Origin of the sequence: Jeotgalibacillus campisalis (assembly GCF_000829515.1) — a bacterium.
Classification (GTDB): Bacteria; Bacillota; Bacilli; order Bacillales; family Jeotgalibacillaceae; genus Jeotgalibacillus; species Jeotgalibacillus campisalis.
Window position 1 is genome coordinate 1 of record NZ_JXRR01000001.1, and the last position, 57,671, is coordinate 57,671.

53 protein-coding genes, 1 pseudogene and 1 riboswitch (1 of these 55 running past the window's edge) are annotated in these 57,671 nt (G+C 44.1%); of the genes and pseudogenes, 7 read left to right on the top strand and 47 right to left on the bottom strand.

Annotation, left to right across the window (positions count from 1 at the left end; genetic code table 11):
• Positions 1-512 precede the first annotated feature (512 nt).
• The 8 genes from KR50_RS00005 to KR50_RS00040 all read right to left on the bottom strand — a co-directional run bounded on the left by KR50_RS00005 (position 513) and on the right by KR50_RS00040 (position 8,174).
• Entirely contained in the window at positions 513-1,121 is a 609-nt protein-coding gene (locus tag KR50_RS00005; RefSeq protein WP_041053328.1) for a thymidine kinase, read from the bottom strand.
• Positions 1,122-1,438: 317 nt separating this feature from the next.
• Positions 1,439-1,645: a 50S ribosomal protein L31 gene (gene rpmE / locus KR50_RS00010; protein WP_041053330.1), complete on the bottom strand. Its 207-nt coding sequence runs from the start codon at positions 1,643-1,645 to the stop codon at positions 1,439-1,441.
• A gap of 129 nt (positions 1,646-1,774) precedes the next feature.
• Positions 1,775-3,064: a transcription termination factor Rho gene (gene rho / locus KR50_RS00015; protein ID WP_041053332.1), complete on the bottom strand. Its 1,290-nt coding sequence runs from the start codon at positions 3,062-3,064 to the stop codon at positions 1,775-1,777.
• Between the two features lie 343 nt (positions 3,065-3,407).
• Positions 3,408-4,373, bottom strand: coding sequence for a class II fructose-bisphosphatase (glpX, locus tag KR50_RS00020; RefSeq protein ID WP_041053334.1), 966 nt, complete (start codon positions 4,371-4,373; stop codon positions 3,408-3,410).
• 75 nt (positions 4,374-4,448) lie between these two features.
• Positions 4,449-5,735, bottom strand: coding sequence for a UDP-N-acetylglucosamine 1-carboxyvinyltransferase (locus KR50_RS00025; protein ID WP_041053335.1), 1,287 nt, complete (start codon positions 5,733-5,735; stop codon positions 4,449-4,451).
• Positions 5,736-5,894: 159 nt separating this feature from the next.
• Positions 5,895-6,536, bottom strand: a complete 642-nt coding sequence (gene fsa, locus KR50_RS00030) for a fructose-6-phosphate aldolase (RefSeq protein WP_041053336.1) — start codon at positions 6,534-6,536, stop codon at positions 5,895-5,897.
• A gap of 246 nt (positions 6,537-6,782) precedes the next feature.
• Complete coding sequence (locus KR50_RS00035; protein WP_041053339.1) at positions 6,783-7,640, bottom strand: class II fructose-bisphosphate aldolase; 858 nt, start codon at positions 7,638-7,640, stop codon at positions 6,783-6,785.
• 165 nt (positions 7,641-7,805) lie between these two features.
• On the bottom strand, positions 7,806-8,174 hold the full coding sequence (locus KR50_RS00040) for a response regulator (protein WP_156969441.1): 369 nt from the start codon (positions 8,172-8,174) through the stop codon (positions 7,806-7,808).
• 169 nt (positions 8,175-8,343) lie between these two features.
• On the opposite strand from KR50_RS00040, the gene KR50_RS00045 reads away from it, so the two are divergent.
• A complete protein-coding gene (locus KR50_RS00045) occupies positions 8,344-8,865 on the top strand; it encodes a DUF2529 domain-containing protein (RefSeq protein WP_041053345.1) in 522 nt (173 codons plus the stop codon).
• Between the two features lie 70 nt (positions 8,866-8,935).
• On the opposite strand, the gene KR50_RS00050 is transcribed toward KR50_RS00045, so the two are convergent.
• From KR50_RS00050 to KR50_RS00090, 10 genes are all read right to left on the bottom strand, one after another.
• The gene (locus tag KR50_RS00050) at positions 8,936-10,534 is read right to left on the bottom strand and encodes a CTP synthase (RefSeq protein WP_041053348.1); all 1,599 of its coding nucleotides are present in this window, start codon (positions 10,532-10,534) and stop codon (positions 8,936-8,938) included.
• A 382-nt stretch (positions 10,535-10,916) separates the two neighbouring features.
• Positions 10,917-11,462: a DNA-directed RNA polymerase subunit delta gene (gene rpoE / locus KR50_RS00055; protein WP_041053351.1), complete on the bottom strand. Its 546-nt coding sequence runs from the start codon at positions 11,460-11,462 to the stop codon at positions 10,917-10,919.
• 137 nt (positions 11,463-11,599) lie between these two features.
• On the bottom strand, positions 11,600-11,773 hold the full coding sequence (locus KR50_RS18615; protein WP_198134214.1) for a hypothetical protein: 174 nt from the start codon (positions 11,771-11,773) through the stop codon (positions 11,600-11,602).
• Positions 11,774-11,877: 104 nt separating this feature from the next.
• Entirely contained in the window at positions 11,878-15,141 is a 3,264-nt protein-coding gene (gene icmF, locus KR50_RS00060; RefSeq protein WP_041054381.1) for a fused isobutyryl-CoA mutase/GTPase IcmF, read from the bottom strand.
• Positions 15,142-15,149: 8 nt separating this feature from the next.
• A complete protein-coding gene (locus KR50_RS00065; protein WP_041053354.1) occupies positions 15,150-15,797 on the bottom strand; it encodes a TetR/AcrR family transcriptional regulator in 648 nt (215 codons plus the stop codon).
• 52 nt (positions 15,798-15,849) lie between these two features.
• A complete protein-coding gene (locus KR50_RS00070; protein ID WP_041053357.1) occupies positions 15,850-16,989 on the bottom strand; it encodes an acyl-CoA dehydrogenase in 1,140 nt (379 codons plus the stop codon).
• A 27-nt stretch (positions 16,990-17,016) separates the two neighbouring features.
• Positions 17,017-18,153, bottom strand: coding sequence for an acyl-CoA dehydrogenase (locus tag KR50_RS00075; RefSeq protein ID WP_041053359.1), 1,137 nt, complete (start codon positions 18,151-18,153; stop codon positions 17,017-17,019).
• 19 nt (positions 18,154-18,172) lie between these two features.
• Positions 18,173-19,024, bottom strand: a complete 852-nt coding sequence (locus KR50_RS00080) for a 3-hydroxybutyryl-CoA dehydrogenase (protein ID WP_041053361.1) — start codon at positions 19,022-19,024, stop codon at positions 18,173-18,175.
• The gene (locus KR50_RS00085) at positions 19,021-20,214 is read right to left on the bottom strand and encodes an acetyl-CoA C-acetyltransferase (RefSeq protein ID WP_041053364.1); all 1,194 of its coding nucleotides are present in this window, start codon (positions 20,212-20,214) and stop codon (positions 19,021-19,023) included. Before KR50_RS00085 ends, KR50_RS00080 begins: the two co-directional genes overlap by 4 nt.
• A gap of 217 nt (positions 20,215-20,431) precedes the next feature.
• Positions 20,432-22,540 carry a (Fe-S)-binding protein gene (locus tag KR50_RS00090; RefSeq protein ID WP_041053368.1) on the bottom strand — a complete coding sequence of 703 codons (2,109 nt, stop codon included), beginning with the start codon at positions 22,538-22,540 and terminating at the stop codon, positions 20,432-20,434.
• Between the two features lie 294 nt (positions 22,541-22,834).
• Here KR50_RS00090 and KR50_RS00095 point away from each other — a divergent pair, with 294 nt between their 5' ends.
• The gene (locus tag KR50_RS00095) at positions 22,835-24,028 is read left to right on the top strand and encodes a phospholipase D-like domain-containing protein (protein ID WP_041053371.1); all 1,194 of its coding nucleotides are present in this window, start codon (positions 22,835-22,837) and stop codon (positions 24,026-24,028) included.
• An 86-nt stretch (positions 24,029-24,114) separates the two neighbouring features.
• Here KR50_RS00095 and KR50_RS00100 read toward each other — a convergent pair whose 3' ends face one another.
• From KR50_RS00100 to KR50_RS00140, 9 genes and pseudogenes are all read right to left on the bottom strand, one after another.
• Positions 24,115-24,774: an AIR synthase related protein gene (locus tag KR50_RS00100; protein ID WP_052476594.1), complete on the bottom strand. Its 660-nt coding sequence runs from the start codon at positions 24,772-24,774 to the stop codon at positions 24,115-24,117.
• Positions 24,774-25,361, bottom strand: coding sequence for a cob(I)yrinic acid a,c-diamide adenosyltransferase (locus tag KR50_RS00105; RefSeq protein WP_041054384.1), 588 nt, complete (start codon positions 25,359-25,361; stop codon positions 24,774-24,776). The genes KR50_RS00100 and KR50_RS00105 overlap by 1 nt, the downstream gene beginning before the upstream one ends.
• A 398-nt stretch (positions 25,362-25,759) precedes the next feature.
• The gene (locus tag KR50_RS00110; protein ID WP_041053372.1) at positions 25,760-26,395 is read right to left on the bottom strand and encodes a histidine phosphatase family protein; all 636 of its coding nucleotides are present in this window, start codon (positions 26,393-26,395) and stop codon (positions 25,760-25,762) included.
• Positions 26,347-27,141, bottom strand: a complete 795-nt coding sequence (locus KR50_RS00115) for an adenosylcobinamide-GDP ribazoletransferase (protein ID WP_041053374.1) — start codon at positions 27,139-27,141, stop codon at positions 26,347-26,349. Before KR50_RS00115 ends, KR50_RS00110 begins: the two co-directional genes overlap by 49 nt.
• Positions 27,142-27,179: 38 nt before the next feature.
• Positions 27,180-27,413 (bottom strand): annotated as a pseudogene (locus KR50_RS00120) (nucleotide-binding protein); the annotation flags it as partial.
• Complete coding sequence (locus KR50_RS00125) at positions 27,410-27,970, bottom strand: bifunctional adenosylcobinamide kinase/adenosylcobinamide-phosphate guanylyltransferase (RefSeq protein WP_041053378.1); 561 nt, start codon at positions 27,968-27,970, stop codon at positions 27,410-27,412. The pseudogene KR50_RS00120 and the gene KR50_RS00125, both read right to left, overlap by 4 nt.
• 66 nt (positions 27,971-28,036) lie before the next feature.
• The gene (locus KR50_RS00130; RefSeq protein WP_041053379.1) at positions 28,037-29,503 is read right to left on the bottom strand and encodes an adenosylcobinamide amidohydrolase; all 1,467 of its coding nucleotides are present in this window, start codon (positions 29,501-29,503) and stop codon (positions 28,037-28,039) included.
• A 2-nt stretch (positions 29,504-29,505) separates the two neighbouring features.
• Positions 29,506-30,486: a FecCD family ABC transporter permease gene (locus KR50_RS00135; RefSeq protein ID WP_052476696.1), complete on the bottom strand. Its 981-nt coding sequence runs from the start codon at positions 30,484-30,486 to the stop codon at positions 29,506-29,508.
• A gap of 37 nt (positions 30,487-30,523) precedes the next feature.
• Positions 30,524-31,501: an ABC transporter substrate-binding protein gene (locus tag KR50_RS00140; RefSeq protein ID WP_041053381.1), complete on the bottom strand. Its 978-nt coding sequence runs from the start codon at positions 31,499-31,501 to the stop codon at positions 30,524-30,526.
• Positions 31,502-31,710: 209 nt separating this feature from the next.
• Positions 31,711-31,902, bottom strand: a riboswitch (cobalamin riboswitch).
• Positions 31,903-32,177: 275 nt separating this feature from the next.
• Here KR50_RS00140 and KR50_RS00145 point away from each other — a divergent pair.
• Positions 32,178-32,771: a hypothetical protein gene (locus KR50_RS00145; RefSeq protein WP_041053384.1), complete on the top strand. Its 594-nt coding sequence runs from the start codon at positions 32,178-32,180 to the stop codon at positions 32,769-32,771.
• Between the two features lie 813 nt (positions 32,772-33,584).
• Here KR50_RS00145 and KR50_RS00155 read toward each other — a convergent pair.
• The gene (locus tag KR50_RS00155) at positions 33,585-34,556 is read right to left on the bottom strand and encodes a ring-cleaving dioxygenase (RefSeq protein ID WP_041053388.1); all 972 of its coding nucleotides are present in this window, start codon (positions 34,554-34,556) and stop codon (positions 33,585-33,587) included.
• Positions 34,557-34,755: 199 nt separating this feature from the next.
• On the bottom strand, positions 34,756-36,003 hold the full coding sequence (locus tag KR50_RS00160; protein WP_041053392.1) for a helix-turn-helix domain-containing protein: 1,248 nt from the start codon (positions 36,001-36,003) through the stop codon (positions 34,756-34,758).
• 147 nt (positions 36,004-36,150) lie between these two features.
• Here KR50_RS00160 and KR50_RS00165 point away from each other — a divergent pair, with 147 nt between their 5' ends.
• A complete protein-coding gene (locus tag KR50_RS00165) occupies positions 36,151-37,464 on the top strand; it encodes an MFS transporter (RefSeq protein WP_041053394.1) in 1,314 nt (437 codons plus the stop codon).
• Between the two features lie 119 nt (positions 37,465-37,583).
• Here the strand turns inward: KR50_RS00165 and KR50_RS00170 are convergent, their stop codons facing one another.
• The 10 genes from KR50_RS00170 to speE all read right to left on the bottom strand — a co-directional run bounded on the left by KR50_RS00170 (position 37,584) and on the right by speE (position 46,750).
• Positions 37,584-38,099: a hypothetical protein gene (locus KR50_RS00170; protein WP_041053397.1), complete on the bottom strand. Its 516-nt coding sequence runs from the start codon at positions 38,097-38,099 to the stop codon at positions 37,584-37,586.
• Positions 38,100-38,239: 140 nt separating this feature from the next.
• Complete coding sequence (locus KR50_RS00175) at positions 38,240-39,376, bottom strand: bifunctional cystathionine gamma-lyase/homocysteine desulfhydrase (protein ID WP_041053399.1); 1,137 nt, start codon at positions 39,374-39,376, stop codon at positions 38,240-38,242.
• Between the two features lie 3 nt (positions 39,377-39,379).
• On the bottom strand, positions 39,380-40,303 hold the full coding sequence (gene cysK / locus KR50_RS00180; protein WP_041053402.1) for a cysteine synthase A: 924 nt from the start codon (positions 40,301-40,303) through the stop codon (positions 39,380-39,382).
• Positions 40,304-40,777, bottom strand: coding sequence for an S-ribosylhomocysteine lyase (locus KR50_RS00185; protein WP_041053404.1), 474 nt, complete (start codon positions 40,775-40,777; stop codon positions 40,304-40,306).
• Between the two features lie 98 nt (positions 40,778-40,875).
• Positions 40,876-41,520, bottom strand: coding sequence for a class I SAM-dependent methyltransferase (locus KR50_RS00190; RefSeq protein WP_041053405.1), 645 nt, complete (start codon positions 41,518-41,520; stop codon positions 40,876-40,878).
• Between the two features lie 204 nt (positions 41,521-41,724).
• Positions 41,725-42,639 (bottom strand): prenyltransferase/squalene oxidase repeat-containing protein, encoded by a 915-nt coding sequence (locus tag KR50_RS00195; RefSeq protein ID WP_041053407.1) that lies wholly within the window; start codon positions 42,637-42,639, stop codon positions 41,725-41,727.
• Positions 42,640-42,764: 125 nt separating this feature from the next.
• Positions 42,765-44,435 (bottom strand): arginine--tRNA ligase, encoded by a 1,671-nt coding sequence (gene argS, locus KR50_RS00200; protein WP_041053410.1) that lies wholly within the window; start codon positions 44,433-44,435, stop codon positions 42,765-42,767.
• Complete coding sequence (locus KR50_RS00205; protein ID WP_052476597.1) at positions 44,432-44,866, bottom strand: DUF1934 domain-containing protein; 435 nt, start codon at positions 44,864-44,866, stop codon at positions 44,432-44,434. The genes argS and KR50_RS00205 overlap by 4 nt, the downstream gene beginning before the upstream one ends.
• Positions 44,867-45,034: 168 nt before the next feature.
• The gene (gene speB, locus KR50_RS00210) at positions 45,035-45,907 is read right to left on the bottom strand and encodes an agmatinase (RefSeq protein WP_041053416.1); all 873 of its coding nucleotides are present in this window, start codon (positions 45,905-45,907) and stop codon (positions 45,035-45,037) included.
• A gap of 12 nt (positions 45,908-45,919) precedes the next feature.
• Positions 45,920-46,750, bottom strand: a complete 831-nt coding sequence (speE, locus tag KR50_RS00215) for a spermidine synthase (protein ID WP_041053417.1) — start codon at positions 46,748-46,750, stop codon at positions 45,920-45,922.
• Positions 46,751-47,115: 365 nt separating this feature from the next.
• On the opposite strand from speE, the gene KR50_RS00220 reads away from it, so the two are divergent.
• Positions 47,116-49,206: a transglycosylase domain-containing protein gene (locus tag KR50_RS00220; protein ID WP_052476598.1), complete on the top strand. Its 2,091-nt coding sequence runs from the start codon at positions 47,116-47,118 to the stop codon at positions 49,204-49,206.
• Positions 49,207-49,421: 215 nt separating this feature from the next.
• On the opposite strand, the gene KR50_RS00225 is transcribed toward KR50_RS00220, so the two are convergent.
• The gene (locus tag KR50_RS00225; protein ID WP_041053419.1) at positions 49,422-49,934 is read right to left on the bottom strand and encodes a YwhD family protein; all 513 of its coding nucleotides are present in this window, start codon (positions 49,932-49,934) and stop codon (positions 49,422-49,424) included.
• A 19-nt stretch (positions 49,935-49,953) separates the two neighbouring features.
• Positions 49,954-50,622, bottom strand: a complete 669-nt coding sequence (locus KR50_RS00230) for a site-2 protease family protein (protein ID WP_052476599.1) — start codon at positions 50,620-50,622, stop codon at positions 49,954-49,956.
• A 142-nt stretch (positions 50,623-50,764) separates the two neighbouring features.
• Here KR50_RS00230 and KR50_RS00235 point away from each other — a divergent pair, with 142 nt between their 5' ends.
• Complete coding sequence (locus KR50_RS00235; protein WP_041053424.1) at positions 50,765-50,953, top strand: 2-hydroxymuconate tautomerase; 189 nt, start codon at positions 50,765-50,767, stop codon at positions 50,951-50,953.
• A 122-nt stretch (positions 50,954-51,075) separates the two neighbouring features.
• On the opposite strand, the gene KR50_RS00240 is transcribed toward KR50_RS00235, so the two are convergent.
• The 6 genes from KR50_RS00240 to KR50_RS00265 all read right to left on the bottom strand — a co-directional run bounded on the left by KR50_RS00240 (position 51,076) and on the right by KR50_RS00265 (position 57,369).
• Positions 51,076-53,004 (bottom strand): PTS fructose transporter subunit IIABC, encoded by a 1,929-nt coding sequence (locus KR50_RS00240; protein ID WP_041053426.1) that lies wholly within the window; start codon positions 53,002-53,004, stop codon positions 51,076-51,078.
• A 13-nt stretch (positions 53,005-53,017) separates the two neighbouring features.
• A complete protein-coding gene (gene pfkB / locus KR50_RS00245; protein WP_041053428.1) occupies positions 53,018-53,932 on the bottom strand; it encodes a 1-phosphofructokinase in 915 nt (304 codons plus the stop codon).
• On the bottom strand, positions 53,929-54,681 hold the full coding sequence (locus KR50_RS00250; protein ID WP_041053430.1) for a DeoR/GlpR family DNA-binding transcription regulator: 753 nt from the start codon (positions 54,679-54,681) through the stop codon (positions 53,929-53,931). The genes pfkB and KR50_RS00250 overlap by 4 nt, the downstream gene beginning before the upstream one ends.
• Positions 54,682-54,959: 278 nt before the next feature.
• Positions 54,960-55,463: a YwgA family protein gene (locus KR50_RS00255; protein ID WP_041053433.1), complete on the bottom strand. Its 504-nt coding sequence runs from the start codon at positions 55,461-55,463 to the stop codon at positions 54,960-54,962.
• 32 nt (positions 55,464-55,495) lie between these two features.
• Positions 55,496-56,797 (bottom strand): HD domain-containing protein, encoded by a 1,302-nt coding sequence (locus tag KR50_RS00260; protein ID WP_041053435.1) that lies wholly within the window; start codon positions 56,795-56,797, stop codon positions 55,496-55,498.
• Between the two features lie 347 nt (positions 56,798-57,144).
• Positions 57,145-57,369 (bottom strand): DUF1450 domain-containing protein, encoded by a 225-nt coding sequence (locus KR50_RS00265; protein ID WP_041053437.1) that lies wholly within the window; start codon positions 57,367-57,369, stop codon positions 57,145-57,147.
• A 197-nt stretch (positions 57,370-57,566) separates the two neighbouring features.
• Here KR50_RS00265 and KR50_RS00270 point away from each other — a divergent pair, with 197 nt between their 5' ends.
• Positions 57,567-57,671 carry the start of an RsfA family transcriptional regulator gene (locus KR50_RS00270; protein ID WP_041053439.1) on the top strand. The gene runs 672 nt beyond the window's last position, so the window shows 105 of its 777 coding nt (coding positions 1-105); its start codon is at positions 57,567-57,569; the stop codon falls past the right edge of the window.

Genomic DNA, 57,671 nt, shown 5'->3' on the forward strand with positions numbered 1-57,671 from the left:
AGATCGATTCATTTCCGTTTCAGGCGGAGGCTTTCCGCGGGGCGGGAGGTGAGCCCCTTTGATGCTTGAGCATCTGCTTGGTCTCACCCTTCCCGCTTTATCCCGCTGGAGTCCCGCCTTCCACTGCAATGAACCTATTCTTTTTTACGTAGTTATAAACAAGAGGGCTTGTCACAAGGAGAACGTCTTTTCAGTCTTGTGAATTACTGTATGGAATGAATTGAAATAGCTTGTGAAATCATGATTTTCAACCTATGTACGTATTTACTTCTGCTTTTGCATTCTAATAAGACCGGCTCATTTCCGTTTCAGGCGGAGGCTTTCCGCGGGGCGGGAGGTGAGCCCCTTTGCTGCTTGCGCATCTGCATGGTCTCACCCTTCCCGCTTTATCCCGCTGGAGTCCCCGCCTTCCACTGCAATGAACCTATTCTTTTTAATCGTTGCCTCGCAGGAAAATAAGCTAAAAAAAGAATGTTCCATGATAAGTCATGAGAACATTCTTTAGTAATTTTTTATTTAGAGGTTGAGGTTTGAGAAACGGTTACGCCTGTTGGAACTTCGTGATGGTGACGGCAGCGGGGTTCATAGGCTTCAGATGCTCCTACTAAGATAACTGGATCATCGTAGCCTGCAGGACGTCCTTCGATCAGCCGCTGCGTTCTGCTTGCAGGGGATCCGCAAACGGCACATACTGCCTGCAGTTTCGTAACCTGCTCTGCCAGCGCCATAATATGCGGTACCGGACCAAATGGCTCCCCTTTAAAATCCTGGTCGAGACCAGCTGCTACGACGCGGTAGCCCTGATCAGCCAGCTGTGTGATCACATCAATAATGCCGTGGTCGAAAAACTGCACTTCATCGATGGCTATTAAATCCGCCTTCGTTGTGACCTGGCCCAGTATGTCAGAGGAATCTTCAACCGGTACTGCAATAACTGAGGCTCCATTATGCGATACAATCGCTTCTTCACTATACCGGTCATCCAGCTTCGGTTTAAAAACCATAATATGCTGTCTCGCAAACTGCGCTCTCCGTACCCGGCGAATTAATTCCTCCGACTTTCCTGAAAACATACTGCCGCAAATAACCTCAACCCAACCCGTCTGTTTCATTACATACACCAGAAACTCAGCTCCTTTCTTGCCTTTGCTCTTGCTTTATCATACTAAAGGGACCAGACCCCTTTAATGGTTTAAATCATTGCTTCCCACACATCTTCAGTTAAAAGATCTATGTATAAAAGAAAAGAATGAGCTCCATGCTTTTTGCCGTGCAGGAGTCATTCGCTTGTTGTCCGTTCAATTGTCTGCTAATCATTTTACGGGTTTGAGTTCGGAGCCGCAAGAGGGATTTTAGACCCAATTCGACGAAATTATTCATTATTCTCCCCAAATTGACCGTAAAAAAACAGGCAAGAAGTTTCTTGCCTGTTCTGATATTACTGTTGCTTAAGACCGTATTTTTTGTTGAAGCGATCAACACGGCCATCGGCTGCTGCGAACTTCTGACGGCCTGTGTAGAATGGGTGACACTCTGCACATACCTCAACACGAATGTCTTCTTTCACAGAACCAGTTTCAAATTCGTTACCGCAAGTACATGATACCTTTGCGAGTTTGTAATTTGGATGAATTCCTGCTCTCATCTCTTTCATCTCCTTCCGCCCTGAACCATCTGGAACAGAGTAAGTACTTACTATACTACCATGTAGTCATGCGCTGTACAAGCACAATGCTTACATTATATCAGGGGTGATTAGGTTAATCAATACATGTTATTTATTTCTTGATGAACCGTTGGACTGGTGCGTTTTCATTTCCTCTGTAAGGTTTTCAAAGAATTCCTCGTTTGTTTTTGATTGGCGTAATTTACGCAGGAAACGTTCTCCAAAATCATGTGAATCAGACATTGCGCGGCGAATCGTCCACAGCTTGTCCAAATGGCCAGAAGGTACAAGTAGTTCCTCTTTCCGCGTTCCGCTTCGTCGAATATCGATTGCCGGGAATATACGGCGTTCAGCCAGGTTGCGGTCGAGGTGAAGCTCCATGTTGCCTGTTCCTTTGAACTCCTCGTAAATGACTTCATCCATACGGGAGCCCGTGTCCACAAGAGCTGTGGCAAGGATCGTCAAGCTGCCGCCTTCTTCAATATTCCGGGCAGCACCAAAGAACCGCTTCGGACGATGGAAAGCTGCAGGGTCAATACCGCCTGACAGTGTACGGCCGCTTGGCGGGATAACAAGATTGTACGCACGTGCAAGACGGGTAATGCTGTCCATCAGGATGATTACGTCACGCTTGTGTTCCACTAAACGCATCGCACGTTCAAGTACAAGCTCTGCTACTTTAATGTGATTTTCAGGAACTTCATCAAAAGTGGAGCTCACCACATCCGCATCAACAGAACGCTCGATGTCTGTTACTTCCTCCGGACGTTCATCAATCAGAAGAACGATTAATTCCGCCTCGGGATGGTTGGTTGTAATCGAGTTGGCTATTTCTTTTAAAAGCATCGTTTTTCCGGCTTTTGGCGGTGCAACAATAAGTCCTCGCTGACCAAACCCAACAGGAGACACTAAATCCATAATTCGTGTAGAAAAGGCTTTAGGCTGCGTTTCAAGCATGATTTTACGGTCAGGATAAAGAGGTGTTAGAGCTGGGAAATGAACACGTTCCTTTGCTGTTTCCGGATCATCTCCATTTACAGCTTCTACATGAAGCAAACCGAAATAGCGTTCATTTTCTTTTGGCGGACGTACTTTCCCAGAGACTTTGTCGCCATTTCTTAGATCAAATCGGCGAATCTGTGAAGCTGAGATATAAATATCCTCTGAGCTCGGAGAATAATTAATCGGGCGAAGGAAACCAAAGCCTTCTGATTGAATGATTTCGAGCACGCCTTCCATGAAAAAGAAGCCTTCCTGCTCTGCACGGGATTTTAATATTGAAAAGATTAATTCTTTTTTTGTCAGTTTACTATAGTAGGACACTCGATACTCTTTCGCTAATTCATATAACTCTTTTAGCTTCATATTATCAAGTGACGACATTTTTAATTCTTCCATAAGGACACCACACTTTTTAAATTTTCAGTTCTCTAGCCATACGTTCTGCAGGTTTGGTAGTAAATAAGGGTAAGGGCGTGTTGCTAGAAGAAAAGAGGTTGAATGATTAAAACGTTGAATAAAACATGAAGATTATTTAAGCCATATCTATTCTACCTGTTATTAGGCAGACAAGCAATCAATATTATAAAAAGAAAAGAGCCTCGATTGTAAAGAAGGCTACAAGTCCGAAGCTCTGGGCTGCTTAAAAAGATGCACTGTTTCTTACGATTATAAATAGGATACCACATTGTTTGCCATTTTGACGGTTAAGCGGTCCCTTAAACAAGGTTCCCTTCTCTATTTATGATTTCATTACAAGATTCGGTTTCTTATTTAAGCTGTGATTCCCTTCAATAAAGCGTACTGTTCCTGATCTGGCACGCATAACAAGAGAATGGGTTTCGCCGTATGTCGCTTTAAACTGAACGCCTTTAAGAAGCTCTCCATCTGTCACGCCTGTTGCAGCAAAAATGGCATCGTCCCCGCGAACCAGGTCCTCCATAAGCAGTACTTTGTTGACATCAATATTCATGGCACGGCACCGCTCGGCTTCTTCTTCACTCTGCGGAAGCAGCCTGCCCTGGATTTCTCCACCGAGGCATTTGAGCCCGACAGCTGCTATGACGCCTTCAGGTGCGCCTCCTGAGCCAAAAAGAATATCTACACCTGTCGCATCAAATGCTGTGTTAATGGCGCCTGCCACATCTCCATCACCGATCAATTTAATTCTTGCTCCGGCACTTCGGAGTTCTTCTATAATTCCAGCATGGCGTTCCCGATTTAAAATCGTTGCCACCACATCTTCAATATTTTTGTTTTTTGCTTTTGCGACTGCCTTAAGATTGTCCAATACAGACGCATTAATATCAATTTGTCCAACTGCTTCAGGGCCGACAGCAATCTTATCCATGTACATATCCGGTGCATTCAGCAGGTGGCCATGATCAGCTACAGCTAAAACAGCAATGGCATTCCAGCCGCCTGATGCAACTATATTTGTGCCTTCGAGCGGGTCCACTGCGACGTCGACTCTCGGACCGTATCCGGTGCCGAGCTTTTCGCCAATGTAAAGCATCGGCGCTTCGTCCATTTCCCCTTCACCGATTACAACCGTTCCTTTCATTGGAATCGTATCGAATACATCTCTCATGGCAGTGGTCGCTGCATCATCTGCTTCAATTTTTAATCCGCGCCCCATCCATCTTGCAGATGCAAGGGCCGCCGCTTCAGTCACACGAACAAGCTCCATTGATAAACTGCGTTCCATCTTCCCATCCCCCTTGAACTAGTTCTCGGGGATTAGTATAACACATTAGACCTTTAATGTGTCATACTTTTTAAGCTATTGATTGTTAACTTGCTCAAGCTCTTCTTCTGTCATAGCTTCCCGCCAGATCACTGCGCCAAGTCCGGTCAGCTTTTCAATCAGATCACTGTAGCCTCTGTCGATATGCTCTAGCCCCGTTACTTCCGTAATGCCTTCAGCCATCAGTCCTGCGATGACAAGAGCCGCACCTGCCCGAAGGTCTGATGCTTTGACACGGGTTCCTTGCAGTTTTGATGGTCCATATACAATGGCAGAGCTTCCTTCTGTTTTAATGTTCGCATTCATTCTTCTTAATTCGTCAATATGTTTAAAGCGCGCAGAATAGATCGTATCGGTTACTAATGCCGTTCCTTCCGCTCGTGTAAGAAGAGAAGTCATAGGCTGCTGAAGATCCGTCGGAAATCCTGGATAAACAAGTGTTTTAATATCTACTGAGCGCAGCTTGTCTGCCTTCCCAATATAGATGTCTTCATCACTTTCTTCGATCGGCACACCCATTTCACGAAGCTTGGCCGTCAGGGATTCCATATGAAGAGGGATCACATTTTCAACAGTCAGCCCGCCTCCGGCTGCAGCTCCCAGTATCATATATGTACCTGCTTCAATCCGGTCTGGAATAATGGTGTGTCTTGTTCCCGACAGCGATTCAACGCCGTCAATCCGAATGACATTTGTACCTGCTCCTTTGATTTTTGCACCCATATTATTTAACAGGGTTGCTACATCAATGATTTCAGGTTCTTTTGCTGCATTCTCGATAACCGTCTGCCCGGTAGCCCTTACAGCTGCAAGCATAATATTGATCGTGGCACCTACACTTACGACATCCAAGTAAATACGTGCGCCTTTTAATTCATCTGCTCTAAGGTAGATGGCACCCTGCTCATTCGTGACTGTTGCGCCAAGCGCTTCAAACCCTTTAATATGCTGATCAATCGGACGCGGCCCAAGGTGGCAGCCTCCGGGAAGTCCAATGGCCGCTTTTTTAAAGCGTCCAAGCATCGCTCCCATCATGTAGTAGGACGCCCGGAGTTTTTTTACGCGGCCGCTTGGCAGCGGCATCGCGACCATTCCTTCAGGGTTTACATGCATTTCTCCATTGTCAACGGTCACTTCTCCTCCAATTTCCTCGAGCAGCTCCTTTAGCGTCTGAACATCAGAAATGTCTGGAAGCCCTTCTATAACTGTTGGTGAATCAGCCAATATTGTTGCAGGAATTAGCGCTACTGCACTATTTTTAGCACCGCTTACTTTGATTCTGCCAGTTAAAGGGTGGCCCCCTTCAATCTTTAGTTTTTCCATCGTAAAGCTCCTTCCCCTGTTCCATTAAGAGCTTTGAACATGCGATTGTGACTTTCAAAGCGTTCTTAATCACACACGCGAGTCAAAGATGACTTTTACGTTAGTGTGTGCACTCTTCTTTCTAATCATGTGAAAGAAATAAGCAAACAGGTAAAAAATTTATTTCTGTTTGTTCCAATCATTCAAAAACGCTTCTATTCCTGAATCTGTTAATGGATGATTAAATAATTGTTTTAATACTTTTATAGGACACGTAGCAATATGAGCGCCGTTCAGCGCTGCCTGGGTTACATGTTGAGGATGACGAATCGATGCGGCGATGATTTCCGTATCAATACCATGAATCGCAAAAATATCAGCTATGGTATTGATCAGCTGCATGCCGTCATGACCGATATCGTCCAGTCTTCCAAGGAAAGGAGAAACATATGAAGCACCTGCACGAGCTGCCATTAATGCCTGGTTAGCATTGAAAATGAGCGTGACATTGGTTTTGATGCCTTTTTTTGCAAAGGCTGCAGTCGCTTTTAAGCCGTCAGGTGTCATGGGGACTTTAACCGTAATATTTGGGGCAATTTGAGCAAGCCTTGTTCCTTCTTCGATCATGCCTTCTGCTTCAAGCGAGATCACTTCTGCACTGACTGAGCCTTCCACAAGCTCGGTGATTTCCTTCAGGCGGTCGTGAAATGAAATATTTTCTTTTGCTACCAGCGATGGATTCGTTGTGACCCCCGACACAATTCCCCAGCTGTGTGCTTCTGTAATTTCGTTCATATTTGCTGTATCGATAAAAAATTTCATTTTACTCCATCTCCCCTTGTTGTTCTGCGTAGTTCAAATTTTCAAAATACAACATGTATAGGAAAAGCTGACCCTGTGAAAAAACCAGTTCTAATTGAAAAGGCATGGTGCGTCCATGCTTGTCCTTTATCCTTAGTACCTGGTTCCATTCCCAGTGCCAGCTTTATTTCTCAGAATCGCTGGTATCATCGATCTCCTTTTAAGGGAAGAGATCGTCAGCTGAACTGATTTGTTATGCACAAATCTTTATGCTTGATTTGCAGAACCAAATTCACGCATTTTTCCTGCAACGGTCGTTTTGATTGCTTCACGAGCAGGTCCAAGATATTTACGAGGATCATATACTTCAGAATCATTTGCAAGCACTTCACGCACTGCTTTTGTAGAAGCTAGCTGGTTTTCAGTGTTTACGTTGATTTTTGCTGTACCGTAAGAGATCGCTTTTTGGATATCCTTAGTTGGAATTCCTGTACCTCCGTGAAGAACGATCGGAACTTGTGCTTCGCGTCCGATTTGTTCCATTTCAACGAATCCAAGATTTGGTTCGCCTTTGTAAGGGCCGTGAACAGAACCAAGTGCCGGAGCCAATGTGTCGATTCCAGTACGTTCTACAAGCTCTTTACATTCCAATGGATCAGCATAAATTACGCCGTCTGCAATGACATCGTCTTCCTGTCCGCCGACTACTCCAAGCTCAGCTTCAACGGAAACGCCTTTAGAGTGAGCGTACTCAACCACTTTAGAAGTGATTTCGATGTTTTCTTCAAATGGGCCGTGAGACGCATCAATCATTACAGAAGTAAAGCCTGCATCGATCGCTTCTTTACATTTTTCGAAGCTTGAACCGTGGTCCAAATGAATGGCCACAGGAACAGTGATGTTTAAGTCTTCTAAAAGACCTTCAACCATTTTTACAACTGTTTTAAAACCGCTCATATAACGTGCTGCACCTTCAGAAACCCCTAGAATTACCGGTGATTGTTCTTCTTGTGCTGCTTGAAGAATCGCTTGAGTGTACTCAAGATTATTCAGGTTAAATTGTCCTACAGCGTATCCTTTTTCTTTCGCTGTATTCAACATGTCAGTCATTGATACTAATGGCATAATCGAAACTCCTCCTTGAAATATGTGTTTTAGCACACGCTGCTGCACGAAATAGTTCATGCACCAAGCAACTATTTTCCATAGTATCATACCAAAAGAAACATCATTTGACTACGCATGAGCCTCATCTGGTAAAAGAAACACAATTCGGGATATTCCTACTTATCATCCTGTATGCTGAAGGTATTTCTTAACAAGCTGTCGAATGTCCTCTATGTCAAATGGCTTCGCAATATGCGTAAGCGCTCCCAAATCCTTCGCTTCCTGGATCATATCCAATTCCCCGTAAGCCGTCATGATGACCACTTTAATGTCCTCACGCTGTTTTTTCATTCTTTTCAGGATTTCTATTCCATCCATGCCTGGAATCTTCATATCGAGGAGCACAAGATCTGGGTCCTCATTCAATAAAGAAAGTGCTTCGTAGCCGTTTGCTGCCTGAAACGTTTTATATCCCTCTTTATTCAGCACTTCGTTTAATAAAATGCGAATGCCGAACTGATCATCAACGATTAATATTTTTTCCTCCACGATTCCCACCCCTTCAAACAGTTTGTCCCTTTACTATGTATCGGTATATTTTCATTTTCACCCCGTATTATGGTACATTCTACAAATAATGTACAGTTCCTTCTTTGGTGGCGGAATTAGGACAGAAACCTTATTACATATTTCGACAAAAACGGTGGAGGGGATTACTTTTATGTTAAAAATGTTTACCACTCAACTCTCGGGTCTATTCTCCCGGCTGCAAGGAAAAGAAGAATGGATGATGGAGGACGCTGCACGTCTTCTTGCTCAGGCTGCTGTGGGTGAAGGAACGATTTATATTAAGGGTTTTGAGGAAATGAAGGGTGTTACAGAGGAAGCGCTGAACGGAGAAGAACCGATGGCATGCGCACTCGAACTCCAAAATGTTGATGATTTAGACGGCGCCGACCGAGTGCTGATTGTCACCAGACGTTCAACAGATGAGGATGCCATTGCACTTGCCAGAAAGCTTTTGGATAAACAGATTCCATTCACGGTCATCTCAGGGACGGTAAAAGAAGCGGAGGAAGATTTGACCACTTTAGCTGATGTCCACTTGAATACTCAGCTTGTGAAGGGCATGCTTCCTGATGAAAGCGGAAATCGATTTGGCTTCCCTTCTTTAGTTGCTGCTTTGTATTTATATCATGGTCTTAAATTTTCTCTTGATGAGATGATTGCTGAAAACGAATAACGCAAAAAGCTGCAACGCTATAATAAAAAACGGACAAGCGGCGATGTAAGCTGCTTGTCCGTTTTGTTTCTTATTCACTTTGTAGGGTTGCTTTAACAAAGTCCCTGAACAACGGCTGCGGACGCGTTGGACGGGAAGTAAATTCAGGGTGGAACTGGCAGGCTACAAACCAAGGATGATTTGCAAGTTCAACAATTTCCACTAAGCGGCCATCCGGGCTTGTTCCTGAGAATAAAAATCCTTCTTTTTCCATTTGTTCACGGTACTGATTATTGAATTCGAAACGATGGCGGTGGCGTTCGTACACAACTTCTGAGCTGTATGCTTCACGCGCTTTTGTTCCGCCATTCAGTTTACATGGATAAAGACCGAGACGAAGTGTTCCGCCAAGATCCTCGATGTCTTTTTGCTCAGGAAGCAAATCAATGATCGGGAATGGAGTGACTGGATTGATTTCTGCTGAATGGGCGCTTTCAAGTCCTAATACATTTCGCGCAAATTCGACAGAGGCCAGCTGCATGCCGAGACAGATCCCGAAAAATGGCATTTTTGTTTCACGTGCAAAGCGGATGGCTTCCATTTTCCCTTCAATTCCCCGGTCACCAAATCCGCCAGGTACCAAAATACCATCCACATCACTTAACTCTTGTGCAATGTTTTCAGCATTCAGCAATTCAGAATTCAGCCATTTAATTTCTACATCCACATCAAACTGATAGCCTGCATGCTTCAGGGATTCAACAACTGAAATATACGCATCCTGAAGTTCAACGTATTTTCCTACAAGGGCAATTCTTGTTTTACCTGAAAGATTACGGACTCGATTTACAAGCTCGTTCCACTCTGTCATTTCAGGCTCGCGCACATCAAGCTTCAGATGCTCGCATACAATGCTGTCCATTCTTTGAGCCTGCAGTGCAAGCGGCACCGCGTATAAGGTATCGGCGTCAGCTGCTTCAATAACGGATGCTTCATCAATGTCACAGAATAGAGCGATTTTATCTTTCATATCTTGAGATATCGGCATTTCCGTCCGCACAACAATGATATTTGGCTGAATTCCAAGGCTGCGCAGCTCTTTTACACTGTGCTGAGTCGGCTTGGTTTTCATTTCTCCTGCTGCCTTAATATAAGGAACAAGCGTACAGTGAATATACATGACATTCTCACGGCCGACGTCACTTTTGATCTGCCTGATCGCTTCAAGGAATGGAAGCGACTCGATGTCTCCAACGGTTCCGCCAATTTCAGTGATCACGATATCTGCATTTGTTTCACGGCCCGCACGGTAAACGCGTTCCTTCAGTTCATTGGTAATATGAGGAATAACCTGCACTGTTCCTCCAAGGTAATCGCCGCGGCGCTCTTTTTTCAGCACGGTGGAATAGATTTTCCCAGTTGTAACGTTGCTGTATTTGTTCAAATTGATATCAATAAAACGCTCATAATGGCCTAAGTCCAAATCCGTTTCTGCACCATCATCTGTTACAAATACTTCACCGTGCTGGTATGGACTCATCGTTCCCGGGTCCACGTTAATGTATGGGTCGAATTTTTGAATCGTTACATTTAACCCTCTGTTTTTTAATAGTCGTCCAAGTGATGCAGCTGTAATCCCTTTTCCAAGTGACGAAACTACGCCGCCTGTCACGAAAATATACTTTGTCATGCTTTTTCTCCTTTCGATGATGCCTGTATAATTTAAAATAGGCTTTAACGCCTCAAAATAAAGGTGGGAGTTCAATCCATATTAACGAATAATGACCCGATCCACTTGCAATCGAGTCCTTTATAAAAACAAAAAGCGCCCCTCCTACGTTTAAAAACGCAAGGGAGCGCGAATATCTGCGATTGTTCCTTTTTCAAGGAGCCCAAATAAAATACTACCACCAATCGAAAAATAGTCAAGGATAAAATAAGCCCTTGTCGAAAACAGGCGAATATAGCATTTTTCCCATTTTTTAGAGAATCAGTGCTAGAATGCCGGCCTTTTCTATAACCCCAATTGAAAAAAGCAGAAGAGCCATTCTGCGCTTCTGCTGGATAAAATATTACTTTATTTCGTCGTCTTCTTCTTCTTCATCATCGTCTTCGTCTTCGTCCTCATCAAGATCAAAGTCGTCGTCTTCGATCAATTCTTCATCGAAATCTTCATCTTCATCTTCATCAAGGTCATCCACATCCTCGACGTCATCATCGAGCTCGTCATATACAAGATCTTCTTCTTCATCGTCCAGGTCATCGAAATCAAGATCTTCGTCTGCAAGTTTTTTCTTTTTAGACTTGGATTTTAATTTTTTCTTCGTCTGGATTTCACTTGTTACATGCTCATCTTCTACCTGATCAAGCGGGTACCATGTACGAAGCCCCCACTGGTCTTCACCGATTGAAATAAACCGGCCGTCCATGTTGAGGTCTGTGTAAAATTGAACCATGTGTGATTTTACATTTTTATCAGTTAAGCCGAGAAGCTTCTTCCACTCCGTTAACATTTCCTTGAACGACATCGTCGCATGACGATCGACCAAAAGGTAATGTGAAACTTCTATAAAAGAATACTCGCGGACTTCTTCTTTTGAAAGATTCTTAAGTTCCATTCCCTGCAACTCCTTTTTATCAAATAGACACGTATACTTCCCTTATCAGTAAAGTCTTTATTCCTCTTTGAAAGCATATTACCCATTATAACCAAAGTACCAGCTAAAATGCCATACCTACCCTTTTAATTTCTCAATTAGTCGCTCGACGAATTTCGATACTTATCTTTTTTCATTTCTAAATAAGCCATATAATAGAGCGCGAGAGATAAAATCAGAAGAGGGATCGCTCCCAGCATCCGGCTGTAGAGTGTAAAGGTGATGACGATCATGAGGATTAACGTTCCATAGTAGATGAGTGTTTTCGCCATCGGGGTCACATCCTTTTCGGCCAGGTTTTAGTTCCCTTCATTATAACCGAAATAAAAACACCTGACGCAGGATTTCACCTTTCGTCAGGTAATTTACGAAGTTTTTACATATTTCGACGGTATTGTCCGCCTACTTCATAGAGTGCATGTGTAATTTGTCCAAGACTTGCCACTTTTACTGTTTCCATTAGTTCAGCGAAAAGATTGCCTCCTGCCACCGCAGTTTCCTTCAGCCGTTCCAATGCCTGATTCGTATTTTCACCGTGAGCATCCTGAAACGCTCTGAGATGTGTGATCTGGCTTTCTTTTTCATCCTTGGTTGCACGTGCAAGCTCCATGCTGTCCATGTCTTCTTCAGAAGGCGGGTTCGGATTTAAATACGTATTTACACCGACAATCGGCAATTCCCCTGTATGTTTTTTCATTTCATAAAACATGGATTCTTCTTGGATTTTACCCCGCTGATACTGTGTTTCCATGGCACCAAGGACGCCCCCGCGGTCGTTGATGCGCTCAAATTCCTGCAGCACCATTTCTTCGACTAAATCAGTGAGCTCTTCCACGATAAAGGAGCCTTGCAGCGGATTTTCATTTTTGCTTAAGCCGTGCTCTTTCGTAATAATCATTTGAATCGCCATTGCCCGCCGCACAGATTCCTCTGTCGGGGTTGTAATGGCTTCATCATATGCATTGGTATGAAGTGAATTACAGTTGTCCTGCAGGGCCATGAGCGCCTGAAGTGTCGTGCGGATATCATTAAAATCAATTTCCTGTGCATGCAGAGAGCGGCCCGAGGTCTGAATATGATATTTCAGTTTCTGGCTGCGCTCGTTTGCTCCATATTTGTCTCTCATGACGGTCGACCAGATTCGGCGGGCGACTCTTCCAATCACCGTATATTCAGGATCAAGTCCATTGGAGAAAAAGAAGGAAAGATTCGGCGCAAATGCATTAATGTCCATTCCGCGGCTTAAATAATATTCCACATACGTAAATCCGTTAGCAAGAGTAAAAGCCAGCTGTGAAACAGGGTTCGCACCGGCTTCTGCGATGTGATAGCCGGAAATGGATACAGAGTAGTAGTTGCGCACTTTATGATCAATAAAATACTGCTGAATATCCCCCATCATACGCAGCGCGAACTCGGTTGAAAAAATGCAGGTGTTCTGCCCTTGATCTTCCTTTAGAATATCTGCCTGCACGGTTCCCCGGACCACCTGAAGGGTTGCTTCGCGTACCGTTGTAAATTCCTCCATCGTTAACGTACGCTCTAGTTCCTCTTCTTTTTTCTTAACCTGCTGATCAATCGCAGCATTCATAAACATGGCCAGAATGATTGGTGCCGGTCCATTTATCGTCATCGACACGGACGTGCTCGGTGCACAAAGATCAAAGCCTGCGTATAATTTTTTCATGTCGTCAAGCGTACAAATACTAACGCCTGATTCCCCGACTTTCCCATAAATATCAGGGCGGTGATCTGGATCCTCTCCGTAAAGCGTTACAGAGTCAAATGCTGTACTCAGTCTTTTCGCATCATCGTCTTTTGACAAATAATGAAAACGGCGATTCGTCCGCTCTGGAGTTCCTTCACCGGCAAATTGACGCTTCGGGTCCTCTCCCTTTCGTTTAAATGGAAAGACGCCGGCTGTATACGGGAATGAACCCGGGACATTTTCTTTATACACCCATTTTAAAATTTCTCCGTAATCTTCGTATTTAGGAAGGGCAACTTTAGGAATGGACAAACCTGATAAGCTTTTTGTCTTCAGTATCGTCACGAGTTCTTTTTCCCGCACCGTTGTAGTGAATTTTTCCTTGGCATATAATTCTTTTTGATTTTGCCAGCCTTCAAGGACTTTTTTAGATTCCTTTGAAAGCTGCTCCCACGTTGTTCTACTCAAAGTTTCAAGCGGCTCTGTCGTTTGTTGTGTTCCACTCTGTTCCTTTAATGCGTTAATGGCACCTTCAAGTTGAAAAAAACGGCGGGCAAGGTTTGCTTGATTTTCAGCGTTTTGATGATAGCGACGGACCGTTTCAGCTATTTCGCGCAAATAATAGCGACGATTATTTGGAATAATGACATTTTGCTTTTCAACCTCTGCATCGGTGGAAAAAGCCGTAGTCCAGCTGCTTGACGTCTTTTCGCTGATCGTGTGAATGAGCGCAGCAAAGAGAGCGTTGGTACCCGCATCATTAAATTGGGAGGCGATCGTTCCATACACAGGCATGTCATCCAAGTCACGATCAAACAGCATATGGCTACGCTGATATTGCTTTTGAACCTGACGCCTCGCATCCTCAGAACCCTTGCGTTCGTATTTATTGATGACGATCAGGTCTGCGTAATCGATCATATCTATTTTCTCAAGCTGCGATGGCGCTCCAAATTCACTTGTCATTACATACATTGAGACATCGGCTATTTCTGCTATTTCTGCATCACCCTGGCCAATCCCGCTTGTTTCCACAATAATTAAATCAAACTGAGCTGCTTTCACAACGGAAATAGCGTCACGAATCGCAAGTGAAAGCTCACTTTTTGATCCACGTGTTGCAAGGCTTCTCATGAAAACGCGGTCTGAAAAAATAGCATTCATACGGATCCGGTCTCCAAGAAGCGCCCCGCCTGTTTTTTGCTTGGTCGGATCGATGGACAGGATCGCTACTTTTTTGTCCGGTATCTCGTTAATAAAACGACGGATCAGTTCGTCTGTCAGTGAGCTTTTTCCTGCTCCGCCTGTTCCTGTGATTCCAATTACAGGAGCTGGTTGTTCAATCGTTTTTACCTCATTCATTATGGTTTGCCATTGTTCTTTTTGTTCAGTGTCCTGCATGCGGTATTCAGCGAGTGAAATAAATTGGGATACCACAGGCGGTTTTCCTGTTTTCAATTGTTTCAGCTGGTCTGTCATGTCCGCGCTGACAGTGGAAAAATCACATTCCTCAAGCATTTGATTAATCATGCCCTGCAATCCGTGCTGACGGCCGTCCTCAGGTGAAAAGATGCGAGCAATCCCATAGTCATGAAGTTCTTTTATTTCGCGCGGGATGATTACACCACCCCCACCCCCATACAAACGGATATGGGGTGCGCCGCGTTCTTTCAGCAGGTCAAACATATATTTGAAATACTCAACATGTCCTCCTTGATAGGAAGAAATCGCGATTCCCTGCACATCTTCCTGAATCGCTGCATTTACTACTTCTTCCACTGATCGATTATGGCCCAGATGAATCACTTCTGCACCGCTTGACTGTAGTATTCTGCGCATAATATTAATCGACGCGTCATGCCCGTCAAATAAACTTGATGCTGTCACAAAACGAACTGGATTCACCGGTTTGTAAATAACAGGTTCTTTCATTGCCATGCTTACTCCCCCTTTTCAGCCCCTGCTTTGTAGCCTGTAATGCCTGAAAGCAGAAGCTCTGTTTGCCGCTGAATGTATTCATCAATTGTGTAGGCATGATGAAGCGCCCATCTTCGAAATCCCCACATCTGTCCTTGAACGAAGATATTCTGAGCGAGAAGATGCACCTGCTTTTCTTCCATCTCAAGCTCACCTTGTTCCACACATTTCTGAATTAAGGTTTCAAACATTTTGACCATTTCAAGCTCTTTTTTGAGTACATAAGGCAGCGCATCCTTAGAAAGTGATTTTGCTTCCTGATACATCACAAGAACTTCATCCTGCATTTCATCGACTACTTTAAAATAGTGCGCTATGCCGAGTGTCAGGTTTGAAATGGTTCCTGCATTCAGGTCCATGCCGTGCAGCTGCGCCCGAACCTCATCGTAGATACGGTCGCAGACAAGATACAGCACATCTTCTTTCGCACGAATGTACTCGTAAAGCGTCCCGATGCTGAAGCCGGATTCACGGGCGATTTCCCTTGTCGTCGTCCGATGAAATCCTTTTTGCTTAAAAAGCGCCACTGCTCCTTTGATCATTTGATCTCGGCGCATTTCAACGAGCCGTTCATCTTTAACCGACGACTGTACTTCACGCCGTTTCTCCAAGCGCACCCCCGCCTTTCCCGCTAAATTAATTTATTGATTTCAGGGTGTAATTTTATTTAGTCACAGTCCGTCCGATTACCAGACGCTGAATCTCTTGAGTGCCTTCATAAATCTGCGTGATTTTCGCATCGCGCATGAAGCGTTCAACCGGATAATCCTTTGTATAGCCGTAGCCGCCGAATACCTGAACAGCTTCTACCGTTACTTTCATAGCAGTGTCCCCTGCAAAAAGCTTCGACATCGCAGATTCTTTTCCATAAGGCAGTCCTTCTGACTCAAGCCAAGCTGCCTGATACGTCAACAGGCGGGAGGCTTCAATTCCTGTCGCCATATCGGCAATCTTGAAGGATACTCCCTGGTTAGCAAGAATTGATTTGCCGAATTGCTCGCGGCCTTTTGCGTAATCGATTGCAGCGTCCATCGCCCCTTGTGCGATGCCGACAGCCTGTGCTGCGATTCCGTTCCGGCCGCCGTCAAGCGTCATCATGGCAATTTTAAAGCCTTCTCCTTCTTTTCCGAGCAGGTTTGCAGCGGGCACTTTGACATTGTCAAAAATCAGTTCGGTTGTTGGAGAAGAGCGGATGCCGAGCTTTTTCTCTTTTTTGCCGACTGAAAAGCCTTCATAGCCCGCTTCCACAATGAATGCGCTCATGCCGCGGGTTCCTTGAGATGGATCAGTCACGGCAAAAATAATATACAGATCGGCCACCCCGCCGTTTGTAATCCATACTTTTGAGCCATTTAGCAGATAGTGATCTCCGTCTTTTACCGCTTTGGTTTTCATAGACGAAACATCAGACCCTGCGCCGGGCTCTGATAAGCCATAAGCACCAAGCATTTCTCCTTGAGCAAGTGCAGAAAGATAATGCTTTTTCTGCTCTTCTGAACCAAATTTAAAGATCGGCCAGCTTGCCAGTGAAAGATGGGCAGACAGTGTCACACCAGTCGATGCACAAACGCGGGAAAGCTCTTCAACCGCAATGACATACGCTAAATAATCACTGCCGATGCCGCCGTACTCCTCTGGCCAGGGAATCCCCGTCAAACCGAGTTCCGCCATTTTATCAAAAATACCGCGGTCAAAACGTTCTTCCTCATCCCGCTCGGCCGCTGTTGGCGCGACTTCTTTTTCAGCGAAATCCCTGACCATTTTGCGGATCATTACATGCTCTTCTGTTAATTTAAAATTCATCGTTTTTCCTCCTAGCAATCTCGTAAATTATTTTGTGACGTGTTTACTGATCACGATGCGTTGTATTTCACTTGTTCCCTCATAAATTTCACTGATTTTCGCGTCCCGGAAGTAGCGTTCGACTGGATAATCTTCTGTGTAGCCATACCCTCCAAAAACCTGAACGGCTTCAATGGCATTGTTCATAGCGGTGGTGGAGGCAAATAGTTTTGCAATCGAGGCTTCTTTGCCGCATGGTTGATCCTGCGCTCTGAGCGAAGCTGCCTGGTAAACGAGCAAACGGGCTGCTTCAGCCGCAGTTGCCATATCAGCGAGCTTAAAGCCGATTCCTTGATGAGCTGCAATCGGCTTTCCAAATTGAACACGCTCTTTTGCATATTCACAAGCTGCTTCATAGGCCGCTTCTGCAATGCCGAGTGATTTAGCAGCAATACCAATTCTGCCTGTATCCAGGTTTCCAAGCGCAATCTTAAAGCCTTCTCCCTCACTGCCCAGAAGATTTGCAGCCGGTACTCTCATATCCTCAAAGGTCAGCTGAACAGTCCTTGAGCCGTGCAAGCCCATTTTTTCTTCATCTTTTCCAACTATAAAACCAGGTGTCTCTTTTTCTACGATAAAAGCCGAAATACCCTTTGTTCCTGCAGACGGGTCCGTAATGGCAAAAACAATATACGTGTCCGCTTCCCCGCCATTGGTGATAAATATTTTAGAACCGTTCAGCACATAGTGATCGCCTTTTTTAACGGCTTTGGTTTTTAAACTCGCAGCATCTGAGCCTGCCCCGGGTTCTGTCAGGCAAAATGCACCCAAATGCTCGCCTGATGCAAGCTTAGTCACGTACTTTTGTTTTTGCTCTTCATTGCCATAGTAAAGAATTGGGTTAGTGCCCACTGAAGTGTGGACTGAAAGAATCACACCCACGACAGCGCTTACTTTAGATAATTCATGAACCGCTATAATATAAGATATAAAATCCATTTGAGATCCGCCGTATTTTTCCGGGACTGAAATGCCCATTAAGCCAAGCTGCCCCATTTTCTTTACGATCTCACGAGGAAACTCCCCTTTTTCCATCCGTTCAATAAAAGGTGTTATTTCTTCACGTGCGAAATCACGAACCATTTTCCTCATCATGTTCTGTTCTTCTGTAAACCGCAATTCCATCCCCTGTTCCCCCCCGATGTCAGTTGTACTCGTAAAATCCGCGGCCTGTTTTCTTACCCAGCCAACCAGCTTTTACATATTTTCTAAGTAATGGACAGGGACGGTATTTGCTGTCGCCAAATCCTTCGTGCAGGATTTCCATAATGTATAAGCACGTATCGAGACCAATGAAATCAGCTAATTCCAGCGGTCCCATCGGATGATTCATGCCCATTTTCATCACGTCATCGATTGCTTCTTTGGTCGCAACGCCTTCAAAAAGCGTATACACTGCCTCATTGATCATCGGCATTAAAATACGATTAGAGACAAAGCCTGGGAAATCATTGACTTCAACCGGTGCTTTATTCAATCTCCTGGTCATTTCTTCAACGGCTTGATACACTTCATCAGCAGTAGCGAGACCGCGAATGATTTCTACGAGTTTCATAACCGGAACAGGATTCATAAAATGCATGCCGATTACCTTTTCAGGCCGCTTCGTTGCTGCTGCTATTTCCGTTATCGGCAGAGAAGATGTATTAGAGGCCAAGATTGCATGAGCCGGTGCTGCCTGATCAAGTTTTTTGAAGATTTCTGTTTTAACAGTCATGTTTTCCACAGCCGCTTCAATAATGAGATCTGCATGAGCAGCATCCTGGATGTCGGTTGAGCGGCTGATTCTTGCTAAACACGCCTCTTTTTCCTCCTCTGACATGCGCCCCTTTTCAACCGATCTGGAAAGGTTTTTCCCAATGGCTGTCATGCCCCGTTCCAGAAAATCTTGACTTAAATCATTCAATGTAACGCTGTATCCTGCCTGCGCACAGACCTGCGCGATGCCTCCGCCCATTTGCCCTGCACCGATTACCATCACGTTTTTAATTGTCATCCAATCTCTCCCATAACTTCGATTAGAACGGCATCCCCCTGGCCGCCTCCGCTGCAAATAGCCGCGATGCCAAGTCCGCCGCCTCTTCTTTTCAGTTCATAGGCAAGTGTCAGGATCACACGTGCACCGCTTGCCCCAATTGGATGCCCGAGTGCGACTGCCCCACCATTGACATTTACTTTTTCAGGGTCAAGATTAGCGATTTTCGAGCTGGCTAATGCGACAGCTGAGAACGCTTCATTGATTTCGATCAAATCGATTTCTTCCAGGCTGCGGCCCGTTTTTTCAAGTAATTTATTTATGACAAGACCTGGTGTTTGCGGGAAATCCTTTGCTTCAACGGCTACCTCTGCAGATCCGAGAATCGTCGCAAGAACCGATTTACTTTCTTTTTTTGCACGCTCTTCACTCATTAATACCATTGCACATGCACCGTCGTTAATTCCAGGCGCATTCCCTGCTGTTATGGATCCATCTTTATCAAATGCCGGACGCAGACTTGAGAGTTTTTCCATAGACGTATCGAGCCTTGGAGATTCGTCGTTTGCGATGATGACGGGTTCTTTCTTGCGTTGAGGCACCTCTAGTGCCACGATTTCTTCAGCAAAAATGCCGTTTTCAATCGCTTTTCCTGCTCGCTGGTGGCTGCGTAATGCCCATTGATCCTGCTGCTCTCTTGAAAGATCAAATTCAGCAGCTGTGGAATTCCCGTAGGTTCCCATATGGACATGGTTAAAAGAGCACGTTAATCCATCGTGCACCATCATGTCTTTTACAGCTGCATCTCCCATCCTGAATCCGCTGCGGGCTTTATCCATAAAGTAAGGAGCATTCGTCATGGACTCCATTCCTCCGGCTACGATTAATGATTCATCTCCTAGTCGGATAAGCTGATCGCCTAATGTCACGCTCCGCATGCCTGAAGCACATACTTTATTAATGGTTTCTGTTTTTACTTCCCATGGAATGCCTGCTTTTTGCGCTGCCTGTCTGGAAGGTATTTGCCCCTGACCTCCCTGAAGAACTGTTCCCATGATGACCTCGTCGACTGTTGAAGGGTCCACGTTTGCACGCTGTAGTGCTTCTTTCATCGCAAAGCCCCCTAAATCTGACGCAGAAAATGAAGCCAAGCCTCCGCCGAATTTACCAAAGGGCGTTCGAGCCCCATCAAGAATCACTGTTTTCCCCATTGTTCGTTTCCCCCTTGATTGAATATGAATTGACTGAGCGTTCGCTCAAAATGCTTTGTAAAGAAAAAGGGACGATTAATGTCCCCCCTACTAAAATATGATGGCCGCATTTGTTATTTACGCTGTTAGAAAAAGTTCGTTTATCCTTCTCTAATTGTAAGCGATTACATACTCCGAAAACAAGCAGGTTAAGCGAAATTTCGCTTAACCTTTCTGTTTACGCACTTACTTCTGTACTTGTGCCAATGATGCTTCTTTCAAGCAGTTCGGCCACATCGTACGTGCCGACTTCTTCTTCTACTTCTTTTGCTTTTGTTCCATCTGACAGCATCGTCAAACAATAAGGACAGCCGGAAGAAATGACAGAAGGCTGCACTTCAAGCGCCTGCTCAGTGCGGGCAACATTAACGCGGTGTCCCTTGTCTTCCTCCATCCACATCAAGCCGCCTCCAGCACCGCAGCACATGCCGTTTTCACGGTTTCGCTTCATTTCAATCAGCGTTACACCCGGGATGGCTTTCAAGATTTCACGCGGTGGATCATACACCTCGTTGTATCTTCCGAGGTAGCAGGAATCATGGAACGTAATCTTCTCATTTACAGCGTGTACAGGCTTTAACCGCCCTTCTTTTACAAGCTGCGCCAGGATTTCAGTGTGATGATAGACCTCTGCTTTCAAACCGAAATCAGGATATTCATTTTTGAATACATTGTAAGCATGTGGATCAATCGTGATGATTTTTGTAATTTCATTTTTTTCAAACTCGGCGATATTTGCCGTCGCAAGCTCTTGGAACAAAAACTCATTTCCAAGTCTTCTTGGCGTATCTCCGGAGTTCTTTTCCTTATTGCCAAGTATGGCAAATGTAACGCCTGCTTCGTTAAGCAATTTTGCAAATGACAGCGCGATTTTTTGGCTTCGGTTGTCAAATGAGCCCATCGAACCTACCCAGAATAAGTACTCAAACTCTTCATCTGCTTTTTTCATTTCTTTAATTGTTGGAACAAGTACATCTTCACGAGCTTCGCGCCAGTTTTCACGCTCTTTCCGGTTTAGCCCCCAAGGATTTCCCTGACGTTCGATATTTTGAATCGCCCGCTGCGCATCAGGATTCATTTTCCCTTCTGTAAGAACAAGATAGCGGCGCAAGTCAATAATCTTATCAACGTGCTCATTCATAACCGGACACTGGTCCTCACAGTTGCGGCAGGTCGTACATGCCCAGATTTCTTCCTCTGTGATTACATCGCCGATCAAACTCGGGTGATACATATCAAAGGCTGCTTCCTGACCACCGCTCTCAGAGGCAGCTGCCACCTGATTGCCTTTTGTATTGGCAAAAGCAGGCACCGGCACCCACGGAGATTGTGAAGTAATCGCTGCGCCAGTAAAGGTCAGGTTGTCACGGATTTTTGTAATTAAATCCATCGGCGACAGCATCTTGCCTGTTCCGGTGGCAGGGCACATATTTGTGCACCGTCCGCATTCCACACAGGCATATAAATCGATCAGCTGAAGCCGGGTAAAGTCCTGAACTTTTCCAACTCCGTAGATTTCCTGTGTTTCGTCTTCAAAATCGATTTTATTCAGCTTCCCGGGATTATCAATGCGGTTGAAATACACATTGGCCGGGCCGGCAATTAAATGAGCATGTTTAGATTGAGGGACATAAACTAAAAATCCAAGCAGGAATAACAGATGCGCCCACCAGGCAATATAAAACAGAACAACAGCAAAGCCCTCACCAAGCCAGCCTGTAGCTCCTGCAACAAGCGACGCGACCGGCTCTGTCCACGTCAAATCGTGATTATGCCAGACAAGCCCTGCACCATTTCCGATTAAAACAGACAGCATTAATCCGCCAATAAAAATCAGCACAAGACCTGATTTAAATCCCCTTTTCAAACGGACAAGCTTCTCCATATATCTCCGGTAAAACGCCCAGCCTACCGCCACCAGAATCATCAGTGTCACTAGTTCCTGGAAAAATGTAAATCCCGGATAAAAAATGCCCAACGGCAGATGCGCTCCCGGAACAAGACCTTTATAAATAAAATCAATCGCACCAACCTGTACCAATAAAAACCCATAAAAGAACATGACATGGATAATGCCGCTTTTCTTATCTTTCAGCAGCTTTTTCTGGCCAAATACCTGTACGATAAATTTCTTCATTCGTACCTTAACATTGTTATCAAATTCTGTTTTCTTTCCGAGCTTAATGAATTCATAGCGTGTTTTAACTAAGTAGCCGAACAAATAAATTGCGTAAGCGGTTACAAGAATGAACGCAATCCAATTGATTATAAGCAATGTACTCCCCATGATTGATGCACTCCTCCCCTTTGTTGCCGAATTTAAAAAATTCTGTCTATCTCTATTATATAATGAATGAGCATTCAGTCAATGTTTTTCGATGATTTTATTCTATCTTCTCTTCTGTTTTTTAAGTAAAGAAAACGTTGTTCAGATGATTTGAACCGTTTATTTCTGAATCATAGAAAGCATTTCTTCTCCCCTATTCAGCGTCTTTTTTTGCAGCAACTTTTTGATGACCTGCTTGAGAGCTAATTTTTATAGAAATGGGCATGCTAAAAAAGACGAACAGGAGGTAGGGACATGAAGGTAGTAAAAGTTTTTGTTATCATTTTTATCATTATTGGCTGGCTTCGGCTGGATTGGTTCTTGGGTATGCATTCGCTCAAACGGAAGCGAAGATCCTCTGTCTACCCCTGGAGAAAAGGTGAATTAAAATTTTTTGATGATGGCGTAACGTGGATGAAATCGCTTGAGCTGGATATTATGGAAGCAGAACGGTCAATCTGCCTTTTATTTTATATTATAGAACCTGACGAAGTAGGAAGACGACTTTTTTCACTTTTAGAAGATCGAGTAAAAGACGGGGTTGAGGTCAGGATTTTATGTGATGCACTTGGCAGTAAGAATATGAAAAAGTGGGTGCAGCCATTAAAGGAAGCAGGCATTCATATTGCGCTAAGCCGCCCGCTTGTTTTTAAAGGCTCTTTGTTTTCTTTACAGCGAAGAAATCACCGGAAAATTGTAATTATTGATGGGGAGATCGCTCATGTTGGCGGATTTAATATTGGGCGGGAGTACGTCAATCTTGACCCTGTGCTTTCTCCTTGGCGGGATTATCACCTTCGAATGACGGGGGCAGGTGTCGGGGATGCTCTTTCTGAGTTTCAGATTGATTGGCAAAGGGAGTTTAAGGAAGCTCAGCACCACTTTGATCCTGTCTCGCATGTAGCAAATGGGACCTCTTCTTACCAGATCGTTCCTTCGGAGCCGGTAAATATGGAAACCTTTATGCTCGATTTGTTTGATTTGGCAAAAGAATCGATTTTTATCGGCACGCCTTATTTTATTCCAACAGAGAAACTGTTCGAAAGCTTGAAAACGAAGCTTGCTGATCAGATTATCATTACAATTCTTGTTCCCGGAATACCGGATCACGCACTCGTTCAGCCTGCATCCTACCACTTCTTACGTGAACTGATTGAGTTGGGCGCGCATGTATTTCAATTTGAACATGGATTTTATCACGCAAAAGTGCTGTTAATTGATGATAAACTCTGTGACGTGGGCACCACAAATTTTGATCATAGAAGTATATTAATTAATGATGAATTAAACGTGCTGACAACAGATCCTGTCATTATTAAGGAGCTGAAGGAAAGCATTGAAAAGGACTTGCAGCATTCGGTGCGTGTGACAAAAGAACAGCTAAAGCAAGGCGGCATCCCAGGCGCTGCCATGGAAGTGGTTGCCCGCTCATTTTCCTCTCTGCTTTAGCCCTTGATTAAATAAGATGATGGTCAGTGACCTGTGGATGCACGCCCCTTACGAAATGCCAGAAAAGCCGCCTTTTGCAAGCGGCTTTATTTTCTTCTCCCTGTAATAAAGCATGTCGCGGGTCCGGCTGATTTAGACGGGTTTTGCCTAAAAGGAAGAGTTGACTGCGGCCATCCGTATTGCTTATGCAGTCTCTCCCATTCAAATGCAATTCCCTTAGACCCCACCGGCCATAAAACAGCCGTTTTGGGGTCTTTGGCTATTTCTGCTGCTCTGGCAAGAGACACTATCTTATCAGGAAACATCAAAACGTCTATGCCTTCAAGCGGCTCTCCTTCTAAGCTCCAATCCAACTCTTCATTCAGCTTAAAATGGCGGAACCGCTCGCCCATAACCGTGATTGAAATCGCTGACTGCAGCATCGTTTGGTTTGACTCAGTGCTGCCAGACACTTCAACGCCAGACAGCCCCATTTCGTGAATGCCTTTCATTATTCCTTCATACAGATCTTCCCAAGCCTCATTGCCGCAGAAATTGTGTAAAAGAACCATTTTGGGTATGGCTCCTGCAGATAGACCATCCATGACGGCTGTTCGAAACGAATAGTACGCGACTGCGGCATAGGGAGCCTGTACTTGATCGAGCTCCTTTAGCCCAATTCCACCGCTGTTATCGGTTGTGATCACCCACTCTGCTTCCCCTGTTGTCCATTGGGCTGCATTACGACCAGTCAAGGACCGTTTCATTATTCTTCTTTCGGTGCGCGCTTGCCGGTCCGAAAAACCTTCGCGCTTCGGATATACTCAACATCTGCTACGCCGTCCCTCGCATTGACTGCACGAGCACAAGCAAAAAAGTAATCAGAAAGACGGTTCAAGTACTGCTGGGGAGCAGCAGGAAGCTCGGCATCGGCCTTCGACAGGGATACCACAAGTCTTTCTGCTCTTCTGGTAATCGTTCGCGCTACATGCAATGATGCTGAAGCGGCTGTTCCTCCAGGCAGCACAAAGCGCTCAAGATCGGGTGCTTCATCCATCAACTGATCAATACGGAGCTCCAGCTGATCAATCGCTTTTACGTCGAGCTTCCATTCTCTTTTTGAAGAAACATTGGCAAGGTCGCCACCTGCATCAAATAATTCATGCTGTATCGCTTCCAGGTCTTCAACAATATCCTTGAATTTTGTTTTGTCGAGGTCAGCTACTGCCTTCCCGACAAAGCTGTTCACTTCGTCTATCGTTCCATATGCCTCCACACGGATATCATCTTTATCTACTCTGCCGCCAATCAAACTTGTTTGGCCTTTGTCCCCTGTGCGTGTGTATATTCTCATGATTTTAGCCTCCTCCATTTTTATCTCTTCCCCTATACCATACCAGACTCGTGTTACACGGCCGGACTTTAGTGCGCTGTATTGAAAGCACCAGCCTGAAACATCGCGGGCCCTTCTGATTATGGGATCAAGCGGTACGATTCCCTTTGACTGATCGGTTCCAATAAGCATGACAGTTCTCTTTAAATCCTGCTTTTCCCACAAAACCAATTGATGAATACATTCTTTGAACTCTTCAAGAATCTCCTCTTCCTTTGCTTGATCGCGACATGCTTGGATCACCCAATTCTCTATGGAAGACCAGATTAAAACTTCATATGACAACCCATCTAAAGAATCCCCGGGTAACCATTCCTTTATTTTCTCCGGGAGTCGTTTTTTCTTTTTAAGCTCTTCTTTTACCCATTGCTTTTTTCCATTATAGGCACCGCCGATAATGAAGTGCATCTCTCACCCCTCCTAAACGCTTCCCGATCTGCCCAGTACAGCGTCATTCCCTGTCCATGCAGCGGTTTCCAGTCCCAAAAGGATTTTTTCTCAGGAGCAAGGGCAACGAGCAGCTTTCGAATGGGTCCGCCATGAGAGAGGATGGCGATTTTTTCAATGCCATCCTGATAGGACCATTCCCGAATCATCTCCCAAGCAGCCTCAATCCGCTCAGAGAATTCAGCAAACGATTCTCCGTTTTCGGGATGCATTTCCTCAGGATTTTTCAGCCAGGCAGAAAAATCTTCTCTTTTAGCGAGTTCATCCGCTTTTCTGCCTTCCCAGCTGCCAAAATTAATTTCTCGCAGCCCTTTATGATAAACTTTTTTATCCTCCGGGAATAAAAAGTCAGCAGACTGCACGCAGCGCTTCAGGTCACTTACGATAATGCGATCGGCTTCCGGCCGGTAAAGTTTAGTCTTATTCAGCAGTTCAATGCCTTCTTCCGCTACTTCAACATCTGTCCAGCCAATATAAACCTTTTCCAAATTTTCTTTTGTTACCCCGTGACGATAGAGAGATAACTCCACACCATTAATAGACTCCATGTTTCTCCTCCTTCTAGTCCGGCCCCAAGCAGGTCACCGTTTATTCCGCCAAATTGTTTTACTGCAAACCGCCAGACAAACACGCCAAAAAGCAGAGAACTGACCACCACAACGGTTAACAGCGTCCAGTCCACCCTTTCGCTTACAATCGCCGGGATGGCAAGAGCGCCAACCCCAATCAATAGGGGGATCATCAGATGATTTCTACGCAGCGATTGCCTTATGTAAAAAGCGATGCCTTCGTTTTTAGCGAGCGGTGCGGCAATTAGCAGCAGCGCCATCATCGTTCTTGATCCAATCGTGATCCAAATCAGCCAAATCATAGAATGATCAAATTGACCAAATAGATCAGCCAGCAGCACACCTTTTGCAGCAAGCAGGACGACTAAAGACAGTACACCAAACGCTCCGATATGCGGATCCTTTAAAATTTCTCTGCGTTTTTCAGGCAGGCTGTATGAAAAGTAAGCATCACTTACGTCCGTCCATCCATCCAGATGCAGCCCGCCGGACCAAATGATCAAGAGCAGCCAAACAAAAAATGCTTTCATGATTGGACTTAGTGAAAAGACGTACTCTGCCGCTTCAGTGAGTCCTGCAATTGTTACACCAATTGTAAGCCCGACTGCCGGCAGCATGCCAATCATCCATGGAACCGTTCGCTGATTAAACGCGATTTCTTTATTGATGGGCAGGATAGTGAAAAATTGAAAGGCGAGCATAAAGCCGTTCACTGCATTCCTCATAAAGGCAGCCCTATGATTTCCCTGATCTTCACCCAGTCAAGAGGCGGCTTCTGTTGCACGGTCAATTCATCATCCTTCGCTGTTTCAGCTTGAACCCCCTGCACTTTGCCTATTTCAAGTCCGTCTGCTGTCACATACGAGTTATTGGACATGTTTTGAGATTTAAAAGGAACCGTTTTTATTCCATCCTGAACAAGCAGCCGGCAAAACAGAGTGGCGATGAAGCTTTTTCCTACATCTGATGACGTTCCCTGAAGCATGATGCCATTCAACCTGGCCACTCTCCTTTCCGAAACAGCGGAAGTCCCGCTTCCATTTCAATCGCAATGCTCGAAACTCTTACTGCCGTCTGATGAAGCCCGCCTATTTTCTTTTGATAATGAGCTGTCATGCCTTCGGTGAAAACAGGCTCCTGCAGCACCTCATTCGAAAGGATAAAAAGGGTATCAAGACGCTTCTTCGCCCATTCAATCAATGTAATCAAATCATTTTCCGGCGAGAAATTCACGCTGCTGTTGTCATACTTGATGTATTCGTTTGTCAGCCAGGTTGTCAGACAGTCCCAAACCACCACATCATTATTCTGAAGCTTTTTAGTCGCTTCTGTCAGGTTAACCGGCTGTTCTATAGTCATCCAGTTTTCGTTCCTGCGGTCAAGCTGATGGCGGTTGATTCGGTTTTTCATCTCTTCATCCACCGAAACTCCCGACGCAAGATACACGATCCGCCGATTTTTATCTTTCGCCAGCTGAAGTGCCGTCTGTTCGGCCCAGCTTGTTTTTCCGCTTCTGACACCGCCAATTACAATGATGATTCTTCCTGCTGCCATTTTTTCACCGCCTGCATGAACTGGTCATTTTCTTCCTTTGATTTAGTCCCTGCCCGCAGCGACCATTTAGCTGCCGTTCTTTCGTTTTCTGTAGTTTTCAATGGCTTTAACCGTGCACTCAACCACTCCTTTGCCAATCATCTTCCCGAGCAATGTAATGGGACCTGCATATTGCACATACGATCCCTTTTGCACTGCTGCCACCAGCAGACTGTCGGTTGATGTGCCTGTCGCAAGGGTTTGCGTGACGGGATCTTTGACGTTGAGCTGCTGAAGTGCTTTTACTTTGGCTTCTGTTGCCGTCATCATTGCCTGGATAAAAGCCTCATCTGACAGCTTGCCATTCACAAAAATCCAGCTGTTAATCGTGCCGGCCGTCTGTTTTTCCTGCCGCTTGTGAGCAAGAGACACATCCACTGCGTTCCCTACTCCGGCTGTTACGGCGACAACTATCGAAAGTTCTTCTTGTTGGTATTCTCTGATGACCACATCTTCTACCATAACGGCGGTCATCATTCCAACCGTGCTTGCAGCATTCCATCCGTTTTTATCCACGTAGCGGCACATCTCTTCATAGCTGTCTGCACATTCATAATCCATCGGCACATGCCGGTTGACAAAATGCCTGTGCCAGCCGAGTCCTGCTCCGATTACAGCAGAAGAAATGGTTTTTAAGGACTGAGGGGCCGTGAGAGCAATATGCTTTCCACTAATCTGAAAAAGGTCTTTTGTTATAATTGAACGGCTGTTCTGACCATGCTCCGGAAGAAGCGTAATCTGCGGCTTTGGCAGCTCGGGATGCACCTGTGCTTCTACTCGTGCCTGATACACCTTTTCAACAATGTCTTTTTTCAGCACTTCGCCTGGTGAAGACAGCCGGACGGTCTCTCCCGCTTGCAGCAAAAGCAGCCGGTCACAATATAAAGAAGCAATATTTAAATCATGAAAAATGGAGACGACCGTCAATTCGTGCGTTGTCGTCCACTCCTTCAGCAAGTCGAGCAGCTGCTTTTGATAGGAAAGATCAAGATGGTTGGTGGGTTCATCGAGCAGGAGCAGTTTTGGTTCCTGCGCCAATGCCTGCGCTAAAAACACACGCTGACGCTCACCCCCTGAAAGGTCCTGGATCGACTGGTGCTCAAATTCAGTCACCCCTGTCTGATTCATGGCCTCTACTACGGCAGCCTCGTCTTTTTTAGTCCAAGGGGCAAACATCCCTTTTTGATGCGGGTATCTGCCCATCGATACCGTTTCTCTTACGGTGTAATCAAACGCATGGCTGTGAAGCTGCGGCAGGACGGCTATTTCTTTTGCGAGCTGCTTGGATGAGTAGGCGCTTAAGTCCCTGTCTCTAATGGTGATTGTACCTTCCTTTAACGGCAGAATTCCGCTGATCATCTTCATCAATGTCGTTTTGCCGCTTCCATTCGGACCTAATATCCCGAGAATCTCCTGCTGCTCTACTCCAAAAGAGACGTTTTTCACGACTGTCTGTTCACCGTATCCACCGCTTGCGTCTTGTACATTCAGCATGGTCACCCTCTACTTTCCCGTCGCTTTTTAATCAAAATCATTCCAAACACAGGTGCGCCAATTAATGCCGTGATTACACCGATTGGCAGTTCAGTTGGGGAAATAATGGTTCTCGCTGCTAAATCACAAATAATCAGCAGGCTTGCCCCATTAATAATGGATAGCGGAAGAACATGCCGATGATCAGACCCCCACGCCATTCGGACCATATGAGGCACAACAAGACCAACAAAGCCAATTGTGCCTGACACCGCTACTGCTGCTCCTGTCAATAAGGAACCTGATGCAAGCACCACATATTTTCTCAGGCGGACATTTACCCCCAGATGCTGCGCACGTTCTTCACCAAATGCCATCGCATTCAGCTCACGTGCGTTCCACATCAACAAGAAAGACCCAATAATAAAGAATGGCGCGATGAGACGGATATATTCCCAGCCGCGCATCGACACGCTCCCAAGCAGCCAGTTAATAATCTGGCGGAGCTCCTCTCCCGTTAAAGCAATCATTAAGGACAAAATGGAGCCTAAAAAAGAGCTGAAGATGATCCCTGTTAAAATAATCGTTTCCATTTTCATCGACCGCTCTACAAACCGGGCAAATCCAAGCACCAAAAAGAGCGTAACTAACGCAGCTAAAATACTGACCACAGGCAGCGTAAAGCTTCCCAGTCCAGGGAGAGTAAGCCCAAAGAAGATCGTCATGACTGCCCCGACAGACGCCCCTGATGAGACACCCAGTGTATAGGGGTCTGCCAAAGGATTTTTCAGCAGGCCCTGAAAGGAAGCACCCGCAATCGCCAGCGATGCCCCCACTAATCCCGCCAGCACGACACGGGGAAAACGAATATCAACCACGATGGTTTTAAGCGTTTGGTCCAACTCCCCGTGAGTGCCAAAAAGAGAGCCCCAAAAAATCTGAAGCATCTCTTTTAGGGGCACCTGCACCGATCCAATGGTGATCGCCAGACAAAAAGCAACCATCAGAAAGATCGAGGAAAGTAAATAGCCGATCCAACCTTTATTCGCCAAAGACGTCCGGGTAGATGGCTTCAGCAAGTTCTTGAGTTCCTTCTACTAATCTTGGACCTGAGCGATTAACAGGGTCAGACGAAACCACATGAAGATCTTCGTTTACAACCGCATCCACTTCACTGAAGCCCCCATGATCCTTCCATTGTGCGATCGGATCTTCTACAAATTCACCATACGTTAACACGACGGTTTCAGGATTGCGGCTGACAATTTCTTCTTCAGACAGCAGAACAAATCCTTCCTGATCGTCTGCCACATTGTCAGCTTGAATCAAATCAAGCATTTCCTGCATAAAGGTATTGTTACCTGCCACATATACTTCCGGCAGACCGGACACATCAACCAGCACTTCTTTGCGGTCTTCCTCTGAAATACCCGCTGCCAGTTCTTCTATCTCAGCAAAACCATCCTGCATATCCGTTATGACTTGATCTGCTTCAGGACTCTTGCCTGTAACCTCGCCAATCATTGAAATCGTTTCATAGACCTGATCAAAAGAAACCGCATTTTCAATGACCACGACAGGAATTCCTGCTGCTTCAATTTGCTGCAGACCGTCTTCTTGCATCGCATTAGAATCGTGTGCAAGCACGACATCCGGCTCAAGTGAAATAATTTTCTCAACGTTGAATTCCAAACCGCCTATTTTTTCTCTGTCCAGTACTTCTTCAGGATAGTTATCAAAGTCAGATATACCCACAATTTCTTCGTTCAATCCAAGTCCAAATGCAATTTCGGTATTGCTTGGAATCATTGATACTATTCTTTCCGGCTGCTCCTCAATGGTCACTTCCTGGTCTCTGGCATCTGTGACCGTCACAGGAAATCCCCCCTCAGATGCTGCCTCTTCTGTTTGTTCCGTCTCATTTTCTCCATCCGGCTCTGCGGCAGGCTCCTCATCACTGCAGGCTCCTAAAAGTCCCACTGTCAACATAAAACTGCTCATCCATTTCCAATTCTTCATGCTTTTTCCCCCTACTAGTAAACTCTTTTTTCATTGCAGCGAATATGAACATGCTTATGTTCATCAAGGACAATCCGCCAGCGCCCTCAATGTCCGTAAACACAAAAAAACATCTCACCGGAAGGAGATGCTGGGTTGCATAAAGAATCGCTTAAGCAAAGTGCTCAACTAAACGAAGCCTGCAACACCGACCTATCCTCGTAGGTTATTTGGTGTGGTGAATGCAGGCAGGTTTCCTGGCTTAATGGCTTTGTTCATCGCCCCTTCCCATAGCTTTAACGCTACAGTGGTGACCGGCGATTCACTTCCATTTTACAGTGGCGGGACCGCGCTGGATTTTCACCAGCTTCCCTTTTAACTCTTTTCCTATAAAAAAGAGCACCTGCATCCGTCCGTATCAAAATGTTTTTCTGCTACCATTATAACAAAAATCGACAGATGAAGCACAAAAATAAAAAAAGAGGTTGCTAAAGGGGATAAGATCGTTTCTATTACAGGCGTATATTTTCCCCTAACCCTATTCTTTTAAATAAGATCAACTTCCTCTTTTAGGTTTATCGAATTAAGAAATTGGAAATAGACTGGTAATGGTAGAAAATTCAATTTCATGAGACCTATGGTACCCGGAGATGAATAAATGTACGAGTTGATTTTCACTAACTTGAGGAGGAGTTTAATGAAAAAATTCTTCAATCTAACTACGTTGTATTTTGCAGCAGCCGTTATTGCCCTTGGCGCTTTCTTCATTCCCTTCGCAGTGGATCAATACAATCTGCGGACTCAGGGCATCCATTACTTTACGGATGACATGGAAAATTATCATAATAATGCTCATCCTATTGAAGATGTATATACGATCGATATTGATTTAACTGATTTAGAGAGCAATAAAGAAAAGGTGCTTTTTGATGATGGAGAAAACCAAATTTATGTCTCGAAAGTAATCGCTCACCAGTCAAATGAATATGAATTGTTCTTTAAGTCAAGCGGGAATTTTAGTACGGATGGAGCGACGATAGTATCCGGGGTGGAACATAAACATACGTTAGATGGCTTGCAAAGTACGTTTCAAGCGGAAGCAGAAGCAGCGTATAGCGGAGATACATATCCATTAAGTCCACTTGACTATTCAGGGTTGTCTTACAGTGAAACAGATGAATTTGCCTTTCATTTAAAGCTTCCAGACGAGGTTCTTTCCGATATTGAAGAAGAAGGAATCATTGAGGTAGCTGTTGCAAATTTGTATTTAACTATTTGGGCAAAGAAGTGATGTTAAACAATAGGGTGCTAGAGTTAAAGACTATAACGACAACAGATCAGCCCAAAAGCAAGGGCAATAATGAGCTGGAAAGGAACAGATTCACTCCCGCTCTTTCTTTTTAACCGCTTACCTGCCCTTATTGGGGATTTATTTCTGATCGTAAAGATGTAAAGCTTAGGTGGTTTCAGTGTATAGTAAAAGCATAGTTTCTATCGTAACGAACAGGATTTGGGAGAGGAGGGTTAGAGATATTAACCTCATAAAGTATTTTAGTATCCTGTTATTTATTTTTATGCTGCTTATCCTGACAAGTTTTTACGCAGGGAGTTATATTGGAAAACCTTTCAGTTTTACTGACTTAATCGCACTCGTTATCAGTTTAATTATTTGGTCTCTTGTCTTTTATTTTTACAGGACAACGACTAAGAGGTTAAATTACATAAGCAAATTAAATAAAATCTTACTTTCTTTCCTGGCACTAATTATTGCAGCATTTATTATAGGGTTGATCACTGGAGAAATTCAATTTTAGTTTTACATTAACGATGGATGTTAAAAAGCGATAACATTAAAGAGGTAGGGACATAACTGAACAAAGATTAAAAGTGAGGCAGTCTATATCATCGGAGCAGAAGGTGGCGACGCTTTGCAGGATATGACAGTTGCTTGAGACTTTGCAGGGCGTGGCCCTGGAAAGTCTCAAGCAACTGTCCCTGCGGAAAGATTCCGCCTAAAGCGAAGTGAACCGGAAAAAGAGCTTGAGACTTTGTCCCAAGCTCTTTCTATATGCCCCTCAACAGTAAAGTTTCAAAGCGTACTTGTTTATTTTTTGATCTCAAGCGGGCGCAGGGAGGCTTCGATTTCTTTGCGGCGCGGCTCTAGGAATGGCGGCAGGGCAAGTGATTCACCGAGGTGATCCATGTCTTCGTCTGTCGCAAATCCAGGTTGATCTGTTGCAAGTTCAAATAATATACCATTGGCTTCTCTGAAATAAATAGAACGGAAGTAAAAACGGTCTACTTCACCAGACGTCTGCAGGCCAAAGCTGCGCAGGCGGTCATTCCATTTGTCGTAGTCCTCATAGGTTGGGATACGAAAGGCAACATGGTGGACACTTCCTCTTCCGGGACGCTCAGGCGGAAGATCTGGACGTTCTTCAATATGAACTTCCGCTCCCGTGCCGCCTTCTCCAACTGACATGACCTGAATCGCAGGGAAATCTCCGGCATTTGACGCGTACTCTCCTGCTTTTTTAAATCCAAGGACTTTTTCCAGTATTTCAATGGTGCGGTCTGCATAGCGAACCGTCAATGTGACGGGACCAAGTCCAACGATCGCATGCTCCTCAGGGATACCTGCTCCTGTCCAGGGAATACCAGGTGCAACGCCCTCTTCTCCATTATCCGCCACAAGCATCAAGCGAGATCCCTCGTTATCCTCAAAATACAAGGTATCGCGATTTGCACGCGTTTGAACCTCTTCATGCTTCACAGAAAGTTCTTCAAATCTTTTTTTCCAGTAGTGAAGTGAATCCGTCGTCGGTACACGAAACGCAGTATTTGAAATACTTGAAACACCAGGGTACGTTCTTCCTGCCATCGGAATATCGAAATAGGTCATATCTGTTCCGGCACTTCCCACTGCATCAGCGTAAAACAAATGATACGAAGAAGTACTGTCCTGATTAACGGTTCTTTTAACTAAGCGCATGCCGAGAACACGCGTGAAGAAATCATAATTTTCCTCTGCCTGTCCCGTTATGGCAGATACATGGTGAATTCCAGTTACATTCATCTATAACACTCCTTTAAATTTATCTTGAATTCGAGATGTTTAAATTAATTATAGTATGAAGAGTACGAAAATGCAAGCAGTGCGATTGCCAATGGAATCTGTGGTCCACCAGTTGATCGAGAAAAAGGGGACCGGTCAAACAGACACCAGTCCCTCCAATGAAAAATAGTCTATTTTCAATCCATTAATTTATTCATTTCTAGTTCAAAATGCGAGCAAGTGTCTCCTCTGCGAACTCATGATAAGGAGTATAAGGCAGGGATGATAATTGTTTGACTGCTTTTTCAGCATAAGAAATGGCTTTTTCACGCTGCCCTTTTTGATCGAAGCAAAGAGCGCGATAGCTGTCGATCGTATAAACCATCGCTAAATCAAATGGGTGGACTGCATAGCTCGGATGCTCAAATAAAGCAAACTGCTCTAAGGCCTCATCCACCATTCCTTTCCCGTAATAAGCTTTCCCCTTTTCCAGATAATAATTGCCGCCCATCTCCTCTCCAATTTTTCCAATAAAGTCATTTAGGTCCGTTAAAATGGTTAATGCCTGCTCATGATTTTTTGTAAATTCATTATGGTAATGGGCTTCAATAAATAACGCATACCCTATCGTTTCTTCATTATCTGTAAACAGGGCAAACTGCCTTGATTTAAGGAGATAATGCTTAAAGCTTTCTTCATCTTTGTTCACTAACGCATTGAACGCAGCTAAGCGATAAATATCATCCATTAAATAATAAACCCGCTTCTTTTTTGAAAACTTGATAAGGCGATCTAACACTTCTTTTCCTCGGCTGTATTCTCCAAGTCCATATAAAATGATCAATTCAGCATAGTCTAATTCGATCTGAACAACCGGTTCTAAGACGATATTTTCATCCTTATATTCTTTTTTGAATGTAAGAAGATGGTCTAATGCATCTTGAAAATGGCCTACTTTCATATCTGCATGTAAAAATAGGATTTTGGCTTTCAGCGCTTGATTGTACAAAGATAATGATTCGTAAATCCGTATGGACTCTCGAATTGCGTCATTTCCCTCATTAAATTTTTCTAAAACGAATAAACACCTGCCTCCGATTTCATAAAGGCGTCCTGTTTCATACGTCATAGGAAGTTTTTGTTCATAAACAGGCTGGATTTTTGAGTAGATCTTCTCAATCGAACGTTTTATTTTTTCCATGGAGAATTCATTTTCTGCCACTTCAATCAGATCTTCTATGTGAACTAAAAGCTGCTTAATTTCTTCGCTCGAACGCTCTTCTAATAAAATATGTACATCCAGACCAAGCTGACTGGCGATATGAGTTAAGCTGTCCATTGACGGTTTTGCTTTACCGTTTTCAATTAAACTTAACATACCTTTTGTGAGCTGCTCGCCGGCAACATCAACAAGTGTCATTCCTCTTTCTTTGCGTAGCTTCTTGATGCGATCTCCTAATTCATTCATGCTGCAATCACTACTTTCTTTTAAACTGATTATCTGTCCGGTATACCGGTTAGTTTAATTATATTAAACTTTAGCTTGAATTGAAAGAAACGAGATGCTACGATAAGTTTAATTAAATTAAACTTTGTAAAGTAGGAGATGGGATCGATGACAGAACATCAGCGAATAAAGCGGGCTACTCGAAATCTGTTCTTTTTTACGGGAAGTGAATTTGTCGGTACAATCGGCGCTCATATTTATATGTTTGGAATTGGATTGTTTGTGTTGGGGCTGACAGGATCGGCTACAAGTTTTGCTATTACGATTCTCTGTTCGATGCTTCCACGTATTCTTTTATCTCCTATCGCCGGACATTTTTTAGACCGGCTGCCGAAAAAACCTGTCGTTGTCATTTCTCACGCGCTTATGACCCTGACCATGGTGGTCGTCCTGCTTTACACTCTAACCAACGGTCTATCCTTACCTGTTATTTATCTAACATCCGTTTTATTAGCTGTCTTTGCCACTTTTTCAGGAATAGGATTAACAGCAGCCATAGCAAATTTTGTTGACGAAGCCCGAATTCAGCGTGCGGTTTCACTTACTCAATCTTCCACCTCACTTGGGAGTATCTTAGGTCCCATTCTTGGCGGTGTGATGTATGGCTTTTTTTCAATCGAAGTATTTTTACTTTGTCATGCAGTTGCGTATGCGATCACAACCATTCTTGAAGCAAATATCCATTTTACTTTATTTAAAAAACCAGCGACTGAAGAAGAAAACGCTACATTAGCAAAAACACCTTCTATGTTCAGCAGCATAAAGGACGGAGCCCTTTACGTAAAAAACCACAATGTTCTTTTTGCGATTATGACCGTAGCCCTTTGGGTGAACTTTTTCTTTGTGGCGATGGCTGTGGGTCTTCCCTTCATTATCATCGAAGTATTGCAGGCTTCTTCTCAGCAATTAGGGCTTATTGAGGCAATGCTTGGGGTTGGTACTTTATTAACGTCTATTTACATCTCCACGCGTCCTGAATTTCAAAAACCCATCAGAAACGTTCGTTTAGGTCTTCTATCATTAGGCATTGTGTTTGCTCTTATGGCTGTACCCCTGCTCATTTCTATGCCTGCTCTCGCCTTTATTGGTTTTTACATGGCAACCGGATTCATGATGGGCTTAATCATGGTGATTATCAACACTCCTATCTTAGTCATTATTCAAAAAACGACACCTGAAAGTTACAGGGGACGTGTATTCGGGTTACTTGAAATGCTGGCGTCCGGCATTTCACCGATCGGATTGGTTCTTTATGGATTCCTATACGATATCGTATCCCCTCAATGGATTATTCTCATAACAGCTGGGCTGCTATTTTTGGTAACCTTATACGGCTTACGTGCATCTCGCGTTCAGGATCAACCTCTCCCTGCAGAAAAAGCACCTGCACTGCAAAAAGTTCCAGGAAGCATCTCTTCTTAAGTAATACGAAATTAACCGTCTCACTCTATTCAGCCATGATAAAACACCCCAAAAGTTAGATTCTTCATCTTTACCTTTTGGGGTGCTCCCACTGTTTAGTTTTGTCCGAGATTCTATGATCACTCCAGGAAATCCACTTCGTACTGATCTACAATTTTCCCTTCTTCATCAAAATAGGAAACAGGAAGTGATTCCATTTCTTCAAACGTCTCCGGCAGGTCAAATAAAATCCAGTAGCCTGCTCCGTCTTTTGTTTTAAATACTTTTGCTTCTTCGTCGTTAAGCGACACTTTATCTGTGCCCTCGTTGACTTTGGCGTATAAAAGTTTAGAGTTTCCATCATTTTCGATCACCGTGACATAATCCTGAGGGCGGTTGTCGCCAAAACTATGTTTCCATCCGAATCTCCCTTTTCGAATGATATTGACGCTGTCTTTTGTGAAAATCGCTGCAACTGTCCGGTCTTTGTTGTATTCCAGGGTGTAGTCTGCCGAAGCTGAAACTTCTGCGGCGGCCAGTGCTTCTTCTGGAGTCGCGAATGACCCTGTCATGGTTTCAATAATCGCCATCACCCCGTAAAATACTGAAAAGAAAAAGATAATTGCCAAAATCATTCTTCTGCGCTGCTGTTTCATCCGGGTCCCCTCCGCTCACGTTTTTCTATCTTGTTCTAAATTCTGCATTCTATCTGTTTTTTTGATTATACCTTCTATTCTGTCCTATTTCTGTCGAAAAAAATCATAAAAAAAGCCGCCATATGGCGACTTTTTTTTCATCAGGCTAATGCCTGTTCTAAATCTATGAGCAAATCTTCAATGTCTTCAATTCCAACTGAGATCCGGACTAATCCATCTGTTATGCCCAGTTCAGCACGACGTTCTGCAGGAATGGAGGCATGTGTCATTTTAGCTGGAAGGGAAATTAAGCTTTCGACAGCTCCAAGACTTTCCGCAAGTGTGAAGTAGCGTACTTTATTCAGTACTTCCTCCGCCTTCTCTGCGCTTCCTACATCAAAGGAAATCATGCCGCCAAATCCTCGTGACTGCTTTTGAGCAATTTCATGTCCGGGGTGAGATTTAATACCTGGATAGTGAATAGTAGAAACGCCTTCATGTTTTTCTAAGAAGGCGACAATTTCTTTCGCATTCACTTCATGCTCTTCCATCCGAATGCCGAGTGTTTTCAGCCCGCGCATTAATAACCATGAATCCTGGGGTCCGAGGATGGCACCGACAGAATTTTGCATAAAGTGTACTTGTTCAGCGAGTTCATTAGAGTTGACTACAACTAAACCTGCTACAACATCGCTGTGACCGCCAATGTATTTCGTGGCGCTGTGAAGTACAATGTCCGCACCGTGATCAATCGGGGTCTGCCAATATGGTGTGGTAAACGTATTATCGACAATCGTCAATAAACCATGTTCTTTTGCCACTGCTGATACAGCAGCGATATCTGTTACCTTTAATAAAGGATTTGTTGGTGTTTCAATGAATACTGCTTTTGTATTTTCCTGGATTGCAGACGTTACATTCTCGGGATTACTTGTATCGACAAATGTAGACTCAATGCCCAGCTGGTTCAAAACTTTTGTCATTACACGGAATGAACCGCCATAAACATCATCGGTCATGATAATGTGAGAACCAGATCCAAACATCATCATAACAGATGAAATAGCAGCCATGCCTGACCCAAATGCAAAGCCTGCTGTTCCATTTTCAAGATCTTTGATCAGTTCTTCTAATGCATAACGTGTCGGATTGCCTGTACGGGAATATTCATACCCTTGACGAAGGCCGCCAACACCGTCCTGCTTATAGGTGCTTACCTGATAGATCGGTGTAGAAACGGCGCCTGTTGCTTCATCGCCAAAAATCCCGCCGTGAATTAATTTCGTTTTTGGTTTCATAATCTAAATTCCACCTTCATATATGTTCTGACTTAAGTATCGTTCACTGCTGTCAGCAAAAACGGTCACAATGTGCGCGCCGGGCTCTGAAGTCTCTGCTTCTTTTAATGCTGCATGAAACGCTGCACCTGACGAGCTTCCAACGAGAAGACCTTCTTTTGCAGCAAGCTCTTTTACCCAATGAAATGCATCTTTATCGTCAACCGTGTGAATTGCATTGAAATATGAGCGATCCATGTAATCCGGCAGAAATTCCATGCCGATGCCTTCTGTTTTGTGAGGTCCGTTTTCACCGCCGTTTATTGTTGACCCTTCAGGCTCTACAATAACGGTTTTAATGCTGCTTTTTTGCTCTTTTAAATAACGGGCTGTTCCCATAAATGTACCGCCTGTGCCAGCTCCTGCGACAAAAACGTCTACTTTGCCGTCCATGTCCTGCCAGATTTCAGGACCCATCGTTTTATAATACGTCATTGGATTTGCAGGGTTGCCGAACTGCGCAGGAGAAAAGGAATTTTCAATTTCTCTTACCAGTTCTTCTGATTTACGTATGGCTCCCCTCATGCCAAGTTCAGTTGGCGTATTCACTACTTTAGCGCCAAGCGCACGCATCAGTGTTTGTTTTTCTACGCTGAATTTTTCCGGCACAACAAAAATAACCTGAAAACCCCGGCCAACTGCAGCAAGCGCAAGACCAATCCCTGTGTTTCCTGCTGTGGGCTCAATAATGGTTCCGCCCTGCTTCAGCTTTCCTCTTTGGATTGCGTCGTCAATCAGTTCAAGCCCCAGGCGGTCTTTTACGCTCCCGCCTGGATTGAAGAATTCCAATTTGGCAAAAATCCTTGCGCCATTTGGAATGGAAATATTCGAAAGTTCAACGATTGGTGTTTTACCAATCAATGCCTGCACATTTTTTGCTACATTCATTTACGCTTCCTCACCAAAAACGTCTTTCCACTCATCACGCTTAGCAAGCATGTCACGGGCAATTTCTTTCGCACCTTCTAGACTGTGATTCGCTGCCCAGCCGCATTGTACTTCATTGCAGGCAGGTACTTCGGTTGCTTCTAACACATCGTTTAACGTTTTTTCTAAAACCTCTAAAACTTCGTCATAGTTATCATGATTAATTACCGACAAATAAAAACCTGTCTGGCAGCCCATAGGACCGATGTCGATCACATTTGTCATGTGATTGCGGATATTTTCAGCCATCAGGTGCTCAATTGAATGGAGACCGTCCATTTTCATATGCTCTTTATTCGGCTGTTTAAAGCGAACATCGTATTTATGGATTTCGTCTCCATTATGTCCTGACGTTACACCTACAAGTCTTACATATGGAGCAGCTACTTTTGTATGGTCAAGGTTAAAGCTTTCTACGTTCATTTTTTTCGTCATGAGTTAATCTCCCCTTTAAGCAAATTTAGTTCGTTGTCTTTATTTTATAGCTTCATGTATTCGCTGTACAGAGATAGCGGTTGTATTCCTGTGAGGGGTTACACGGTTTTTTTAGCATGGATCAGCCATACATAGTCATTTAATTGAGTAAATGAAACTGAAAATCCGGCTTCCTCAAACAATTTCTCCATTACGGGTTTGGTGGTATAATACTCCCGCTTCAAATCTTCGAGAAGGTTTTTATACCCTTGAGACTCTACCTTTTCCCACTGCTTTTTGCGAGCGTAGTCACTTTCAAACATCGTATCTGCAAACACAACCTGGCCATCATCAGAAAGAATATCCTTATAGTAAAGAGCAGCTTCTTTCTTTTCATCATCTGTTAAATGATGAAAAGCATACGTGCTGACAAGTGTTTGGATCTGCTGCTCCTTCGGAAGCGGAAAACTTGTAAAATCACCGTCTTCAATCTGCACCCCGGGAAAACGATTTTGTGTGTGCTTTCTCATCGCACCATTTGGTTCAATTCCCACTACCTGAATCCCTTTTTTCAAAAGCTTTTCCGTTAAGTTTCCCGTACCAACACCAAACTCCACAGTCAACCCTTGGGCTGCATCAGCAACTTTTTGCAATATATCATCGTAGCCGGCAAACACTTCACGATATTCCTCGTCATTGCCGCTAACGGATTCATCGTAACTATCAATCCATTCATCAAAAATTTCTACAAATTCACGACCCATAATGCGCACGCTCCATTCAATTTAAAGTATTCTTACCAATATACTCGGAATAAAAAGGGTCGGTGATTATTTTAGCAAAAAAATAAACCCCTGTCACCTTTTATGATAGGGGTTTTACACTTTAAATATTGGTAATCCTTTAGCAAACAAAAGAGACCAGACCCTAAAGCATCAACCTCTTCTGCACGGCAAAGCAGCACCTCATTAAATTTTAAACGGATGACAGGCTGTTACAGTAAGGTAGCTGGACCATTCTTTTTTGGCTTGCTTCCACTCCAGCGGGTACTGGCCCCATTCCCAGGTCGGTTCAAAGCAGCCTTCTTTAGATAGTTGCTCAGCATACCAGTAGGCGTTTTCTTCCACCACATCCTCTAGTTCCTTGTAAAGAAATGAGGTTGTTTGATTAATGAGTGCGAGGGGCTGCAGGCCGTACGACGACCATTGATCTTTAGAAAGAGCGAATATATCATGCAGATGAAGAGACATTTTGGACAAAATACGCATTCTTATTTCCTCTTGATCGGTAAGCTGAGCAAGACGGTAATAGCATTGAACTTCATGCATGTCCCATTCTTCTATTTCGTCCCACCGCTTCATGACCGACGTCTCCACTTTTTCAATTAGATCAGAGGAGGTTTGATCCCGGTAAAAATGAAAGTAGCCGAGAATTTCTGCTGCTGGATTTCCAGGTGTGTTTTCAAACCCTGTTTCTCCCGTTTCTTCATTTACATTCCACCAGGGGGCACGGGGTACATGGTTAATGGTTACGGGTACATTCGACCAGCGTCCGTTGATGTCGTCAAATTGTTTTGTCAAATAATCAAACGTTTGTTTAATCATCGGGTGATGACCGTCGATCGGAAGCTGGACCAGGAACTGAAGCGCTATGGTCGTATTTAAAACAGAGGAATCCAGTAATCGGCTGTCTGGTTCTAATGCATGGCCAAATCCTCCGTCTGCGTTCTGATAGTGCTGCAGAGCCTGGATTACTTTTTCACTGGTGCCTTCTCCCTGCCTGAAAAAATGAAAAGCCCTGTCTACCTCACGCGCCTCGCGTTGAATATATAAGTGAATGGCTGTGATCTGGTCCTTCGATAAATGCCTGGACAGTATATTCATTTCACTCCCCCCTTTTCTTTACTATTTCGAGAAAAAAGACAGGAATCCTCTATTCCTTTCTTTCTTCAAAGAAATGAAAATCTACAAAAAAACAGCAGCGATTCCACTGGATTCGCTGCTGACTCTTACATTTTTTCAGGTGCTTCCACGCCGATTAATTTCAGCGCGTTTTTAAGTGTCTGGCGCACTGATTGTATTAATTGCAAGCGTGCTTTTGTGCGTTCAGGTGATTCTGCATCCAGCACTTTGTTTGCATTATAAAAACTGTGAAATGCAGCTGCCGTTTCATTAATATACGTGGCAATCCGGTGCGGCGTGCGCAGTTCAGCTGCATCCCCGACAACTTGCGGGAAATCCCCGAGCTTTTTCAGCAGATCCACTTCTTTTTCTGTCCCGATTAAAGACAAATCAGCCGGTGTTGACAGGTCGATTCCCTGTTCTTCTGCCTGACGAATAATACTGCAGATCCGGGCATGAGCGTATTGCGCATAGTAGACGGGATTTTCATTGGATTGTGATACAGCCAGATCCAAATCAAAGTCCATATGCGAATCGCCGCTGCGCATCGCAAAAAAGTATCGAACGGCGTCGAGGCCAACTTCATCCACCAGTTCGCGCATCGTTACCGCTTTTCCTGTACGTTTGCTCATTTTCATTTTTTCGCCGTCTTTATAAAGCTGAACCATTTGAATGACCGCTACTTCAAGATCTTCACGATTGTAGCCAAGTGCTTCGACTGCCGCTTTCATCCGGGGAATGTAGCCATGGTGATCTGCTCCCCAGATGTTCATGACCTTATTGAATCCGCGCTCAAATTTATCCCGATGATAGGCAAGGTCCGGTGTCAGATACGTATAGGAACCATCGTTTTTAATTAACACCCGGTCCTTGTCATCACCAAGCTCCGTTGAACGGAACCAGGTAGCACCATCCATTTCATACACATGCCCGCGTTCTTTTAAAACATCCAGAGCGGCATCAATTTTTCCGTTTTTATATAATGAAGTTTCCGAGAACCATACGTCAAACGGCACACGGAATGCTTCCAGGTCATCCTGTAATTTTTTAAGCTCATACTTTAATCCGTAGTCACGGAAAAACGCATACCGCTCTTCTTCTGCGGCCTCGATGTATTGGTCTCCAAATTCATCCGCCAAACGATTTCCGATTCCGATAATGTCCGCTCCTTGATAGCCATCTTCAGGCATCTCTTTTTCGTGACCAAGGGCCTGAAAATAACGTGCTTCAACGGAAAGAGCCAGATTGTGAATTTGATTTCCTGCATCATTTATATAATATTCCCGGGAAACTTCGTAGCCTGCTTTGGCAAGAACGTTGCAAAGCGAGTCTCCTACAGCGGCTCCTCTTGCATGTCCTAAGTGCAGATCCCCTGTCGGATTTGCTGAAACAAATTCAACCTGGATCTTTTGGCCACTGCCGACCGCTGATTCACCGTAAGACTCGCCTGCTTGGAGTATCGCTGGAATTAAGTTATTCAAATAGGCGTTGTCCATGTAAAAGTTTATGAACCCGGGTCCTGCGATGTCGATTTTTTGAATGGAGGCTTTTGATGCATCAAAATGCTCCACGATGCCTTCTGCAATCGCACGAGGCGCTTTTTTCGCGATTCGGGCAAGCTGCATCGCCATATTTGTAGAAAAATCGCCATTTGCTTTATCTTTTGGTGTTTCGAGCACCACTTCCGGCAGCTGCTCTTCTGAGGCAAGTCCCGTTTTTAGTACCGCTGCTTTAATTTCCTGTTTAACATTTTCCTGCACATTTAAAACAATGGTCATTTTGATACAGCCTCCCTATAATTAATCGTCATTTCGTAATTCCCTACAGAGCTTCCTGCCATCTCAAGGTTGTAATTCACGTGGAACCGTCCGGAATTTCTACCCGTTGCCTGATGAACGTACCGCTTCGTTTCCGTTACAAGAGATAACGTGCCATATTCACTTTCGTAGGTGCTCACCATGGCTTCGCCAGTGCGGAAAGCGAGTCTCATTTTCAAGGCGCCGCTGCGCAGGATCACCCCCTGATCTTCTTCCATTTTCACAATGGTCCGTACGGTTCCCGCTTCTTGTGACTCTTCATATTTTAAATAATCGATGTTATTTTTGGTCATCCATTCACCGGCTGAAGTGAGTGTTAACTCTTCCTTTGAACCGTCTGTTTGTGTGATTACCGTTGTCAGATCAATGCTGACGGGCGTTGAGTTTTCCACTTTTGCCACTCCTTTCACCGAACTTGATCTATGTAAAACGTTTATCTTTCAGTATGCCTTTTTTCTAACCTTTCCATTATAAGAATGTTTCTTCTGAAATGCAATGGATGTTTCAGGAGCAAAACGAAAGAAATCTGCCGGAGATCAATCCGGCAGATCAGTGTCTTCTTATTTTATCCATCCCAAAATCATTTCGCGCAATAATTTGCTCGCTGTATTCGCTGTTTGTTCAGAGGGATCATAGATAGGAGCTACTTCTACAAGATCAGCCCCCACTACCTTTACGTCTGATCCAGCAATCGCATGAATCGATGCAAGCAGTTCACGTGATGTAATGCCTCCAGCATCCACGGTTCCTGTGCCTGGTGCGTGAGCGGGATCAAGGACGTCGATATCAATTGTAACGTACACGGGACGTCCTTTTAGATCAGGAAGGATTTTTTTAAGCGGTTCTAGAACCTCGAACTTTGAAATATGCATGCCGTTTTCTTTCGCCCAGTCAAACTCTTCTCTCATCCCGGAACGAATGCCAAATGAATAGACGTTTTCAGGCCCGATATGCTCGGCAATTTTACGGATGGGTGTAGAATGGGAAAGCGGCTCTCCTTCATAATCTGTGCGAAGGTCCGTGTGGGCATCCATATGAATAATCGCAAGATCAGGATATTTTTTAGACACTGCTTTCATGACCGGCCAGGAAACGAGATGCTCCCCGCCCATCCCTAACGGAAATTTTCCGTCAGCCATTAACCCATCTATATACTCCTCAATTAACTCAATGCTTTTATATGGGTTGCCAAAGGGCAGCGGAATGTCACCAGCGTCAAAATACTTTACCTCTTCAAGCTCGCGATCCAAATACGGACTGTATTCCTCAAGTCCAATGGATACCTCTCGAATGCGCGACGGTCCAAACCGGGAACCCGGGCGGTAGCTGACGGTCCAGTCCATCGGCATCCCATAAATCACCGCTTGTGCATCCTCGTAGCTTGGATGACTTTTTATAAAAACATTTCCTGAGTAAGCTTCATCAAAACGCATTCGACTTTCCTCCTATTCCGTCAGGTCTTTCACGAATTTTGGCAGAACAAATGACGCATTGTGTAACTCTTTGGTATAGTATTTCGTCTCAATGTCATGAAAGCGTTCTTCAGCAACTTTCAATGGATCATGTTTTTTTGATCCTAATGTGAATGCCCACAGACCACTTGGATAGGTTGGAATATTGGCCGTGTACAGGCGTGTAATCGGGAAGATTTCTTTCACGTCGCTCATAACCTGCTTAATCAGATCCGACTTAAACCAAGGATTATCTGATTGTGCTACAAAGATTCCATCTTCTTTTAATGCGTTTGAAATGCCTGAATAAAAGCCTTTTGTGAATAAATTCACAGCTGGTCCAACAGGTTCAGTTGAATCGACCATGATGACGTCAAATTCATTTTCGCTTTCAGCAATGTGCATGAAGCCGTCTCCAACAATCACTTCAACACGCTCATCATCAAGACCGCCTGCAATTTCAGGCAAGAATTTCTTTGAGTACTCGATGACTTTGCCATCAATTTCAACTAATGTAGCCTTCTTAACAGAAGGGTGCTTTAATACTTCACGGATGACACCGCCGTCTCCTCCGCCTACAACAAGAACGTTCTCAGGGTTGGGGTGAGTGAAAAGCGGAACATGTGCAACCATTTCATGGTACACAAATTCATCGCGCTGAGAGGTCATAACCATGCCATCAAGGAAAAGCATATTTCCCCACTCGGCTGTTTCTGCCATTTCAAGGTGTTGAAACTCAGTTTTTTCTGTGTGAAGCGTTTTGTTAACCTTCATTGTAATTCCAAAGTTTTCTGTTTGTTTTTCTGTAAACCAAAAGCCAGCCATTTTACATTCTCCTTTATTACTCTATATTTACATCCCTGTTTATTCATGGATTAGTGTCGTTCTATGCTTTGTTTTCCACTCTGACAAAATAAAAAACACACATGAAAAATTATAGAGATATACAGCAGAAATACAAGTGGTATTTTAATGAACAAACGATTAAAAATAGAGCTGCGCATCTACCTTGCTATCTGAAGCATAAACGGGACAGGCAACAGAGTTGGAAAATCCCTTTTTATAAGTAGCATGTAAAATAAAAACAAGAGGTTCGGCTCTTCATTTGCTGGACAAAAGAAAACAGCGTTTAAATTTTGCTCATTCCGCTCATACTAACGATTAAAAGACGCCTGGGGGTAAAGATTCGAATGGGAAGATTAGAAAGGAGAAAACGCAAAAAGATCGGCAAAGCGATGCGATATAGTTTATTATCCATCGTCCTCGCAGCAGGATTATGGAGCATATTAACGGTTGGCCTATACTTTTATGCAAAAACAACCGGCCCACCTTCTGTTGCAGTCAGTCAGTCCACGATTCTATATTCTGCCGGTGATGAACCGATTGGGGAGCATCATTCCGGTGAAAAAAGATACTGGCAGCCGCTTGATAAAATTGCGCCTGATGCGATTGATGCGACCATTGCGATAGAAGATCGAAAGTTTTTTTCACATAACGGCTTTGACTATAAACGGATTGCCGGAGCAGTTGTAGCCGATATTCAAGCGATGGCTAAAGTTCAGGGGGCGAGCACGATCTCGCAGCAGTACGCCAGAAATCTTTATCTTTCACATGATAAAACGTGGTCCAGAAAATTCAATGAGGCTTTATATACGGTTCGGCTTGAATGGAATTATGATAAAGACACTATTTTAGAAGGCTATTTAAATACTATTTACTATGGGCACGGAGCTTATGGCATTGAAGCAGCCAGTCAATTTTACTTTGATAAAGCAGCCGAAGAGCTGTCGTTAGCTGAGTCTGCGATGCTTGCCGGCGTTCCAAAATCACCTTCGGGCTATTCTCCTGTAAATTATTACGATAATGCAAAGGAGCGCCAGGAGCTGATCTTAGATGAGATGACTTCTAACGGGGCTATATCAGAAGAGGAAGCTGAAGAAGCGAAGAAGCAAAAAATAACCGTGACAGGCGTTCACTCAGAGGAAACGGAGGATCTGGCTCCATACTTTCAAGATGCTGTCTGGGCTGAGCTGGAGGGTGAAATAGGCCTTGAACCTCATTATTTAAAGTACGGCGGACTGAAAATTTACACCACGCTTGATCCTGAAAAGCAGAAAATCGCCGAAGAAGTGATGAGTGAAGTCGTTCCGGAAAAATCAAAAATCGAAGTCGGCTTTGCGGCTTTAAATCCAAAAAACGGATACGTAGAGGCGCTAATTGGCGGGAAAGATTATGATGCAAGCCCGTTTAACCGCATGACACAGGCCGTCAGACAACCTGGTTCTACGCTGAAGCCTATTCTCTATACAGCCGCTCTTGAACACGGCTTTACACCCGCTACAACGATGCGGAGTGAACCCACGACGTTTACCTATGATGATGGGAACAGTGAATATTCACCATTGAATTTTAATCATAAATTTGCTAATGACAATATTACGTTAGCTCAGGCGATTGCGATTTCGGATAATATTTATGCCGTGAAAACGCATGAGTTTCTTGGCCATAATGTGTTGAGTGAAACGGGAAAAAGATTTGGACTGGAAACAAACATCGACAACCGTCCTGCAGCAGCTCTTGGAACCTCTGAGGTGGTCCCGCTTCAAATGGTCAATGCGTACAATGTCTTTGCAAACGGCGGAAAACGAACGGAGCCCGTTTTTGTCCGCAGAGTAGAGACAGCTGATGGAAAAGTCATCTATGAGCATAAAGACAAGCCGGTGAAAGCAGTCGATTCTGACGTAGCGTTTGTCATGTCTCATATGCTGACCGGTACATTTGACCCTGCATTAAATGATTATTCCACCGTTACAGGGATTACCCTGCTAAACGAAAAAACAAGAGAATACGGTGCAAAATCAGGTACCACAAAATCTGATCAGTGGATGATCGGTTTCTCCCCTTCTCTTACCGCGGGAATCTGGACCGGCTATGATGAAGGTACAGAAATCACACTGAGTGAAGATAAAGCTATTTCTAAATTAGTTTGGATCCGGTTTATGGAACGGGCTTTAGAGGGATCAAAGGAAGAATACCTTGTTCCCCCAGATGGCGTGGTCGCTGTGAATATGGACCCTCATTCCGGACTGCTTTCTTCTGATGAGTGTGAAGGGAAGCGCACAGCATACTTTCTATCTAAAACAGAACCTGTTGAAGCTTGTACAAACCAGTCTGATGAGGATGGGGACGCACCCGGAGAACCGGTCATGACACCGCCGGAAGAGCCTGAGGAGATCGAGGAAGCAGATGCTGATACCTGGTTTTTGGATAGATGGTTTTAGATGAATTCAGAACTCTCAGTAAACGAAATGCACTAATTGCCCTTTCAAGCAAAAATAGGATAGAAAAAACCCCGAGGTGTGCGGCCTCGGGGTTTTTATGTCCTAGTTACATACTTATGCAACTGTACTAGTAGTGTACTCCGTTTCGACAATTAGAGCAATATAGGATACCATTTTTACGGAAAACGTCACAATTTGTTCACGTGTTTTATGCTTCAATTTATTTGCAGCGCTTCATGCAAGGAAGGATCAGAATGGTTCCACATCTCTTCGTTATGAGACTTAAGAAAATCTGAAAGGATCTTTTTTGATTTGTCGTCCATTTTCTCTACGACAACTTTTCTTTTCATCGATTTGTCCATTAGATTTACATGCTCTGGCAGCATTTTATAGCCTCTTCTTTTTTCACGATTCACAACCATTTCACAGGCAGTCACCCCGGCATAATAGGGTCCCTCCTGCTTGCGGTCAATCGTCACCCATACGAGCCAGTAAGGCTTTCCGCCTGCAGAGTCTTCACGATTTTGCGTAAACTTGACTCCTTTTTCTGCCTTCGATCTGGCATGCATGGCGCCGACGTCAATCTCGGCTTCCCCTTCATTCACATCTATGATCACAGGCGAGACATTGTCCAGACTCAAGGCGCCAATACCAAACCCTCCATGTCCGTCTGTCGGGTCATTTTTAATAATATTAAATCCTATGTTTTTTTTCTTTTTTTCTGTCATCTTCGTTCACTCCTATTCGTTATAATCCAAATAAAATTGCGATAATGAAGGTTAATGCGTCACGAATAGCCGGGACGACCGTGTTAAACAGCGGCGTAATCGTATAATTGCTAAGCGGTGTAATAGCTATTATGAGAAAAAGGATTCCTCCATACTGTTCATACTGGGTCAGTTTCGGTCTGATTCTGTTCGGCACTAAATCCGCAATGATCCGGTACCCGTCAAGCGGAGGGAGCGGGATTAAGTTAAACACAAACAAAACGATATTCAAGCCTACCATGGTCATCAGCAGACCGGAAGCAAAGACAGGCACCTGAGCAGCTGAAATAGCCCAAGCTATGTAAATCCCCTGCGCAATAAATGCAAGCAGCAGATTTGTCAGCGGTCCCGCAATCGATACGAGTACACCTGCTAATCGCGGCTGCTTAAAATAAAATCGGTTGACCGGTACTGGCTTGGCCCAGCCAAATCCAATAATGAAAATGAGAATTGTTCCAATGGGATCCAGATGCTTCAGTGGATTAAATGTCAGTCTCCCCTGGTTTTTTGCTGTAGGATCGCCAAATTTATACGCAACGTACGCATGCGCAAATTCATGCAGGGTGAAGGCCGCCAATAGCGTAATACTTATATAGATAATTTGTTCCGGATGATTAAATAAAGAAAACACGCTTCCACTACCTTTCATTCGACCGTCATGCGTGTATCTTGCTTGTGTTATCCTCAAGGTCGTTTACACTAAAAGAAGCAGCGGCTGATTGATTCGATTGTATCATAGTTTGAATCATGAACACGATGCTGAAGTTCATCTAAGAGAGGAGATCATTCACATGCCCTATGTTACCGTTAAAATGATTGAAGGCCGTTCTGAAGAACAAAAAAAAGCCCTTGTTGAAAAAGTAACCGATGCTGTAACAGAAACAACAGGTGCACCTGCAGAAAAAGTAGTGGTTTTTATTGAAGAAATGAAAAAAAGCCATTATGCAGTCGGCGGCAAGCGCCTGAGTGACGAAAACTGATTCAAAACCACTAAGCATGCAGAGAGTAAGGGTGCCTATTCTAAGTACCGTCTCTAAAAAAGAAAAGAAGGCTGGTCACAAGGATTCTCTTTCACCTTGTGACCAGCCTTTTTGCTTTCCAATTATTTTTGTTCAATCGGCTTTTTCAGCAAGCCAACCATGATAGCTGTTACAACAGCTCCGACTGCTATCGCCAGCGTATATAACAACACGCTGATCAAGCCGTCTTCAAGTGTAGCAAATACGAAAATTCCTCCGTGCGGCGCGCGCAGTGCAAGGTCAAACCAAAGTGTCATACCACCTGCTATGGCTGAACCAACTACAGCTGAAGGGATAACCCGCAGCGGATCTGCAGCAGCAAATGGAATGGCTCCTTCTGTGATAAAGAATGCACCAAGGAAGTAAGCAGAAAAGCCTGTCTTTCTTTCCTGATCATTAAATTTACGTTTAAAGAAAGTTGTAGCCAGTGCCAAACCTAGCGGAGGCACCATTCCGCCAGCCATTACGGCTGCCTGTGGACCAAACTGTCCGTCTGCAGCAACTGCAAGTGCAAAGGCATATGCGGCTTTATTGATAGGTCCTCCCATATCAACTGCCATCATACCACCCAGAAGGATTCCAAGAAGAGCAAGGTTTCCAGTACCAAGACCGCCAAGCCAGTTAATGACTCCCTGATTCAGGGCACTTAAAGGCTGAATGGCAAGATACATGATTAATCCTGTCGCAAGAACGCCAAGCAGCGGATAAATTAAGACCGGTTTAAGACCGTTAAGGATTGCGGGCAGATTTTTAAAGAGTGCCTTTAATCCGACCACTATATAACCAGCTAAGAAACCGGCGATAATTCCGCCAAGAAATCCTGCTTCACCATTTGCGGCCATCAAACCGCCGACCATACCAGGCATGAAACCAGGCCGGTCCGCAATACTCATCGCGATAAATGCGGCAAGCACCGGCACAATAAGGAAGAACGCTTCTCCGCCAATCATGCTTAAAATATCGCCTAAAGGAGATCGTTCTCCAGTAAGCTGATCTTCAAAGGCAAAGGAAGCAGCAATCAGTATTCCACCACCGACGATAAACGGAAGCATGTTTGAGACCCCGTTCATCAGATGCTTATAAATTCCTGACCGCCCTTTTCCTCCGCTTGATTCTTCCCCATCATCCGTTTTTGAAGAGCCTGAGCCTCTGTAAATCGGCGCATCCTGTTCAATTGCACGATTAATGAGCTGCTCTGTTTTCCGGATGCCGTCTGTTACAGGAACTTCAATTACGTGCTTTCCTTGAAAGCGATCCATTTCCACTTTAGTATCAGCTGCTACGATGATTGCCACTGCCTGCTCAATATCAGCAGCAGTCAGTACATTCTTCGCGCCATCTGAACCATTTGTTTCTACTTTAATGTCAATATTCATTTCTTTTGCTTTGTTTTTCAGGGCATCTGCTGCCATATACGTATGGGCAATTCCTGTTGGGCAGCCTGTGACAGCCAAAACTTTCCCAGTAGGTGCAATAGCAGCGTTGACATCTGTTTCCTGGTCTTCGCCAGAGGCAACATTATTCGCTTCATTTTCAGCTGCTTCTTCTTTTTCTTTTTCATCTTCAAAATGGGAAATTAGCGCTAATACCTCATCCGGTGATTTCGCGTCCAAAAGCCCCTGCTTTACTTCTTCTTTCAACAGCAGCATAGAAAGACGGCTAAGTGCTTTAAGATGGGTATCATTAGCACCTGCTGTTGCTGCAATCATGAAGACCAGGTGGGCCGGCTGTCCATCAAGTGACTCATAGTCCAGCCCCTGAGCGGAACGCCCAAAAGCAATGGCCGGTTCTTTAACCGCTTCCGTTTTTGCATGAGGAATCGCTATGCCTTCCCCAATCCCCGTTGTCGTCTGATCTTCCCTTGCCTGAATTGCCTTTTTATAAGCTTCACGATCTGACAGTTTCCCGGCTCCATCTAAAATTGAGACCATTTCTTCGATTGTATCTGCCTTTTGAGTTGACTGAAGATCCAGCTTAATCGTACCTTTTGTCAATAGATCTGTTATTTTCAAGTGGTACCCCTCCTTATTTCAATTTATGAATCGTGACTTCCGGGATTAATCGGTCAATTTCATCTGCTGCAGCAAGCCCTTGTGAAAAAGCAGTAGCTGAACCTGTTGCAACACTTAGGCGGAAGGCTTCTTCTATGGATAAACCTCTTTCTTTTCCTGCTAAAAATCCTGCAACTGAAGAGTCTCCTGCGCCTACACTGTTTATAACTGTTCCTTTTGGTACTTCTGCGCGGTAGGAAGCGTCTTTTGTCAGCAACACGGCCCCATCGCCCGCCATGGAAATCATAATGTTTTCTATGTCATAGGATAGCAGTTGCTTACCGTAAACAATTGCGTCCTCTATTGAGTCAATTTCCACTCCGAAGTACTCACCCAGCTCATGGTGATTGGGCTTGATAAAATAAAGCGGTGAAGTCAAAGCAGGTTCAAGCAGTGCTTTTTCTGCATCAATGACGACTTTCAGCCCTTTTGCCGAAGCGTTCCTGGCAAGTGTTCCGTATAAATCTGACGGCAGCGATGACGGGATGCTTCCTGCTAAAACGAGTGTATCTCCTTCGTCATATTGTTCAAGAGAATGTAGAAATGAGCTAAGATCCTCTTCTGAAATCGCAGGGCCGGCGCCATTAATTTCGGTTTCCTGCCCTGTCTTCAATTTAATATTAATACGTGTCGGTTCCAAAACATCAAGAAATTTCGTTTGAATCCCCTTTTCAGCCAGTGAGTCCACGACAAACTTCCCGCTGAATCCACCGACAAATCCTGTTGCTGTATTTTTAATATCCAGCTCCTGCAGTACCTGAGAAACGTTGATCCCTTTTCCCCCTGCAAAATAAGCAGTATCGTTTGTTCGGTTCAAAGAGCCAACCTTCAGTTCATCCACTTTTACGACATAATCCACTGAAGGATTAAGTGTTACCGTTACGATCACGACCCCACCACCTTTACTGTTGTTAGTTTTTGATAGACAGACACTGTTTCTTCTTCGAGTTCATTAACGATCAGGAACGCATCCTGAATCTTTCCAAATGAAGCAAAAGCAATTTCTCCTATTTTGGAGTCGTCTGCCAGCATGAACACTTCTCGTGTAAGAGAGATGGCAAGCTCTTTAACTTGGGCTTCCTCCGGATCAGGTGTAGTATACCCAAATTCAGGATGAACACCGTTTGTACCCATAAAAGCTTTATCAAACCGGTATGCTTTCATAGATTCAAGCGCTCCTCTTCCCACCATGGCATTTGTTCTCGGCTTGACAGCACCGCCGATCAGATAGGTTTTAATGCCCCGTTCAAGAAGCTCCTCCACATGCATCAACCCGTTTGTCACAACCACAATCTCTGTGTGTGGCAGGTAGCCGATCATCTGCTGTGTAGTCGTACCCGCATCTATAAAAATACAATCTCCTTTTTCCACCTTAGAAGCAGCAAATTGAGCGATTTTTTTCTTTTCATGAAGGCTTTTGGATGATTTTTCAGGAACACTTGCTTCCTGCAGCTTGCCTTTCAGCAGCCTTGCCCCTCCATGAACACGCTTGATAAACTTTTTATTTTCCAATTCTGTTAAATCTCTTCGAATCGTAGACTCTGAAGCTCCCGTCCGTTCAACCAGCTCTTGAATTTTCACGATGTCCTGGTGTTTTACGCAATCTAAAATGAGCGCGAATCTCTCGTCGGTCAGCATCGTTTCTGCCCCCAATTCTTTAGCTTACCTTCAGTATAAAGAGAACGCTTTCAAATATCAATCATAAAGTTTCAAAAACGATCAAAAACATTCAAATATGTGATAGGTTTTTGAACGACTTTTTTACTAAGTCTCAAATTACTGAGAAGTTAATCTTAGGGAGACGGCCCGTATTCATACGAAAGAGCATGCTTTTGCACAAAAAATGCCCTGACGAATAAATCTTATCCGTCAGGACATTTCGATTTCATATCTGCAAAATCAGCAGATGAATGGAGTTAAGAAACAGTAGATAAATGCTTTATATAAGATAAAGCCTGCACAATTTCTTCAGCTGTATAGTTTTGTTTGCTTTTTACTTTTTGAACTTTTTCGATCAGCTCCTGCTCGTCTAAGCCCTCAAAGTAAAGCATGGTTGAAACGAGCTCAAGAAAGCGTGAGGACTGGGTATTTAGGTCCTTCAGACAGTCTTCTACTTCCGGCATGGGATTTGCCGCCTGAGCGTTTAGAAATGATTTGCCTTCTTCTGTAATGGTGTAGCGATACTGCGTATAACCGCTCTTTTTTTCTTTCATTTCATTGATAAATCCCATATTGCACAGTTCTTCTACTCGAAGCGTCAATTCTTCAGAGTAAGGACCAAAAAAATGGAACTGATATTTTTCCTGAAAAGGAAACGACAGTTTTTTGGCAATATAGATCATCTTCTGCAGCTTTTTCCGTCCAACAATCTCCCCCGAAACGAAAAAGGCCTGCATAAGCTTTGCATGGTCCTTCATCATGGTTCTTCCTCTCCTTTAAGCGCCTTGCCGGGTTATTCCAGACCGAGAATGCTCTTGATTTTTGCTTTAACTTCCATATGTGACGAATCATCTAAAATATAATCTTTTGGATAATATAGCTTATGGTCTGTTCTTCGTTTACCCGATATTGCGTCTACAATATCCGATTGTCTCGAAAGTTCTTTCAGTTCTCCATTTGGCAGCATTAAATGAATGGGCAGCCGTTCTTCTTCTTCGCCTGGTCTGTAAAAATCGTACGGAAGATCAGAGGAAGAGTCCACGACCAGGTAATAGTTAGGATTTAAGCCGGCCAGTTCAAACAACTTTTCTAGTTCATTTAATTTTTTGTATTCCTTTGAAGGATCAAACTCAACATATTTAAATAGATTGCGATTCATAAAGCGTCTGCAGAGATCACGCAGAATCGGATCTTCTTCGTCTTCCCACATTTGAAAATAATAAAGAATGATGGACTCATCCAATTTCAAGTAATCTTTTACTGTCACTGCACCTTTAAATATTGATAAAAAATGATAAGGCTCATGCGCAAATGTATAGTTCTTTTCACTTAATTCCTTAGCCCTGTGGAGAATTTTCGTCAAAATCACTTCAGAGCTTCGCGTGACCGGATGAAAATAAACCTGCCAGTACATTTGGTAGCGGCTCATAATATAATCCTCCACCGCATGCATACCGCTCGATTTAATGACTACCTGATCTTCTCTTGGACGCAGGACACGCAGAATACGCTCCATGTCAAAATGACCATAGCTGACACCTGTAAAGTAAGCATCGCGTTGAAGGTAATCCATTCGATCTGCATCGATTTGACTTGAAATTAGTGAAATAACCTGTTTATTTTCATACGTTTTAGCAATTACATCTGATACATTTTGCGCGAACACAGGAGATACCCTGCTTAGCACCTCATTAACTTCTGTTTCTCCAAGAATAATTGCTTGAGTGAACGCCTCGTGATCGAGTTCAAATACCTTTTCAAACGAGTGAGAGAATGGGCCGTGTCCTAAATCGTGAAGAAGTGCGGCGCATAAAGACAGCAGACGCTCATTTTCGTTCCATTCAGGACGGTTGGCGAAAACATCATCTACGATTCTTCTTATTATTTCATATACACCAAGCGAGTGATTAAATCGGCTGTGCTCTGCCCCGTGGAAGGTTAAATAAGTAGTGCCAAGCTGTCGGATCCGGCGCAGCCGCTGAAATTCCTTGGTGCCGATTAAATCCCAAATCACCTGGTCTCTTACGTGGATATAGCGGTGAACAGGATCTTTAAATACTTTTTCTTCGTGAAGTTTCTGCGTGGAATACGCCATCTTTTCGCCTCTCCCTGCACATCATATTCTTATTATACCGATTAATTTTTTCGTTGCACTACTTGACAAATCCCGACCATATCCAAACGCCTGCATCTCAATTTTTGAGACTAAAAAAGAATTTTTGCTTTTCTTTTTAACTAAAGAAATCGTCTCTCGCTTTCTACCAAAAAGAAAAACCCGCCCCCCTGATAAGCGGCTTCTGCACCTAAGACCTTTAGGGATCAAGAAGTGAAAATGCTTATTAGTTACCGGGCTGCGGGAAGGATAAAATCTGTTATTTTTAACTCTTTTTTATTCAAGCTGCTTTCAGACTCTTCAGCTGTATATTTCGTTTGATCATGTGCTCATTTTTTAAGCTTTGTGCGTACTTTCTCCATCAGTTCTTCTTCTGTCAATGCCGCGACAGGGCGATTATTGACAAAGGCAAATGTCTTTTTGCGGCCTGGACCACAGTAAGATTGGCACCTAATATCAACACAAGCATCAGGGTCTATCTCCTTTAGCTTGGGGATCAGTGTCTTCAGATCAACGGCTTGACAGTCATCGCAAACTCGAAATTCGTTTGCCATTTGTCAACAACCCTTTCCTTGTGTGTTTCGTTGGTTCACTATCAGTCATTGTACCGATTTGGCCCCTTGTTTTCAAGGTTAAATCAAATTGTTCATCTTTTCTATTAACGCTTATGTATATAATTTCTAATTTTAGGAGAAAATATCGATATGGATAGACGTCCAAATGAAAGATTCATGGAACAGGAGTGAACAGAATGAAACAACGACAAGATGCTTGGATGGAAGAAGACGATTTGGTTCTGGCCGATACAGTGCTGCGTCACGTGCGTGAAGGAAGTACACAGCTTAATGCTTTTGAA

Bases quoted from the DNA above. Each gene is read 5' to 3' on its own strand.
- KR50_RS00115 (WP_041053374.1), bottom strand. From the start codon at position 27,141: ATGAGGAATGCAGTGAACGGCTTTATGCTCGCCTTTCAATTTTTCACT.
- KR50_RS00070 (WP_041053357.1), bottom strand. From the start codon at position 16,989: ATGAATTTTAAATTAACAGAAGAGCATGTAATGATCCGCAAAATGGTC.
- fsa (WP_041053336.1), bottom strand. From the start codon at position 6,536: ATGAAATTTTTTATCGATACAGCAAATATGAACGAAATTACAGAAGCA.
- speE (WP_041053417.1), bottom strand. From the start codon at position 46,750: ATGGCTGGCTTTTGGTTTACAGAAAAACAAACAGAAAACTTTGGAATT.
- KR50_RS00225 (WP_041053419.1), bottom strand. From the start codon at position 49,934: ATGACAGAAAAAAAGAAAAAAAACATAGGATTTAATATTATTAAAAAT.
- KR50_RS00250 (WP_041053430.1), bottom strand. From the start codon at position 54,681: ATGCTGACCGACGAGAGATTCGCGCTCATTTTAGATTGCGTAAAACAC.
- KR50_RS00035 (WP_041053339.1), bottom strand. From the start codon at position 7,640: ATGCCATTAGTATCAATGACTGACATGTTGAATACAGCGAAAGAAAAA.
- KR50_RS18615 (WP_198134214.1), bottom strand. From the start codon at position 11,773: ATGGCGAAAACACTCATCTACTATGGAACGTTAATCCTCATGATCGTC.
- glpX (WP_041053334.1), bottom strand. From the start codon at position 4,373: ATGGAACGCAGTTTATCAATGGAGCTTGTTCGTGTGACTGAAGCGGCG.
- argS (WP_041053410.1), bottom strand. From the start codon at position 44,435: ATGACCATTGTTTTAAATGTGCAGGAAAATGTTAAACAGGAAATTAAA.
- KR50_RS00170 (WP_041053397.1), bottom strand. From the start codon at position 38,099: ATGAAACAGCAGCGCAGAAGAATGATTTTGGCAATTATCTTTTTCTTT.
- KR50_RS00085 (WP_041053364.1), bottom strand. From the start codon at position 20,214: ATGGGGAAAACAGTGATTCTTGATGGGGCTCGAACGCCCTTTGGTAAA.
- KR50_RS00160 (WP_041053392.1), bottom strand. From the start codon at position 36,003: ATGAATGAATTAGGAGATCGCATCAAGAAGCTACGCAAAGAAAGAGGA.
- rpoE (WP_041053351.1), bottom strand. From the start codon at position 11,462: ATGGAACTTAAGAATCTTTCAAAAGAAGAAGTCCGCGAGTATTCTTTT.
- KR50_RS00130 (WP_041053379.1), bottom strand. From the start codon at position 29,503: ATGCTGAATGTACAAGACGCAAGCGGTGGATACGGTGAACAGACAGTC.
- KR50_RS00220 (WP_052476598.1), top strand. From the start codon at position 47,116: ATGGGAAGATTAGAAAGGAGAAAACGCAAAAAGATCGGCAAAGCGATG.
- KR50_RS00125 (WP_041053378.1), bottom strand. From the start codon at position 27,970: ATGGCAGCAGGAAGAATCATCATTGTAATTGGCGGTGTCAGAAGCGGA.
- KR50_RS00080 (WP_041053361.1), bottom strand. From the start codon at position 19,024: ATGACAATTAAAAACGTGATGGTAATCGGTGCAGGGCAAATGGGCGGA.
- KR50_RS00190 (WP_041053405.1), bottom strand. From the start codon at position 41,520: ATGGGTCGTGAATTTGTAGAAATTTTTGATGAATGGATTGATAGTTAC.
- KR50_RS00235 (WP_041053424.1), top strand. From the start codon at position 50,765: ATGCCCTATGTTACCGTTAAAATGATTGAAGGCCGTTCTGAAGAACAA.
- icmF (WP_041054381.1), bottom strand. From the start codon at position 15,141: ATGAAAGAACCTGTTATTTACAAACCGGTGAATCCAGTTCGTTTTGTG.
- rho (WP_041053332.1), bottom strand. From the start codon at position 3,064: ATGGAAGAATTAAAAATGTCGTCACTTGATAATATGAAGCTAAAAGAG.
- KR50_RS00100 (WP_052476594.1), bottom strand. From the start codon at position 24,774: ATGAAACGGTCCTTGACTGGTCGTAATGCAGCCCAATGGACAACAGGG.
- KR50_RS00230 (WP_052476599.1), bottom strand. From the start codon at position 50,622: ATGAAAGGTAGTGGAAGCGTGTTTTCTTTATTTAATCATCCGGAACAA.
- KR50_RS00025 (WP_041053335.1), bottom strand. From the start codon at position 5,735: ATGGAAAAACTAAAGATTGAAGGGGGCCACCCTTTAACTGGCAGAATC.
- KR50_RS00195 (WP_041053407.1), bottom strand. From the start codon at position 42,639: ATGAATATACTGTCCAGGCATTTATCGAAGGACCAGATCACAGCCATT.
- KR50_RS00185 (WP_041053404.1), bottom strand. From the start codon at position 40,777: ATGACGAAAAAAATGAACGTAGAAAGCTTTAACCTTGACCATACAAAA.
- KR50_RS00175 (WP_041053399.1), bottom strand. From the start codon at position 39,376: ATGAAACCAAAAACGAAATTAATTCACGGCGGGATTTTTGGCGATGAA.
- KR50_RS00050 (WP_041053348.1), bottom strand. From the start codon at position 10,534: ATGACAAAGTATATTTTCGTGACAGGCGGCGTAGTTTCGTCACTTGGA.
- KR50_RS00140 (WP_041053381.1), bottom strand. From the start codon at position 31,501: ATGAAGAATTGGAAATGGATGAGCAGTTTTATGTTGACAGTGGGACTT.
- KR50_RS00135 (WP_052476696.1), bottom strand. From the start codon at position 30,486: ATGGTTGCTTTTTGTCTGGCGATCACCATTGGATCGGTGCAGGTGCCC.
- KR50_RS00145 (WP_041053384.1), top strand. From the start codon at position 32,178: ATGAAAAAATTCTTCAATCTAACTACGTTGTATTTTGCAGCAGCCGTT.
- KR50_RS00105 (WP_041054384.1), bottom strand. From the start codon at position 25,361: ATGAGAATATACACACGCACAGGGGACAAAGGCCAAACAAGTTTGATT.
- KR50_RS00090 (WP_041053368.1), bottom strand. From the start codon at position 22,540: ATGGGGAGTACATTGCTTATAATCAATTGGATTGCGTTCATTCTTGTA.
- KR50_RS00075 (WP_041053359.1), bottom strand. From the start codon at position 18,153: ATGGAATTGCGGTTTACAGAAGAACAGAACATGATGAGGAAAATGGTT.
- KR50_RS00110 (WP_041053372.1), bottom strand. From the start codon at position 26,395: ATGGAGTCTATTAATGGTGTGGAGTTATCTCTCTATCGTCACGGGGTA.
- speB (WP_041053416.1), bottom strand. From the start codon at position 45,907: ATGCGTTTTGATGAAGCTTACTCAGGAAATGTTTTTATAAAAAGTCAT.
- KR50_RS00255 (WP_041053433.1), bottom strand. From the start codon at position 55,463: ATGATGAAGGACCATGCAAAGCTTATGCAGGCCTTTTTCGTTTCGGGG.
- rpmE (WP_041053330.1), bottom strand. From the start codon at position 1,645: ATGAGAGCAGGAATTCATCCAAATTACAAACTCGCAAAGGTATCATGT.
- KR50_RS00095 (WP_041053371.1), top strand. From the start codon at position 22,835: ATGAAGGTAGTAAAAGTTTTTGTTATCATTTTTATCATTATTGGCTGG.
- KR50_RS00155 (WP_041053388.1), bottom strand. From the start codon at position 34,556: ATGAATGTAACTGGAATTCACCATGTATCTGCCATAACGGGACAGGCA.
- KR50_RS00045 (WP_041053345.1), top strand. From the start codon at position 8,344: ATGTTAAAAATGTTTACCACTCAACTCTCGGGTCTATTCTCCCGGCTG.
- KR50_RS00265 (WP_041053437.1), bottom strand. From the start codon at position 57,369: ATGGCAAACGAATTTCGAGTTTGCGATGACTGTCAAGCCGTTGATCTG.
- KR50_RS00260 (WP_041053435.1), bottom strand. From the start codon at position 56,797: ATGGCGTATTCCACGCAGAAACTTCACGAAGAAAAAGTATTTAAAGAT.
- KR50_RS00165 (WP_041053394.1), top strand. From the start codon at position 36,151: ATGACAGAACATCAGCGAATAAAGCGGGCTACTCGAAATCTGTTCTTT.
- cysK (WP_041053402.1), bottom strand. From the start codon at position 40,303: ATGAATGTAGCAAAAAATGTGCAGGCATTGATTGGTAAAACACCAATC.